51 protein-coding genes are annotated in these 50,616 nt (G+C 30.4%); all 51 read left to right on the top strand.

Going from position 1 to position 50,616, the window contains the following annotated elements:
- Positions 1-100: 100 nt before the first annotated feature.
- The 51 genes from fliQ to C3E90_RS02055 all read left to right on the top strand — a co-directional run bounded on the left by fliQ (position 101) and on the right by C3E90_RS02055 (position 50,514).
- Positions 101-370, top strand: a complete 270-nt coding sequence (fliQ, locus tag C3E90_RS02305) for a flagellar biosynthesis protein FliQ (protein ID WP_236913934.1) — start codon at positions 101-103, stop codon at positions 368-370.
- 13 nt (positions 371-383) lie between these two features.
- A complete protein-coding gene (fliR, locus tag C3E90_RS02300; protein ID WP_236913933.1) occupies positions 384-1,163 on the top strand; it encodes a flagellar biosynthetic protein FliR in 780 nt (259 codons plus the stop codon).
- Between the two features lie 4 nt (positions 1,164-1,167).
- Positions 1,168-2,256, top strand: a complete 1,089-nt coding sequence (flhB, locus tag C3E90_RS02295; protein ID WP_236913932.1) for a flagellar biosynthesis protein FlhB — start codon at positions 1,168-1,170, stop codon at positions 2,254-2,256.
- Positions 2,257-2,267: 11 nt separating this feature from the next.
- A complete protein-coding gene (flhA, locus tag C3E90_RS02290; RefSeq protein WP_236913931.1) occupies positions 2,268-4,292 on the top strand; it encodes a flagellar biosynthesis protein FlhA in 2,025 nt (674 codons plus the stop codon).
- Complete coding sequence (locus C3E90_RS02285; RefSeq protein ID WP_236913930.1) at positions 4,292-5,368, top strand: flagellar biosynthesis protein FlhF; 1,077 nt, start codon at positions 4,292-4,294, stop codon at positions 5,366-5,368. Before flhA ends, C3E90_RS02285 begins: the two co-directional genes overlap by 1 nt.
- Position 5,369: 1 nt before the next feature.
- Positions 5,370-6,266: a MinD/ParA family protein gene (locus C3E90_RS02280; protein ID WP_236913929.1), complete on the top strand. Its 897-nt coding sequence runs from the start codon at positions 5,370-5,372 to the stop codon at positions 6,264-6,266.
- Between the two features lies 1 nt (position 6,267).
- A complete protein-coding gene (locus tag C3E90_RS02275) occupies positions 6,268-6,933 on the top strand; it encodes a flagellar brake protein (protein ID WP_236913928.1) in 666 nt (221 codons plus the stop codon).
- A complete protein-coding gene (locus C3E90_RS02270; RefSeq protein WP_236913927.1) occupies positions 6,934-7,983 on the top strand; it encodes a protein-glutamate methylesterase/protein-glutamine glutaminase in 1,050 nt (349 codons plus the stop codon).
- Between the two features lie 2 nt (positions 7,984-7,985).
- Positions 7,986-9,986 carry a chemotaxis protein CheA gene (locus C3E90_RS02265; RefSeq protein WP_236913926.1) on the top strand — a complete coding sequence of 667 codons (2,001 nt, stop codon included), beginning with the start codon at positions 7,986-7,988 and terminating at the stop codon, positions 9,984-9,986.
- A gap of 16 nt (positions 9,987-10,002) precedes the next feature.
- Positions 10,003-10,434 (top strand): chemotaxis protein CheW, encoded by a 432-nt coding sequence (locus C3E90_RS02260; RefSeq protein ID WP_236913925.1) that lies wholly within the window; start codon positions 10,003-10,005, stop codon positions 10,432-10,434.
- A gap of 13 nt (positions 10,435-10,447) precedes the next feature.
- Positions 10,448-11,050 (top strand): chemotaxis protein CheC, encoded by a 603-nt coding sequence (locus tag C3E90_RS02255; RefSeq protein ID WP_236913924.1) that lies wholly within the window; start codon positions 10,448-10,450, stop codon positions 11,048-11,050.
- A 1-nt stretch (position 11,051) separates the two neighbouring features.
- Positions 11,052-11,534 carry a chemotaxis protein CheD gene (locus C3E90_RS02250; RefSeq protein WP_236913923.1) on the top strand — a complete coding sequence of 161 codons (483 nt, stop codon included), beginning with the start codon at positions 11,052-11,054 and terminating at the stop codon, positions 11,532-11,534.
- 23 nt (positions 11,535-11,557) lie between these two features.
- Positions 11,558-12,298: a FliA/WhiG family RNA polymerase sigma factor gene (locus tag C3E90_RS02245; RefSeq protein ID WP_236913922.1), complete on the top strand. Its 741-nt coding sequence runs from the start codon at positions 11,558-11,560 to the stop codon at positions 12,296-12,298.
- 21 nt (positions 12,299-12,319) lie between these two features.
- Positions 12,320-13,732, top strand: coding sequence for a DUF342 domain-containing protein (locus tag C3E90_RS02240; RefSeq protein WP_236913921.1), 1,413 nt, complete (start codon positions 12,320-12,322; stop codon positions 13,730-13,732).
- Between the two features lie 12 nt (positions 13,733-13,744).
- On the top strand, positions 13,745-14,047 hold the full coding sequence (locus tag C3E90_RS02235) for a hypothetical protein (RefSeq protein ID WP_236913920.1): 303 nt from the start codon (positions 13,745-13,747) through the stop codon (positions 14,045-14,047).
- Between the two features lie 12 nt (positions 14,048-14,059).
- The gene (locus C3E90_RS02230; protein ID WP_236913919.1) at positions 14,060-14,533 is read left to right on the top strand and encodes a DUF6115 domain-containing protein; all 474 of its coding nucleotides are present in this window, start codon (positions 14,060-14,062) and stop codon (positions 14,531-14,533) included.
- A gap of 129 nt (positions 14,534-14,662) precedes the next feature.
- Positions 14,663-15,370 carry a 30S ribosomal protein S2 gene (gene rpsB, locus C3E90_RS02225; RefSeq protein WP_236913918.1) on the top strand — a complete coding sequence of 236 codons (708 nt, stop codon included), beginning with the start codon at positions 14,663-14,665 and terminating at the stop codon, positions 15,368-15,370.
- Positions 15,371-15,442: 72 nt separating this feature from the next.
- Complete coding sequence (tsf, locus tag C3E90_RS02220) at positions 15,443-16,090, top strand: translation elongation factor Ts (RefSeq protein ID WP_236913917.1); 648 nt, start codon at positions 15,443-15,445, stop codon at positions 16,088-16,090.
- 76 nt (positions 16,091-16,166) lie between these two features.
- The gene (gene pyrH, locus C3E90_RS02215; protein WP_236913916.1) at positions 16,167-16,883 is read left to right on the top strand and encodes a UMP kinase; all 717 of its coding nucleotides are present in this window, start codon (positions 16,167-16,169) and stop codon (positions 16,881-16,883) included.
- Between the two features lie 2 nt (positions 16,884-16,885).
- A complete protein-coding gene (gene frr / locus C3E90_RS02210) occupies positions 16,886-17,443 on the top strand; it encodes a ribosome recycling factor (RefSeq protein WP_236913915.1) in 558 nt (185 codons plus the stop codon).
- A 50-nt stretch (positions 17,444-17,493) separates the two neighbouring features.
- On the top strand, positions 17,494-18,237 hold the full coding sequence (locus tag C3E90_RS02205; RefSeq protein WP_236913914.1) for an isoprenyl transferase: 744 nt from the start codon (positions 17,494-17,496) through the stop codon (positions 18,235-18,237).
- On the top strand, positions 18,238-19,014 hold the full coding sequence (locus C3E90_RS02200) for a phosphatidate cytidylyltransferase (RefSeq protein WP_236913913.1): 777 nt from the start codon (positions 18,238-18,240) through the stop codon (positions 19,012-19,014).
- A 22-nt stretch (positions 19,015-19,036) separates the two neighbouring features.
- Positions 19,037-20,050: an RIP metalloprotease RseP gene (gene rseP / locus C3E90_RS02195; RefSeq protein WP_236913912.1), complete on the top strand. Its 1,014-nt coding sequence runs from the start codon at positions 19,037-19,039 to the stop codon at positions 20,048-20,050.
- A gap of 4 nt (positions 20,051-20,054) precedes the next feature.
- Positions 20,055-21,104, top strand: a complete 1,050-nt coding sequence (ispG, locus tag C3E90_RS02190) for a flavodoxin-dependent (E)-4-hydroxy-3-methylbut-2-enyl-diphosphate synthase (protein WP_236913911.1) — start codon at positions 20,055-20,057, stop codon at positions 21,102-21,104.
- A 24-nt stretch (positions 21,105-21,128) separates the two neighbouring features.
- Positions 21,129-21,800 (top strand): MgtC/SapB family protein, encoded by a 672-nt coding sequence (locus tag C3E90_RS02185; protein WP_236913910.1) that lies wholly within the window; start codon positions 21,129-21,131, stop codon positions 21,798-21,800.
- A gap of 20 nt (positions 21,801-21,820) precedes the next feature.
- Complete coding sequence (locus tag C3E90_RS02180) at positions 21,821-26,098, top strand: PolC-type DNA polymerase III (protein WP_236913909.1); 4,278 nt, start codon at positions 21,821-21,823, stop codon at positions 26,096-26,098.
- Between the two features lie 169 nt (positions 26,099-26,267).
- Positions 26,268-26,732, top strand: coding sequence for a ribosome maturation factor RimP (rimP, locus tag C3E90_RS02175; RefSeq protein ID WP_236913908.1), 465 nt, complete (start codon positions 26,268-26,270; stop codon positions 26,730-26,732).
- A gap of 14 nt (positions 26,733-26,746) precedes the next feature.
- Positions 26,747-27,796 (top strand): transcription termination factor NusA, encoded by a 1,050-nt coding sequence (gene nusA / locus C3E90_RS02170; RefSeq protein WP_236913907.1) that lies wholly within the window; start codon positions 26,747-26,749, stop codon positions 27,794-27,796.
- An 18-nt stretch (positions 27,797-27,814) separates the two neighbouring features.
- On the top strand, positions 27,815-28,087 hold the full coding sequence (gene rnpM / locus C3E90_RS02165; protein ID WP_236913906.1) for an RNase P modulator RnpM: 273 nt from the start codon (positions 27,815-27,817) through the stop codon (positions 28,085-28,087).
- Between the two features lie 42 nt (positions 28,088-28,129).
- Positions 28,130-30,166 carry a translation initiation factor IF-2 gene (gene infB / locus C3E90_RS02160; RefSeq protein WP_236913905.1) on the top strand — a complete coding sequence of 679 codons (2,037 nt, stop codon included), beginning with the start codon at positions 28,130-28,132 and terminating at the stop codon, positions 30,164-30,166.
- A gap of 13 nt (positions 30,167-30,179) precedes the next feature.
- Complete coding sequence (gene rbfA / locus C3E90_RS02155; RefSeq protein ID WP_236913904.1) at positions 30,180-30,557, top strand: 30S ribosome-binding factor RbfA; 378 nt, start codon at positions 30,180-30,182, stop codon at positions 30,555-30,557.
- On the top strand, positions 30,550-31,524 hold the full coding sequence (locus tag C3E90_RS02150; protein ID WP_236913903.1) for a DHH family phosphoesterase: 975 nt from the start codon (positions 30,550-30,552) through the stop codon (positions 31,522-31,524). The genes rbfA and C3E90_RS02150 overlap by 8 nt, the downstream gene beginning before the upstream one ends.
- Before the next feature lie 4 nt (positions 31,525-31,528).
- Positions 31,529-32,422: a tRNA pseudouridine(55) synthase TruB gene (truB, locus tag C3E90_RS02145; protein ID WP_236913902.1), complete on the top strand. Its 894-nt coding sequence runs from the start codon at positions 31,529-31,531 to the stop codon at positions 32,420-32,422.
- A 10-nt stretch (positions 32,423-32,432) separates the two neighbouring features.
- The gene (locus C3E90_RS02140; protein ID WP_236913901.1) at positions 32,433-33,356 is read left to right on the top strand and encodes a bifunctional riboflavin kinase/FAD synthetase; all 924 of its coding nucleotides are present in this window, start codon (positions 32,433-32,435) and stop codon (positions 33,354-33,356) included.
- Positions 33,357-33,486: 130 nt separating this feature from the next.
- Entirely contained in the window at positions 33,487-33,750 is a 264-nt protein-coding gene (rpsO, locus tag C3E90_RS02135; RefSeq protein WP_272879038.1) for a 30S ribosomal protein S15, read from the top strand.
- 179 nt (positions 33,751-33,929) lie between these two features.
- A complete protein-coding gene (locus tag C3E90_RS02130) occupies positions 33,930-36,020 on the top strand; it encodes a polyribonucleotide nucleotidyltransferase (protein WP_236913899.1) in 2,091 nt (696 codons plus the stop codon).
- A 119-nt stretch (positions 36,021-36,139) separates the two neighbouring features.
- Positions 36,140-36,847, top strand: a complete 708-nt coding sequence (locus C3E90_RS02125) for a polysaccharide deacetylase family protein (protein ID WP_236913898.1) — start codon at positions 36,140-36,142, stop codon at positions 36,845-36,847.
- Between the two features lie 28 nt (positions 36,848-36,875).
- On the top strand, positions 36,876-38,150 hold the full coding sequence (locus C3E90_RS02120; RefSeq protein WP_236913897.1) for a M16 family metallopeptidase: 1,275 nt from the start codon (positions 36,876-36,878) through the stop codon (positions 38,148-38,150).
- A gap of 9 nt (positions 38,151-38,159) precedes the next feature.
- A complete protein-coding gene (gene dut / locus C3E90_RS02115) occupies positions 38,160-38,591 on the top strand; it encodes a dUTP diphosphatase (protein WP_236913896.1) in 432 nt (143 codons plus the stop codon).
- A gap of 109 nt (positions 38,592-38,700) precedes the next feature.
- A complete protein-coding gene (locus C3E90_RS02110; RefSeq protein WP_236913895.1) occupies positions 38,701-38,940 on the top strand; it encodes a YlmC/YmxH family sporulation protein in 240 nt (79 codons plus the stop codon).
- 185 nt (positions 38,941-39,125) lie between these two features.
- Positions 39,126-39,773 (top strand): ClpP family protease, encoded by a 648-nt coding sequence (locus C3E90_RS02105; RefSeq protein WP_236913936.1) that lies wholly within the window; start codon positions 39,126-39,128, stop codon positions 39,771-39,773.
- A gap of 60 nt (positions 39,774-39,833) precedes the next feature.
- Positions 39,834-40,664, top strand: coding sequence for an undecaprenyl-diphosphatase UppP (gene uppP / locus C3E90_RS02100; RefSeq protein WP_236913894.1), 831 nt, complete (start codon positions 39,834-39,836; stop codon positions 40,662-40,664).
- Between the two features lie 50 nt (positions 40,665-40,714).
- On the top strand, positions 40,715-42,853 hold the full coding sequence (locus tag C3E90_RS02095) for a DNA translocase FtsK 4TM domain-containing protein (protein WP_442870551.1): 2,139 nt from the start codon (positions 40,715-40,717) through the stop codon (positions 42,851-42,853).
- A 3-nt stretch (positions 42,854-42,856) separates the two neighbouring features.
- Complete coding sequence (gene rimO / locus C3E90_RS02090) at positions 42,857-44,185, top strand: 30S ribosomal protein S12 methylthiotransferase RimO (protein WP_236913893.1); 1,329 nt, start codon at positions 42,857-42,859, stop codon at positions 44,183-44,185.
- Positions 44,182-44,727 (top strand): CDP-diacylglycerol--glycerol-3-phosphate 3-phosphatidyltransferase, encoded by a 546-nt coding sequence (gene pgsA, locus C3E90_RS02085; protein WP_236913892.1) that lies wholly within the window; start codon positions 44,182-44,184, stop codon positions 44,725-44,727. The genes rimO and pgsA overlap by 4 nt, the downstream gene beginning before the upstream one ends.
- A 14-nt stretch (positions 44,728-44,741) precedes the next feature.
- A complete protein-coding gene (locus C3E90_RS02080) occupies positions 44,742-45,962 on the top strand; it encodes a competence/damage-inducible protein A (protein ID WP_236913891.1) in 1,221 nt (406 codons plus the stop codon).
- Positions 45,963-46,068: 106 nt separating this feature from the next.
- Complete coding sequence (recA, locus tag C3E90_RS02075) at positions 46,069-47,112, top strand: recombinase RecA (RefSeq protein WP_236913890.1); 1,044 nt, start codon at positions 46,069-46,071, stop codon at positions 47,110-47,112.
- Positions 47,113-47,159: 47 nt separating this feature from the next.
- On the top strand, positions 47,160-48,146 hold the full coding sequence (locus tag C3E90_RS02070) for a metallophosphoesterase family protein (RefSeq protein WP_236913889.1): 987 nt from the start codon (positions 47,160-47,162) through the stop codon (positions 48,144-48,146).
- Position 48,147: 1 nt separating this feature from the next.
- On the top strand, positions 48,148-49,590 hold the full coding sequence (locus C3E90_RS02065) for an AAA family ATPase (protein WP_236913888.1): 1,443 nt from the start codon (positions 48,148-48,150) through the stop codon (positions 49,588-49,590).
- 14 nt (positions 49,591-49,604) lie between these two features.
- Positions 49,605-49,853: a hypothetical protein gene (locus C3E90_RS02060; RefSeq protein WP_236913887.1), complete on the top strand. Its 249-nt coding sequence runs from the start codon at positions 49,605-49,607 to the stop codon at positions 49,851-49,853.
- Positions 49,854-49,857: 4 nt separating this feature from the next.
- A complete protein-coding gene (locus tag C3E90_RS02055; RefSeq protein WP_236913886.1) occupies positions 49,858-50,514 on the top strand; it encodes an ATPase in 657 nt (218 codons plus the stop codon).
- The last annotated feature ends 102 nt before the right edge of the window (positions 50,515-50,616 follow it).

Here is a 50,616-nt window from a genome sequence, read left to right as displayed (position 1 = left end):
ATGAAGGGAGAATACCTTCTTCTATTATCGGATAAGAAAGTTATAAATGAAAGATGAGTAGTCATAGTGACTATATCATAATTATACAAGGAGTGATTAAATGAATCAAGGAGATGTATTAAAACTAGCTCAGGAGGCTATAAGGACTATTTTAATGGTATCAGCGCCAATGTTAATATTTAGTTTAATTGTTGGTTTAATAGTGAGTATAATACAAGCTGTAACACAAATTCAGGAAGCAACATTGGCTTTTGTACCCAAGATTGTTGCTGTGCTTCTATCTTTGGTAATATTTGGGCCTTGGATATTAAAAGTAATCACTCAATTTACTACCAATTTGCTTACCAATATTAATTTATTTATACAATAGATAGGTGTTGAAAATGGGAAATGTTTTTGAATTGTTATTTAATCAATACGAAATATTTTTATTAGTTTTAGTTAGAACTTCTGGAATATTCATTGTTTCACCTTTTTTTAGTTCCCAAAATGTACCTAATATATTAAAAGTGGGTTTTTCATTCATCCTATCGACACTATTAACGTGGTTTTTAGATATTAATTCTCCAATTCTAGAGACTACTTTTGTAATATTAGTAATAAAAGAATTAATGGTAGGCCTTATAATTGGATTTATAAGTTATGCTTTTTTTTCTACCTTCTATGTTATGGGACAAATTATTGATATAAAAATTGGTTTTGGTATGGTAAATGTTATTGATCCTCAGCATAGAGTACAGGTTCCTGTGATGGGGAATTTTTATTACATATTAGCTTTTTTACTTTTACTAACTTTCAATGGCCATCATACCATTATAAATGCCTTAATATATAGTTATGAATTTATTCCTATTGGTAAATTTGATTTTAAATTAGATACTGGTTTTCTATTAATTGACATTATTTCTAAATCTTTTGTTACGGGTATTAAATTAAGCGCACCAATTGTTGCTACCATATTTTTGACAGATTTATTATTAGGTATTCTTGCTAGAACTATTCCACAGATGAATGTTTTTGTAGTAGGATTACCTTTAAAGATTATAATTGGATTGATAATATTGAGCATATCTATACCCACGTTTTACGCTATGGCAACTGGTGTTTTTGATAGCACCATGGATGAAATTTATATTTTTTTAAAATCCTTTGTAAAAGGTTGATATTATGGAATTAAAAATTGATTTACAACTGTTTGCAGAAGCGGAAAAAACAGAAAAACCAACTCCTAAGAAGCGAAAAGATGTAAGGGAAGAGGGACAAGTATTACAAAGTAAGGAGGTTACTTCTACTTTCATATTGTTTGCTACTTTTTTAGGAATTAAGGTTTTTGGCAAATATATATTAAATTATCTAATAAAATTTATGACAAATATCTATAAAACTATTGAAAATGTAGATGAACTTTTTTATGAGAACAACTTGATGACTAATTTTGTAAAGATACTTTCTGCATTTTTAGGATTAGTAGCACCTATAATATTTATTTCTTTTTTGGCAGCCCTTATTATTAATTATTTACAGGTAGGATTTATATTTACCACTAAACCATTACAGATTAAATTAAATAGGATTAATCCTATAGAGGGATTAAAAAGGTTATTCTCTAAAAGGGCTTTGATGGAATTGATAAAATCAATTTTAAAAATACTATTAATTGGTTATGCTTCTTATTCTTTTGTTAAAAAAAATATGATTCAGATAATGAACCTTCAAAAGTTTGAAATATCTATTCTTCTAAAAGAACTCTCTGGATTGGTCTTTAGTTTTTCTATGAGAATTATTGGAGTTTTAATATTTCTATCCTTCTTAGACTATCTATTTCAATGGAGAGAACATGAAAAAAATCTAATGATGACAAAACAGGAAATAAAAGAAGAATATAAACAAACGGAAGGAGATCCTTTAATTAAATCGAAGATAAGAGAAAAACAAAGACGAATTGCAATGTCTAGAATGATTCAAGATGTGCCAAAAGCTGATGTAATTATTACAAACCCTACTCATATAGCTATTGCTATAAAATATGATAAGGATTTGTATCAAGCCCCTTATGTATTGGCCAAGGGTGTTAATATTGTTGCTGAGAATATTAAAAAAATAGGAAAAGAACACTCTATACCATTGATTGAAAACAAGCCATTAGCAAGGACTTTATATGATACAGTTGAAATTGGAAGTTTCATACCAGAAGAGTTATATGAAGCAGTGGCTGAAGTATTAGCATATGTATATAGTTTAAAGGATAATTATTAGGAGGAAAGATAATGAAATTTGGGGATGTCATTGTTGCTCTAGGTATTATTGGAATTGTTTTAATAATAATAATACCTATACCAAACGGGCTGTTAAGCGTTTTATTAAGTATCAATATAGCTTTTTCTTTGCTTATTTTATTGATTTCAATGTATTCAAAAAATGTACTAGAAATTTCTATATTTCCATCTTTACTTCTAATTGCTACTCTTTATCGGTTAGCGTTGAATATATCCACTACTAGGGGGATATTAACCGATGCTGATGCGGGTAAAGTAGTTGAAACCTTTGGAAAGTTTGTAATACGAAACAATCCAGTAGTGGGTTTTATTATATTTCTTATTATTGTAATAATTCAGTTCATTGTAATTACTAAAGGAGCAGAAAGAGTAGCTGAAGTTTCTGCAAGGTTTACTCTAGATGCAATGCCCGGGAAACAAATGGCTATTGATGCAGATTTAAATTCAGGGTTGATTACGGAAGAGGAGGCTAGAAAAAGGAGAAAAGATATTCAAAGGTATGCGGATTTTTATGGCGCAATGGATGGAGCTACTAAATTTGTCAAAGGAGATGCTATTGCAGGCATAATAATTACCATTATTAATATTGTTGCAGGCCTGGTAATTGGTGTAATGTCAGGGATGCCTATTAATGAAGCTATGCAAACATATACTCTATTAACTGTCGGAGATGGATTGGTTAGTCAAATACCTGCCTTATTGATTTCAACAGCTACTGGTTTAGTTGTTACTAGAGCTGCTTCAGAATCAAATTTAGGACAAGATTTAATTCAACAGTTGTTCAGGAATAATTCAAAATTATTATATGTAATAGGAGGAGTAGTAGCCCTATTAGGTATATTTACTACTTTGCCCACCTTTACCTATTTAATACTTGGATTTACTCTTATTTTCTTAGGATATTCTATGGGAAAAGGTGTTAAGGAAGAAATTGAGGAACCAATAGAAGAAATATCAGAAGCAGAGGAATTAAGAAAGCCAGAAAGCGTACTTGGTTTATTGAAAGTAGATGATATTGAATTAGAATTTGGCTATGGTTTAATACCATTAGCAGATGTAAATCAAGGTGGAGATTTGCTAGATAGAATTGTTATGATACGAAGACAAATCGCTATGGAATTAGGTTTAATAGTTCCAATTGTTAGACTAAGAGATAATATTCAATTAAATCCCAATGAATATATAATAAAAATTAAAGGAGTTCAAGTAGCAAAGGGAGAAGTTTATTTTGACCACTATTTAGCAATGGATCCTGGTACAGGGGAAGGAGAAATAGAAGGTATTGAAACCATTGAGCCTGCTTTTGGTCTACCTGCTAAATGGATTACCGAAAGGGAAAGAGAAAAGGCTGAAATATTTGGTTTTACGGTAGTAGATCCTCCATCTGTAATAGCTACTCACTTAACGGAAGTTATTAAAGAAAGAGCTTATGAGTTAATTGGTAGACAAGATGTAAAATTATTGATAGATAATGTAAAAGAGGAATATCCTGCCGTTGTTGAAGAAGTAGTACCTAAAGTGTTGACTATTGGGGAAGTTCAAAAAGTATTATCTAATCTGCTTAAAGAGCAGATAAGCATTAGAGATATGGTGACTATTTTGGAAACTTTAGCGGACTATGGGAATGTTACAAGGGATACGGATTTGTTGACAGAATATGTTAGACAAAGATTGGCAGGATATATTACTAATAAGTATGTTGAAAATAGTGCTTTGAATGTTATTACTTTGGATAGTGAAGTTGAAGAAGTGATTATGAATTCCATTAATAAAACTGAAACTGGTTCTTACCTATCCTTAGAACCAAATATAGCTCAAAGAATACTTAACAATACTTTAAAATCAGTACAGAAGCTAACTTCTATTGGGCAACAGCCTATTATATTAACTGCTCCAATAGTAAGATTTTATTTTAAACGTTTAACAGAACAATTAACTAGGGATTTAATTGTTTTGTCTTATAATGAAATAGAACCATCAGTAGAAGTTCAATCTGTTGGGATGGTGAATATGTAATGAAAGTAAAAAAATATACTGGTTATACTACCTTTGAAGCTATGACTAAGTTAAAGAGGGAGCTTGGATCTGAGGCAATAGTTTTAAATACTAGAACTATTAGACAGAAAGGCCTTTTTGGTCTTTTTAAGAAACCTTTAATAGAGATTACTGCAGCCTGTGAAAAGAAAGATTTATTGCCTTCTATAAATACTCAGGAGGACAAGCTTAATAAAATAAACAACGAATTGGCCATTTTAAGGAATATGGTTGAACAAATTTCAAGCGATGTTAAGGAAAAGGATTTAGAACTTTCAACAGAACTTGACAAATATAGAATGAAATTAATAACAAATGGAGTAGAATATATTACAGCAACTTCCATTTTAAAAAAGTTAAATGAGCAAATAAACTTTGAAAATAAGGACAATTGGACAATTAAAAATATAATAAAGCAGACCCTTATGGAATATATTGGTCAGGTAAAACCTTTAAGTTTAGAGAATCCTTTTCAAAACATAATATTTTTTGTTGGCCCAACAGGAGTTGGGAAAACAACTACATTAGCAAAGATTGCAGCTCAGTTAGTTATGAAAGGAAAGTATGATATTGGCCTAATTACCTCTGATACTTATAGAATTGCTGCAATTGACCAGTTGAAAGCTTATAGTGATATATTGCAATTACCATTAGAGATTATTTATGATGAAGAGGATATGTATAAATCCTTGGTGACTTTCAAAGATAAGGATATAATTTTTGTTGATACTGCAGGTAAGAACCATAGGGATATAGATGAAAATGATGAAATTTTCAAAATTATGAACTCTATTAACAATAAAGAAGTATTTCTAGTTTTAAGTGGAACTACTGAATATAATACTTTAAAATCCATTATAGATCATTATAGCTTTATCAAGGATTATAAAATTATTTTTACCAAGATTGATGAAAGTGAAGGATTAGGTAATATTTTAAATGTAAAGTATTTAACTGAAAATCCTGTTTCCTATATAACCACTGGACAAAATGTACCAGATGATATAGAAATTTTAGATAGGGAAAAAGTAGTTAGATGTTTGATAGGGGAGATTTAGCATGAAGGATCAAGCTGAAAAACTTAGAGAATTAATGAAGGGGAAGGTTGATGATAGAATTACTTCTTCTCTTAAAAACAAGGCCAAAGTATTGGCTATAACTAGCGGCAAAGGAGGTGTTGGAAAAACTAATTTTGCAATTAATTTAGCTATTTCCTTAAAACGATTAGGATATAAGGTATTAGTTTTAGATGCAGATTTGGGATTAGCCAATATAGAAATATTAACTGGAACAAATATGAAATATACTATTGCTGATTTAATGACTAGTGATAAAGATATTTATGAAATTGTTAGTAATGGTCCTGAAGGTGTTAAGATTATATCTGGAGGAACGGGTTTAGATGAATTATCAATCATGAATGATGAAAATATAGAAAAATTATTGGTGGAGATAGAGAGGTTGGAACTGTTAGAAGACTATATCATCATAGATACAGGTGCTGGAATATCCAATAGGGTTTTAAATTTTGTTATGGCAGCAGATGAAGTTATACTAATAACTACACCTGATCCTACTTCTATAATGGATGGCTATACCATGATAAAATCTTTGACAAATAATGGATATAGAGGTAAACTTAATATAGTTACAAACATTGTAAATAACAGGAAGGAAGCTATGGATACTTTTTATAAATTAAACAAAGCTTCTAATAGTTTTTTGAAAATTCAACTTCATTTTTTAGGGTATTTAGAAAAGAATAATATTGTAAGTAAAGCAGTACAAAATCAGACACCATTTCTCATTTATAGCCCTAAGTCAACCTTATCTAAAAGGATTAATATTATGGCATTACAGTTTATAGATTCTTATAACAATGATGATATTGAAAAAAATATAAGTTTTACTCAAAAGTTAAAGAACTTACTTCTTGGAAGAAGAGGTGGTAGCTAATATGATAAAAGGGAATGAACATTTTAGTATTGGTGATAGAATTGAACTCATTAAAATATCTTCAAGGGACAAAAGACCTTATCCTAGTCAAATATTGGATATCATTGATGAAAAAAATTATATCGTCAGTGGCCCTATTTATAAAAACCAAATAGTTTTAATGCGAAAGGATGAGATTATAGGGGTTAGCTACATTGTAGAAAATAAAGGAAAATATTATTTTAATGCTAAATTATTGAGAAGGGAATTGGAAAAGGTCTATAAACTTCAAATAAAAAAAATTTCAGATACTAAAAGATATCAATTAAGAGAATATTATAGATTTGACATAGATATTCCAGTGATTAAAGAATTTGTCTTTAAAAAGGGTAATGAGAAAAGGACTATTACTGAAAGGTGTAGAACAAAGGATATAAGCGGTGGTGGGTTAAGGTTATATTCCAACTATAAACATGAAGTTGGAGACATAATATTATGTAAATTCAACATAGACAACCATGCGATAATTTCAAAAGGTAAAGTGGTGAGGATAGAAAAAGTTGATACCTTTGAATATGTTTATGCCTTGGGAATAAAATTTATTAAATTAAAGGATAGAGATAGGGATAAAATAATTCAATTTATTTTTTTAAAACAACGATTGTTAAGAGAAAAAGGATTGATCTAATTGATAAAAGTACTTATAGTAGATGATTCACCATTTATACGTAGAATTTTAACAGATATATTTAATGAAGACGATATGATTTATGTAGTTGGACATGCTAATAATGGAAAAGAGGCCTTAGACAAAATTCCCTTATTGAAACCAGATATTATTACTCTTGACATTGAAATGCCTATAATGGGTGGTATTGCCACTTTAGATAATATTATTAAATCCTATAATATACCTGTAATCATAATCAGCAATTTAACCAAAGAGGGTGCTGTTTTAACATTAGAAGCCTTGGAAAAAGGAGCTATAGATTTTATACCAAAACCTCATAATATCTTTAGTTTAAGTGATAAAATCAAAAAACAGGAGATAATAAATAAAATAAAAATAGCTGCAAAATTTAAAACCAATATTGATTATATTAAGAACTCTATCTTTAAACCTATAGCTAAATCTTCCACAATAATGAGAGCTAATAAGAAAAATTTCGATTATATAATTGCATTAGGCACATCAACGGGAGGACCTAGAGCATTACAAGAAGTACTACCTCTTTTGCCAGCAGATATTAATGCTTCTATTGTTGTTGTTCAGCATATGCCACCAAAATTCACCAAATCATTAGCAGATAGGTTGAACAATCTATCGAAGATTGAAGTTAAAGAAGGTGAGGAAGGAGATAGATTAAAAAGAGGTTATTGTTATATCGCTCCTGGAGATTATCATATGGAAGTGGTGGAAGATAACTCGGATTATATCATTCAATTGAACAAAGAACCAGCTATAAAAGGATTAAGACCGTCCGTAGATATATTAATGGAGTCTGTTGCAAAACTAGGTGATTTGAAGAAGGTAGGAATTGTAATGACTGGTATGGGCTCTGATGGAGCTAATGGAATTGTTCAAATAAAAAAATCTAAGGGTTTTACAATAGCTCAAGATAAAGATTCATCTATAATCTTTGGAATGCCTAAAGCTGCAATAGATACAAGATATATTGATAAGATAGTTCCTTTAAACAGTATAGCTCATGAAATAATGAGTGTGGTGGGGGTGTAATAATGGATTTAGACTTAAATCAATATATAAATTTATTTGTTGAAGAAGCAAAAGAACATTTACAAAGTATGAATGAGGCTTTATTGGAATTGGAAAAAGATAAAGCCAATATATCTTTAATCAATGAGCTTTTTAGAGTAGCTCATACATTGAAGGGCATGTCAGGAACCATGGGATTTGAAAACATGGCCAATTTAACTCATGAAATGGAAAATGTATTAGAGGGTATTCGAAGTAATGATATTGAATTGAATGAAAATGTAATTGATATTATATTTGAATGTTTTGATGTATTGGATTATTCTGTAAATGAAATTGCCACAAAGGGAAAGGAAAGCAGTGGAGAGAATAAAGATTTAATTGATAGATTAAGAACTGTATTAAAAGATAATAGTATTATAGAAAATAATGAATATCTTATTGAGGATAATATTCCTCTTGATGACTACGTGCTGAACATTATAGAGGAGGCAAAGACAAAGGGATTAAATATATTTAATATTGAGGTAAATTTAAGTCCTAAATGTATGCTAAAATCTGCTAGAGCTTTTATAATTTTTAATACTTTAGAGTCTATGGGTGATATAGTTTATTCTAATCCTTCTGTGGAGGATATAGAAGATGAGAAATTTGATTTAGGTTTTTCCATAATTTTCATCTCTAGAGTAGAGAAAGAGAAATTAGAAGGTGAATTAAACAATATTTCGGAAATAGATGAAATAAAGATTACGGGCGTAGAAGGTAGACAAGTAGCTAAAGTTGATCATGAATTAGTTAAAGAAGTTGATAGTATAAGAAAGGACATAAATGAACTGGTAGAAAATGGGGATAAAGCCAGAATATCTAATAGAGAAAATAGAATTGGCAAGACGGTTAGAGTAGATATTGATAGATTGGACAATTTAATGAATCTTGTAAGTGAGTTAATAATAATTAAAACTAGGATGGATGATTTAAGCGATATATCTAACAAGGAAAATATGATTGAAGCTATTGAATATTTAGAAAGAATTACCACTAGCCTACATGATGCTGTTATGAAGGTACGTATGGTACCAATAGAAAGAGTTTTTAATAGATTTCCACGAATGGTTAGGGATTTATCTAAAGAATTAAATAAGGAAATTAATCTTCAAATGTATGGAGAAGATACTGAAGTGGATAGAACTGTAATAGATGAGATTGGAGATCCATTGATTCATATTATTAGAAATTCTATTGATCATGGCATTGAAACACCAGAGGAGAGAAAGAACCAGAACAAACTTAAAGAGGGGACTGTTATATTAAAGGCCTATCCAGATGGAAACAATGTTGTAGTTGAAGTTGCTGATGACGGAAAGGGGATTGATATTGGAGGAATTAAAAAGAAAGCTATAGAAAAAGAAATTATAACCAGTCAAGAGGCAGAGATTTTAACAGAGGATGATATTAAAACCTTATTATTCCAACCAGGTTTTAGCACGTCAGAAGAAATTTCTGATATATCTGGACGGGGAGTGGGATTGGATGTAGTAAAAAGCAAAATAGAATCCATCAATGGCTCTATTGAAATAGATAGTGAGTTAAATGTAGGCACAAAATTTATTATCAGGATTCCTTTAACTTTAGCAATTATACAAGCCCTTTTAATTAAATTAAAGGATGAAATATATGCTATACCCTTAAGTTCCATAACTGAAATAACAGGTATAGATAAAGATAGTATTAGAAACATTCAGGGGCAAGACATTATTTTATATAGAGGTAAGACCATACCATTTATTAGACTACATAAATTGATGGAGTTAGAATTTACGGATAACTATGATGAATATTTAGTAGTAGTAGTAAGAAAAGGAGAAAAAGAAGCTGCTTTATTAGTAGATAGTTTAATAGGGCAACAAGAAATTGTAATAAAACCCTTAGGAAAATATTTATCAAATATTAAATATTTATCTGGAGCAACAATATTGGGAAATGGGAAAGTATCTTTAATATTGGATATTAATTCAATAATATAGAAAAGGAGGTCTCAATATGTCTTCTAATGGAGAATCAAAATATGTAATTTTTAGTCTCAATGAGGAATATTATGGGATTCCTATTAATAATGTTTTATCTATAGAGAAAACAGGAGAAACTACTAGGATACCCAATGCACCAGAGTACATAGATGGAGTAATTAATTTAAGAGGAGAAGTAATTCCCATAATAAGATTGAAATCTAAATTGGGAATGGAAGGAAAGGCTATGGGGAAAAACTCTAGAATAATCGTTGTAAAAGAGGATGAAATTGTTGTAGGGTTAATAGTGGATTCATCTTCTGAAGTATTGGAAATAGATAAGGAAGATATAGACAAGCCTCCTACAGCTGAGGAGAATAAATATATTGAATATATTAGTGGAATAGGAAAAGCTTCAGAGAGATTAATTATATTGTTAAACTTAAGTAAAATATTGGAGAACTAAGGAGCAGAGAGTTATGGACGTGGACAATTTGAATAGTATGATGATAGATGTGTTGAAGGAAATTGGCAATATTGGATCTGGTAATGCAGTAACTGCATTAGCTACTATGTTGGCAAAGCGTGTCGATATGAAAGTACCTAAAGTTCGTATTATGGAATTTAAAGATGTAGCAGAAGTATTAGGAGGAGAAGAAGAACTAGTTGCAGGAATATATTTAAACCTAGGGAGTGATGTTGAAGGGAATATTATGTTTATATTGGATTTGGATTCTGCTCTCAACTTGACTAACATGTTACTGGATAGGGAAGATAATAAGCTAGATGATATAGCTATATCTGCCTTATCGGAAGTGGGAAATATTTTGGCTTCTTCTTATGTTAATTCCTTAAGTGCATTGACTGGTCTAAAGATTACAGTTTCAATTCCATCCTTAGCTGTTGATATGGCTGGAGCAATTCTTTCTGTTCCAGCAATTCAATTTGGTTTTGTTGCGGATCAAGTATTATTTATAGAAACTATTTTTCAGGAAGGAAATAATTTTGTTCAAGGAAATTTGTTCTTGTTGCCAGATATGAATTCTTTCGAAAAAATATTATCTAGTTTGGGAGTTTTGTAAGATGAAAATAATCAAAGTTGGCATGGCGGATTTAAATATAGTTAAGTCTCCAGGTATTTTGACAACTCTAGGATTAGGTTCTTGTGTTGGAATAGCTTTATATGATAAATATAATAAGATAGCGGGATTAGCCCATGTAATGTTGCCTTCTAGTAAAGAAATCAAAAATAATGATAATAAATCAAAATTTGTTGATACAGGAATAGAATTGTTAATAGAAAAGATGATAGATGAAGGTGCTATAAAGAGAAACTTAAAAGCAAAAATAGCAGGAGGTTCTCAAATGTTTTCCTTTAATGGCAATAATAGTATTTTAAAAATAGGTGAGAGAAATGTTTTAGCAACAAAGGAGAAACTAAGGGAGGTAAACATTGAAATAATTTCTGAAGATACTGGTGGAAACTATGGTAGAACCATTGAGCTAAATGCTGAAAATGGGCTTTTATTGGTAAAAACTATTGGTCATGGAGTAAAAATCATTTGATATTCCATAGGGAGGTAACTATTATGAAAACAGAAGAACTATGGAAAAAGTATACTAGAACTAAGGATAGAACCATAAGGCAAATGCTTATAGAAGAATATATTAGCTTAGTAAAAATAGTTGCTGGTAGAATGTATAATTTCTATGGAAGCAAGATAGAATATGAAGATTTAGTTGGGTTTGGAGTCATGGGTTTGATTGATAGCATTGAACGATTTGATATAAGTAAAGATATTAAGTTCGAAACCTATGCTCAGATAAGAATCAAAGGTACTATTATTGATAATATAAGAAAGCTGGATTGGATTCCTAGAACTTTAAGAAAAAAATCTAAAGATGTTCAAAATGGAATGGTTAATTTAGAAAACAAACTAGGAAGATCCCCATCAAATGGAGAATTATCCGAATATTTATCTATTTCCTTGGAAGAACTAGAAGCAACTCTTGCTGATATTGCAAATTTTAATGTTGCTTCATTGGAGGATTTACTTGTAAACAAAGGGGAATATTATATTCGTAATGATAAAAATTTAAATACACCTGAAAATGTTTATGAAACAAAGGAGATTAAAGAAATTTTGGGAAGAATAATTGACGAATTACAGGATAATGAAAAAACTGTAATATCCCTATATTATTATGAAAAGCTAACTTATAAGGAGATTGGATATATTATGGAATTATCGGAGTCTAGAATTTCTCAAATACATAGTAAAGCCATTCTAAACATTAAGAACAAATTGATAAAATTAGGTGTTTATTAGAATTGATTAGGAGGCATAAATATGTACAAGATCTCTTCCAATATAATAATTGAAGTATCAAAAGATGGATTAAAAGGTTATATTACATTACTTGATAAAGAAAAAATAGATTTTAGTAATGATAAAGAAACCCGAGAATTTATGGTAGATGAAAAGCCAATAGAAAATATAATTGAAGAAATAAAGGGTATATTAAAAGTAGGTCTGAATGAAGATAAGTTGAGGCTAGCATTATCAAATAGAAAATATAATACCAAAGTATGTATTGCTGAAGGGATTATGCCCATTAATGGAAAAGATGGATATATTAAATATCATTTTAATTTGGAAAAAAAATTAGTACCTAAAATATTAAATGATGGAACAGTGAATTATAGGGAATTAGATATTATCAACAATGTAAGAAAAGGGGATGTTTTAGCTGAATTAGTACCTCCAAAGAAAGGGAAACCTGGATTTAAAGTCACTGGTCAAACCATACCCTATAAAAAGGGCAAATCTCCTGTTTTGAGATATGGAAAAAATGTTAGGTTATTAGATACGAAAGTTGCATTAGTTGCTGAGAAGGATGGGTTAGTGGAACTGAAAGATAGAAAGGTTATAGTTTCAGATGTGTTCCAAGTAAATGATGTTGATAGTAAAGTAGGCAATATCTATTTTAATGGAACAGTCTTAGTTGATGGAAATGCATTAAATGGATTTAAAATTAAAGCAGATGGAGATGTGAGAATAAAGGGCGTAATTGAAGGTGCATATGTTGAAAATTCTGGAGATGTGGTTGTTAGGCAGGGTGTACAAGGTTATAACAGATTAACAATTAAATCTAAAGGCCATATTACGACTAGATTTATAGAAAATGCAATAGTGAATTCGGAACGTACTATTACAGCTGAGGCAATAATGCATAGTCATGTTTATAGTAGAGATGATATTATCCTTATAGGCAAAAGGGGTTTAATTGTTGGTGGAGTTTGTAGAGCAGGAAATGAGATACACGCTAAGACAATTGGATCTTCTATGGCTACTAAAACTATATTAGAAGTAGGTATAAATCCTGAAACCAAAGAGAAAAATGAAAATTTAAAGAAATGTATTGCTGAATTGGAGGATAATTTAGATAAGGTAATAAAATCGTTAAATTTACTGGATAGACTTAAGAAAGTCAATAGATTGGATGAAAATAAAGCACAGATGTATATAAAGTTACTGAGGACAAAAAATAGTTTACTTGCTGAATTGACGAAATTTAAGGAAGAGTATAAGGTGACGAAAGATGAAATTGACAACCTTTCAAAAGGGCGTATAAAAGTTTCAGATATTATATATCCTGGAGTTAAAATTGTAATTGGGAATAGTACCTTTACCGTAAGGGATGAAATGAGAGGGTGTACATTATTTAGAGATGAGGGAGAGATTAAGGTAGGTCCATATTAGGGGTGATTTTAAATGTCTATTAGACCTGTTGATTATACAAATATAATTTCCAAATCTCAGGAGGTTGCAAAAATTAGACAGGTGGAAAATGATAGAGTGAAAGTTCACGCGGAACAAGGGGTTGTTCAGCATGAAAAACAGATTGAACAGAACATTAAAAGGGTTAGGGACACAAACAAAAGTGAAAATTTATCCATAGATGTAGATAAAAGGAGACAGCCTAGGAATAGTAAAGATAAAAAAGAGCGTAAGAAGAAGGATGACAAAAATAAAGACAATTCTAAACTAGGCGGAAATATAGATATTAAAATTTAAGTAGGGATGTATATGTTAACAATTATACTAAATATAATAGGACTATTATTTATTATAGTTTCTTTGGTTATTATTAATAAAATTTCAAAAGAAGAAAAGAGTTTATATGAAGAGATTGTATTGATATATCAAGACATAAAATATTATTCCCATTCTGTAGAAAATCTTATTAAGAGCTTCGATGATTTAATAGGAAATAGTTTAAATAAATTTGAGACCCTACAAAAAGATAATTCTAAGGTTGTTGGGGGAGAAGATTCAAAAGATGTAGTACATAATGAATATAATAATTGGGAAGAAAACAATAAGAATCTATTGGAAGGAATTACGAAAGAGGACATTGGCGATGTAGAGATTAAGGATAAAATTTTCGAATTAAAACAATTAGGATTTTCTAATGAGGAAATTGCAAAAAGATTAAATAAAGGTGTTAGAGAAGTGGATATAATAATTAAAATGTGGTCTAATATTTATAAAAATTATTGATAAAAAATCTTGTATATGTTATACTACTAAAGTGATTACACACATTTTCTGATATTTAAGAGTGTGCCTTAAAAGGTTTCTTAAATATATGAAGAAGGTGGAGGAATAAAACATGGAGGTGAATTAGATATGTCAGTTATTACAATGAAAGGTTTGTTAGAAGCAGGAGTTCACTTTGGACATCAGACAAGAAGATGGAATCCAAAGATGGCAGAATACATTTTTACAGAAAGAAATGGAATTTACATTATTGACCTTCAAAAGACAGTTAAAATGGTAGAGGAAGCTTACAATTTTATTAAAGAGGTTGCTGCTGAAGGTGGGGAAATTCTTTTTGTAGGTACAAAGAAACAAGCTCAAGAAGCAATAGAAACTGAAGCTAAAAGATGTGGGATGCATTATGTTAACCAAAGATGGTTAGGAGGAATGCTGACCAATTATAAAACTATTAGAAAAAGAATCGACAGACTTCATGAGTTAGGCAAAATGGAAGAAGAGGGAATATTTGATGTTTTACCTAAGAAAGAAGTAATTCAACTTAATCATGAAAGAGAGAGACTTGAAAAATTCTTAGGTGGAATAAAAGATATGGATGGAACTCCAGATGCTTTATTTGTAGTAGATCCTAGAAAGGAAAGGATAGCTGTTAATGAAGCTAGAATATTAGGAATTCCAGTTGTAGCTATTGTAGATACAAACTGTGATCCAGACGAGATAGATTATGTGATACCTGGAAATGATGACGCAATTAGAGCTGTAAAATTGTTAACAGAAACTATGGCAAATGCTGTTTTAGAAGGAAAACAAGGAGAACAGATAGTAGACGTAGAAGAATAGTAAAAGGGTAAGGGTTTAAAGGGATGTACTCCTTTACGCTCTTACCATTTTTAACAATAGAGGAGGGTTAGAATGAGTATAACTGCTGCACAAGTTAAGGACTTAAGAGAAAGAACAGGAGCTGGCATGCTCGATTGTAAAAATGCATTAGTTGAGACTAATGGAGATTTGGAAAAGGCTATCGTCCTATTAAGAGAAAAGGGACTATCGCAAGCTGCTAAAAAATCTGGCAGAATTGCTGCAGAAGGCCTAGTAGATGCTTATATTCATGGCGGAAGAATAGGGGTTTTAATTGAAATCAATTCTGAAACGGATTTTGTAGCAAAAACTGATGAGTTTAAAGAATTTGTTAGAAATATGGCTATGCAAGTAGCAGCTTCAAATCCCAAATATGTTAGTATAGAAGATGTACCAGAAGAGGAAGTTGAAAGAGAAAAAGAAATACTTAAGCATCAAGCCATGAATGAAGGTAAACCAGAACATATAGCTTCAAAGATTGTTGAAGGAAGACTTGGAAAGTTTTATGAACAAGTTTGTTTGTTAGAACAGCCTTATATTAGGGAACCTAGTATGAAAGTAAAAGATTTGCTAAATGAAAAAATTGCTAAAATTGGTGAAAACATAAAAATTAGAAGATTTGTTAGATATGAAGTAGGAGAAGGTTTAGAGAAGAGAGAAGAAAACTTTGCTGATGAAGTAGCAAAGCAAATGAATGTGTAATTAAATGGAGAACACTGGTTGTTCTCCATTTAAATAGAAAGGCAGCTATTTTACTTATTAAAGTGGGAGGATTTATATGACGGAACCAATTTATAAAAGAATAGTGTTAAAATTAAGTGGTGAAGCATTATCAGGGGAAAAAGGGCATGGAATAGATGTGGATACGGTGAATAGAATATCCGAGGAAATAAAAAGCTTACAAAATCTTGGAGTAGAAGTAGCTATAGTAGTAGGTGGAGGTAATTTTTGGAGAGGTAGATTAGCTGTTGATATGGATAGGACAACTTCAGATTATATGGGAATGCTTGGCACAGTAATAAATGCTCTTGCTCTTCAGGATTCATTAGAAAAAATTGGAGTTATAACTAGGGTACAAACTGCCATTGAAATGAGACAAATTGCAGAGCCATATATTAGGAGAAGAGCAATAAGACATCTTGAAAAAGGGAGAGTTGTAATTTTTGCAGCTGGTTCCGGAAACCCATATTTTTCAACAGATACAACTGCAGCGTTAAGGGCTGCAGAAATAGAAGCAGAGGTTATATTATTGGCTAAAAAAGGAGTAGATGGAGTTTATGACTCTGACCCATATATTAACACATCTGCTAAAAAATTTGACCAATTAAGATATATAGACATTTTAAATATGGGGTTAGGAATTATGGACTCTACAGCAACTTCTTTATGCATGGATAACAGTATACCATTAATAGTATTTGGCATAGATAAACCAAATAATATTATTGATGTAGTTTTAGGTAAAAAAATAGGCACACATGTAAAGGAGGAGTAATTATGTATTTAGATGTTCATAAGGAATCAGAAGAGAAAATGAAAAAAACTGTAGAAGTTTACAAGGAAGAATTAAAAAGTATTAGAGCAGGAAGAGCAAATCCATCATTATTAGATCAAATATCTATTGATTATTACGGCACAAGCACACCACTAAAACAAGTGGCTAGTGTATCTGCACCAGAGCCAAGGTTATTGGTAATTCAACCTTGGGATGCTAATTTAATTTCCACCATAGAAAAAGAAATATTAAAATCCGATTTGGGATTAAATCCATCTAATGACGGCAAACTAATCAGGTTGCCAATACCATTACTTACTGAAGAAAGAAGAAAAGAACTAGTGAAAGTAGTAAGGAAAAGCGCTGAAAATGCAAAAGTATCTGTAAGAAATATTAGAAGAGAAGCAAATGACATAATAAAAAAGATGGAAAAGGATAAGGCCCTAAGTGAAGATGATAGAAAAGCTGCAGAAAGTGAAACTCAAAAGATTACAGATAAATATATAGAAGAAATTGACAATTTAACTAACAAAAAAGAGGAAGAATTATTAGAAATTTAGCGATTCCCCTTCTTATACAGAAGGGGTTTTTAATGATGGGAGGATATCTTATGGGCAAGGATATGGTTTTAGAGCTTAAAGATAAAATAGATTTTGATAGAATTCCCAAACATATAGCCATTATTATGGATGGCAATGGGAGATGGGCTAAAGAAAGATTTTTACCTAGAACTGCAGGACATCAAGAGGGTATGAAACGTGTAATAGAGATAGTAGAAGTTGCTGAGAAACTAAATATAAAATACCTATCTCTTTATGCTTTTTCAACTGAAAATTGGAGGAGACCAAAAGAGGAAATAGAAGGATTAATGAAATTGTTAGTCCAATATATAAGGATTGAATTAGACAGGATTCACAAAAACAATGTAAGAATTCAGACAATGGGGGATTTAACTAGACTACCTAAAAAAGCTAGAGAGGAAGTTGAAAGAGCAGTTGAAAAAACTAAAAATAATTCAAAGATGATTTTAAATATAGGGTTAAATTATGGAGGTAGAGATGAAATAATTCGTGGTGTAAAGAATATTTTAGAAGATGTAAAAATGGGTAAACTAAACGAAGACAATATAGACGCAAAATTATTTGAAAAATATTTATATACACATAATCTACCAGATCCAGATTTGTTAATAAGGCCTAGTGGTGAACTCCGATTGAGTAATTTTATGTTGTATCAAATAGCTTATACTGAATTTTGGTTTTCGGATATCTATTGGCCAGATTTTAGGGAAGAACATTTATATAGAGCAATTATCGACTATCAAAGAAGAAACAGAAGATTTGGGGGAATTTAGGTGAAAGGACTATTGATTAGAACTATAAGTGGTATATTAATAGTATTATTAACTTTTTTAGTCATATCAAAAGGTGGAACTTTCATGTCCTATTTTGTATTCCTGTTGTCAATTATTGGGATTAGGGAATTCTATACTGCTACAGATAATATAAGACTAAAACCCGTTAAAGGAATTGGTTATATTAGCTGTATTTTATTTCTTTTTTATTCATTGGGTTATAAATGGGTATCATTAATATATATATTTATTTTTGTAATAATAGCTTTGATAATAAGTTTTATTTTGAAAAAAGATATTACATTAATGGATATTTTAGTTACTTTATTTGGTATTCTTTACATACCTTTTTTATTACAACATATTATATATTTAGATGGAACAATATATATATGGTTGGTATTTATAATTGCATGGGGTACAGATACTTTTGCATATCTAAGTGGTAGCTTAATTGGTAAAACTAAACTATGCCCAAAATTAAGCCCTAAAAAGACTGTAGAAGGATCTATTGGAGGAATATTAGGGGCTATTTTGCTAACGTTGATATTTGTTAAATATTTTGGAGTTTCACCTTTATGGAAGTTCATTTTACTTCCACTTTTAGGGTCTATTATAGCTCAACTAGGGGATTTAAATGCTTCTAAAATTAAAAGACTTACTGGAATAAAGGATTTTGGGTTTATTATGCCTGGTCATGGTGGAGTACTGGATAGATTTGATAGTATATTATTTACAGCTCCTTTTGTTTATTATTTCGTTACATTTTTTTTATAATACAAAACAGGTGGTGATATAGTTGCTAACAGCAATAGCGGCAGTTTTCGTTTTTTTAATGGTAATACTCTTTCATGAGTTTGGACATTTTATTATTGCAAAGACCGTTGGTATAAAAGTAAATGAATTTTCAATAGGTATGGGACCAAAGATATACCAAAAAGAAAAGGGAGAAACTAAATATAGTGTTAGAGCATTACCTATAGGTGGTTTTGTAAGCATGGAGGGAGAAGATGAAAACTCCGATGATCCAAGAAGTTTTAACAAAGTTCCTGCTATTTCAAGAATAGCAGTTGTTATAGCTGGTGCAACTATGAATTTTATTTTGGCTATAATTGTACTTTCCATATTTTCTTTTAATGTAGGGATGCCAACAACTACTGTATTAGAAACTTTAGAAGGGTCTCCGGCTGAAGATGTTGGAATAATTGCTGGAGACACTATCTTAAATATTAATGGTAGACAGGTGAGAAACTGGGATTCTATAGTTGATGAAATTAATAGTTCAAATCCAGATGAAGATATGAAAGTTATAGTTTTACGTAATGAAGAGACTAAAGATTTTGTCTTAAGACCAGAAGTGAGAAATGATAATAGAGTTATTATAGGTATAGTTCCTACTTCTGAGAGATCCATATTTTCTGCTATTAAGGGTGGATTCCAAAAGACTGGGGCAATGCTTATGTTAATGTTTGATTTCATTAAGATGCTTTTTAGAGGAAAAGTTAGCGCCAAAGATTTGTCAGGTCCTGTAGGTGTTATATATACTATTGGAGAAGCAGCAAAATATGGGTTTACAAACCTACTTTATTTAATGGGCTTTATCAGTATAAATTTAGGATTTTTTAATCTATTACCTTTACCTGCTTTGGATGGTAGTAGAGTTGTATTTTTATTCCTTGAAATTTTACGTGGGAAAGCCATAGATCCAGAAAAGGAAGGAGTTATACATTTTATTGGGTTTGTGCTATTGATATTACTCATGTTAACCGTAACCTATTCGGATATAATTAGATTTAATATACTTAGAAGGTGATTTTGTGAAAAGAAGAAAAACTAAAAAAATAATGGTTGGGAATGTACCAGTTGGTGGAGATAGCCCTGTATCAGTTCAATCAATGACCAATACTATAACTAAGGATGTTGATGCCACCATCAATCAGATTAAAGAATTGGAAGATGCAGGTTGTCATATAATTCGATCAGCTATTACTGATTTTGAAGATGCAAAAGCCATTAAAGAGATAAAGAAGAACATAAACATTCCTTTTATTGCAGATATCCAATATGATTATAAATTAGCAATTAAAGCTGTAGAAAATGGTGCAGATTGTCTAAGAATAAATCCTGGAAACATTGGTTCAGAAAGGAAAGTAAAAGAAGTCATTAATATTTGTAAAGAAAGAAATGTGCCTATAAGGGTAGGAGTCAATTCTGGGTCAATAAAAAAAGAATATTTAGAAGAATACAATGGAGTGAATGCAGATTCTATGGTAGAAAGTGCTCTTGAGCATGTAAGATTAATAGAAGATATGGGTTATGATAAAATTAAAATATCATTAAAGGCGAGTAATGTGCCACTTACCATAGAAACTTATGAAAAAATATCTAAAAGGGTAAATTATCCTCTTCATTTAGGAGTTACTGAAGCAGGACCAATTTGGAGAGGTACTATTAAATCTGCTGTTGGGATTGGGACTCTTCTTTCTATGGGCATTGGTGATACTATAAGGATTTCTTTAACTGGAAATCCTATTGAAGAAGTAAAAGTAGGTAGGGAAATTTTAAGGTCTCTCGGTTTATTAGAGGAAGGTATAGAGATTGTATCCTGCCCCACATGTGGAAGAACCAAAATTCAACTAATAAAACTAGTTGAAGAGGCTGAGGAAAAATTAAGACATATTAAAAAGCCATTAAAGGTTGCAATTATGGGATGTCCTGTAAACGGACCAGGAGAAGCCAAGGAAGCAGATATAGGAATTGCAGGAGGACAAGGAGAAGGATTAATATTTAAAAAGGGAAAAGTGTATAAAAAAGTAAAGGAAGAATTATTATTAGATGAGTTAATAAGAGAAATAGAAAACCTTTAAGTATTGATTTGGAAGGTGTTTTTTATGTTAGATAATAAGCAGGTTATCATTAGGCTTGTACTAACTATATTGTTATCTAGTTTTATTGGAATAGATAGAGAAAGTACCAAAAAGCCAGCAGGTTTAAGAACTCATATTTTGGTTTCTTTAGGATCTACTCTGATAATGCTATTGTCAATATATCTTAATAAAAATTTTCAACAAGATTCTTTCTATTACTCTGATAGAATTGCTGCTCAAGTAATAAGTGGAATAGGTTTTTTAGGAGCTGGGACAATATTGAGGAGGGACACTGGAGTAATAACAGGGTTGACAACTGCTGCAAGTTTATGGGTTGTTGCAGCTATTGGGTTAACAGTTGGTGCTGGATTTTATTTGGCTGCAATACTAACTACTGTATTGGTAATAATAACTCTAATGTCTTTTCACAGATTTGGAAGAAGATTGAAAACAAAAGGTTATTATTATTTTTATTTAAGTATTGTGTCAGTGGATAAGCCTGGCCAGATTGGGAAAATTGGGCAACTTTTAGGTGATTACGGCGTAAATATACTTAGTATTGACATAGAACATAAAAACGAGGATTTGATTAGAATAGATTTAGATGTGGCTATGAAAGAATATGATAAAAAATACGATATACTCAATGATCTTGCAAGTATAGATAGTATAGTAGAAGTATCCCAAAGTGGTTAAAAAGGGGGTTATAGCAAAGGATGAATAAATCTAGAATACAATTAATCCAATTACTTGAAAAGAACAATATTTCAATTGATAGGAATTTTGATTCAATATTTGTTGAAAAAGTGAAACTAAATGCTACCAATGGTGCAATTGGAATAATATTGACTTCAGATAATATTATTTCTGAGGAAGAAGTAGATAAAATAGCCAATCTTTTTGAAGATAAATTTGATGGATTAAGTGTATCTGTGAGTATTAAATATAATATTAAGAAAGATTTAGATAGAATAATTGATGAGTTCTGGAATAATATATTATATTGTATTGAAAAGGAAATACCTTCTAGTAGTTCTTGGGTTCAATATTTAGAATATGAAATTAATAAGGACTCTTTAGTAATTTTTCCCATGAACGAAGTAATAAATTATGCTTTATCAAATAATAGAATTGTAGAAAAGATCAAAATTAAATTTAAAGATGAACTGGGCATAGATATAAATGTAATTATTGATGATTCTAAGATAGAAGATAACGGAGACGAAATTATTGAAAAGACTATAGGTGAGGAAAAGCAAATATCTATTGAGACTTTAAATACTACCGAGAATAATAATAAAGACAAGACAAAAAAAAGGAAAATCTCTTCTAATGGAAACTATACCTTTGGTAAAAAAATCCAAGAAGAGCCTATGGAGATTAAAGATATTACACTAAATACCGGCTCTGCTATTATAGCTGGTGAAGTATTCCAAATGGAAATTAGAGATATAAGAGGAAATAAAAAATTAGCAATTTTTAACATAACGGATTTAACGGATTCTATTACTGTAAAAGTATTTTTAACCGAAAAACAGTTTGAGGACTTTGAAGCAAATGTAGATAATGGTTCATATGTAAAGGTTGAGGGTGATATTGTTTTTGATAACTATTCAAAATACATTGTGTTGATGCTTAAATCATTGAATATGCTAGAAAAACAAGAAAGAATGGATTTAGCACAGGAAAAACGTGTAGAACTCCATTTACATACTCAAATGAGTTCCATGGATGGTTTAAATAGTTTTAAAAAGTTCGCCCAGAGAGCAAAAAAATGGGGGCATACTGCCATAGCAATAACAGATCACGGAGTAGTTCAGGGTTACCCTGAGGCTATGGAAGTAAGTAAGGATTTAGGTATCAAGATTTTATATGGTGTAGAGGGTTATTTGGTAATTGATAAGAAACCAATTATTTCTAACTATGATAGAGATAAAGAATACGATAAATTTGTGGTATTTGATATAGAGACTACAGGCCTATCTCCAAAAAATGACATGATAACTGAGATTGGTGCAGTTAAGATTGAAAAGGGTAAAGTTATTGATGAATTCAGTCAATTGATTAATCCAGAAAAGCCAATTCCAAGTAAGATAGTAAAAATAACGGGAATTACCGACGACATGGTAAGGGATAAGCCAACTATTCAAGAAATTTTGCCTAAATTTGAAGAATTTATTAATGATTCAGTATTAGTTGCTCATAATGCTTCTTTTGACACATCCTTTATTAAAGAGCAACTCTCAAGAGTGGGAAGAACGTTAAACAATCCTGTTTTTGATACTCTAGAATTGTCTAGAGCTTTATTTCCAGAATTAAAAAGCCATAGACTTAATTTAGTGGCAAGACATTTAAACGTAAGTTTAATTAATCATCATAGAGCTGTAGATGATGCAAAAGCAACTTCAGAAATTTTCCTAAAATCCATGGAAATATTAAAAAGAAATAGTATTAATGGATTTGATAAAATAAATAAACTTATAGAAGAAAAGGATATTTCAAAGGGTGAATCCTATCATATTGTAATATTTGCAAAAAATTTAATTGGATTAAAAAATTTATATAAATTAATATCCCAATCCCATTTAAATTACTTTTATAGAAGGCCTAGAATTCCAAAGTCTCTACTCAATGATTATAAAGAAGGATTAATCATAGGAAGTGCCTGTGAAGCAGGTGAACTATATAAAGCAATTCTAAAGAATAAAGATTTCAATGAATTAAAAAATATTGTTAGTTTTTATGATTATTTAGAGATACAGCCATTAGGTAATAATATGCATCTAATAAGGAATGGATTAGTAAAAGGTGAAGATGAGTTAATCGCCATAAATAAACGTATCGTTGAGTTAGGTGAAAGATTTAAAAAACCAGTAGTTGCAACTGGAGATGTACACTTCTTAGATCCAGAAGATGAAATCTATAGAAGGATATTGATGTTTGGACAAGGTTATTCAGATGCGGATTTACAACCTCCTTTATACCTTAGAACTACAGAGGAAATGTTGAAAGAATTTGAGTACCTAGGAAAAGAGAAGTCTGAAGAAGTAGTAATTAAAAATTCTAATTTAATATCTAATATGATAGAGGAAATAGAGCCTATACCTCCAGGCACCTACCCACCCGTAATAGAAGGTGCTGAGGAGGAGTTAAAGGAGATAACATATAATAGAGCTATTGAAATCTATGGAGATCCATTACCTAATTTGGTAAAAGAAAGATTGGATAGAGAATTAAATTCAATTATCAAGAATGGATATGCGGTAATGTATATTATAGCACAAAAACTGGTTTGGAAATCCTTGGAGGATGGGTATTTAGTAGGTTCTAGAGGGTCAGTTGGTTCATCATTTGTTGCAACCATGAGTGGAATTACAGAAGTAAATCCTTTAGTACCTCACTATGTATGTCCAAATTGCAAGTATAGTGAGTTTATTGAAGATGGTTCTATTGGTTCTGGAATAGATTTACCTGATAAGGTTTGTCCAAAATGCAAATCCAAATTAATAAAAGATGGTCATGATATTCCTTTTGAAGTATTTTTGGGATTTGAGGGAGACAAGGAACCTGATATAGATTTGAATTTTGCTGGGGAATATCAAGCCTGTGCTCATAAATATACAGAAGAACTATTTGGTGAAGGATATGTTTTTAGAGCAGGGACTATTGGCACTATTGCAGATAAAACAGCTTATGGTTTTGTTAAAAAATACCATGAAGAAAAAGGTTTAAGGGTACATCCAGCTGAAATAAACAGACTTGTACAAGGTTGTACAGGAGTCAAGAGGACATCTGGTCAACATCCTGGTGGCGTTATGATAGTACCAAAAAGCAAGGAAATATATGATTTTACACCTATACAATATCCTGCAGATGATAAGAAATCAGGAGTAATAACTACTCATTTTGACTATCACTCTATTAGTGGGCGAATACTAAAATTGGACATTTTAGGTCACGATGTTCCATCTATAATAAGGATGTTGGAAGAAATTACAGGGGTAAATCCTAGCAAAATTCCTTTGGATGATAAGGAAACCATGGAACTTTTTACTAGCGTAAGGCCTTTAAATATAGAGAATAAGGATATAAATATTGAAGTAGGGACTTTGGGAGTACCAGAGTTTGGTACTAAATTCGTTAGGCAAATGTTAATGGATACAAAGCCTACTACTTTTGCAGAATTGGTTAGAATTAGTGGCCTGTCTCATGGAACTGATGTATGGCTAAACAATGCACAGAATTTAGTTAGAAATAATATTGCCTCCTTAAAGGAAGTTATTTCTACTAGAGATGACATTATGCTGTATTTAATCTATTCAGGCCTTGACAAAAAAAGAGCTTTCAAAATAATGGAAAAGGTTAGAAAAGGAAAAGGCTTAACAGAAGATGATGAAGAATATATGAGAAGTTTTAATATTCCAGAATGGTATATAGAATCATGTAATAAGATAAAATACATGTTCCCAAAGGCTCATGCTGTTGCTTATGTAATGATGTCCTATAGAATAGCTTATTTTAAAGTTCATCATCCTGAAGCTTTTTATGCTACTTATTTTACAACAAAGGCACAAGATTTTGATGCTCATTTAGTTTTACAAGGCGAAGAAGCAGTTAGAGAAAAAATTAAAGAATTAGAGAATTTATCTAACCAAGCGACAGCAAAGGAAAAAAATCTATTAACTGTTTTAGAAGTTGTTCAAGAAATGTATGCTAGAGGCTTAAAGTTTGAAAAAGTAGATCTTTATAAATCTGATAGTGATAAATTTTTAATAGGTGATAATGGAATATTGCCTCCTCTAAAAAGTTTAGAAGGAGTTGGAGAGACGGCAGCGAAAAATATCGTCAAAGAAAGAAATGTGGATAAATTTTTATCTGTAGAAGATTTAGTTTCAAGAGCAAAAGTAAGCAAAACAGTGGTAGAAGCTCTAAGAGAACACGGTTGTTTTTACGATTTGCCTGAAAGCAATCAGATTAGCCTTTTTAGTATTTGATTTTCCTTGGGAATGTGATATAATTATAATGATAATTGTGTGGACAATCAAAGGTTAATTGCTTAATAGAGTGGGCTGACCCACTCTTAATTTGTTTGATTTCCCATAAATGAAGGTATATTTCTTTTTGTACTACAAAAAATAGATATGATTTTATGGAGGTGATTCTTTGAATAGAAAAAACACAGTTAAAGTTATTAGAGAACACTGTGAACCCATAGTTGAGGAACTTGGATACGATTTAGTAGACTTAGAGTATGTGAAAGAAAATGGTAATAGTTTTTTAAGATTTTATATTGGTAAATCAGAGGGTATAAGTATTGATGATTGTCAGAAGGTAAGCGAGATAGTAGGGGATAAATTGGATGAATTAGATCCTATTCAGGAAAGTTATTATTTGGAAGTTTCATCTCCTGGGTTGGATAGGCCATTAAAGAATGATAAGGATTTAAAAAGAAATATTGGAAAGGATATAGAGATTAGCCTTTATAAAGCCATAGATGGTAAAAAGAAATATATTGGAGAACTAATAGATTATACTGAAGACTTTATCAAAATAAAAGAAGATAATTTGACAGAGAGAAAGTTAAAAAGAGAAGCTATTTCACAGATTAAGTTGGCAGTAAAATTTTAAGGGAGGTTTAATTAATGAATGCAGAGTTTATTGATGCCCTTGAAGAAATAGAAAAGGAAAAAGGGATATCTAAAGAAATCATTTTTGATGCTTTAGAATCTGCACTTATTTCAAGCTATAAGAAAAACTTTGGTTCATCTCAAAATGTGGAAGTTGAAATAGATAGAGATACGGGGAGAGTAAGTGTAATTGCAAAGAAGATGGTTGTCGAAGAGGTAGAAGACGATTTGTTGGAAATAAATATTGAAGAAGCTAAAGAAATAGATGATAAGTACCAAATAGGAGATGTTTTTGTAATTGAGGTTACTCCAAAAAACTTTGGAAGAATAGCAGCACAAACTGCTAAGCAAGTAGTTATACAAAGGATAAAAGACGCAGAAAGAGATGTAATATATGATGAATTTATTAATCGAGAAAATGAGATAATCACAGGGATGATTCAAAGGATTAGTAGAAATAATGTATATATTGATTTGGGGAAAACTGAAGGCATATTACCTCCTACTGAACAGATTGAAGGGGAAGTGTATAAACAGGGAGATAGGATAAAATTAATTATTTTGGAAGTTAAAAAAACTACAAAGGGGCCACAAATTGTCCTTTCCAGATCCCATCCTGGTTTAGTAAAAAGATTATTTGAATTAGAAGTTCCTGAGATTCATGAAGGTATTGTTGATATTTATGCTATATCTAGAGAAGCAGGTTCAAGAACGAAAATTGCTGTTTACTCAAAAGACCCTAATGTAGATCCAGTAGGTGCATGTGTAGGTTTTAAAGGAAGCAGGGTAAAAGCTATAGTAGATGAACTAAATGGTGAAAAAATAGATATAATAATATGGAGTAGAAACATAGAAGAATTTATTGCTAACAGCTTAAGCCCCTCAAAGGTGATAAAGGTTGTAGCTAATGAGAAGGAAAAATCAGCTGTAATAGTAGTCCCTGATTACCAATTATCTTTGGCAATTGGTAAAGAAGGACAAAATGCTCGATTGGCTGCAAAATTGACTAATTGGAAAATAGACATAAAAAGTGAAAGTCAATATGATGGTGAATTGAAATCTTAGAATTTGCGAGGTGATAAATTGAGAAAGAAAAAAATACCTCTGAGAAAATGTGTTGCATGTAATGAAAGTAAACCTAAGAAAGATTTAGTTAGGGTGGTAAGGAATAAGGATGGTATTATAGATGTTGATTTGACTGGAAAAACGAACGGCAGAGGGGCTTATATTTGCTCAAATATGGACTGTTTAAATAAAGTCAAGAAGAGCAAAAAACTAGATAGAGCACTAGAGGCTATGGTACCAGATGAAATATTTGATAAACTTAAAGATATAGTTGAAGTCAATAAGGAATAGGAAATGGAATTATCACCTGTAAAAATACTGGGGGTGTATAGTTTGATAAAAATTAGAGTATATGAACTAGCTAAAGAACTTGAGATGACAAGTAAAGAACTCATTGAAAAAATGAATGAATTAGATATTGATATTAGCAGTCATATGAGCTCTTTGGAAAGCGAAGAGGCAGAGATGATTAGAGAACTTTTTGAAGAAGATAAAGAAGTCATAAAAGAAAATGAAAGAACCAGCAAAGGTAAAGGGACGAAACCAAAGAAAAAAGGGGATAATAAGCAGAAGATGGATAATGTTACTGAAAAAATAGATGAGGAAAAGGTAGATAAAATTATCGAAATAGGAGATAGTATAATAGTTAAAGATTTTGCTGATGAGATGGGGCTAAATGCAACTCAGGTAATTACTAAATTGATAGGTTTGGGGGTCATGGCTAGTCAAAATCAACCCATAGATTTTGATACTGCTAGTATTATTGGGGATGAATTTGGTTTTAGGGTTATTAAGGAGCAAGAGGAAGATATAGAAGATATAGAAAAAGAATTTGATTTAGACTTTGAAGATGATCCAAAAAATTTGAAACCAAGACCACCTGTTGTTACGGTAATGGGTCATGTAGACCATGGAAAAACCTCCCTTTTAGATGCTATTAGAAAAACTTCAGTAACTACCCAAGAAGCTGGTGGGATTACCCAGCATATAGGAGCTTCCATAGTAAATGTAGAAGGTAAAAAAGTAGTGTTTTTGGATACACCTGGTCATGAGGCTTTTACTTCCATGAGAGCTAGGGGTACCCAGGTTACTGATTTGGCCATATTGGTCGTTGCAGCAGATGATGGTGTAATGCCACAGACAATTGAGGCCATTAATCATGCTAAGGCAGCAGGAGTACCTATTATAGTTGCAATTAATAAGATTGACAAACCAGATGCAAATATAGATAGGATTAAGCAGGAATTAGTAGAGCATGGATTAGTACCAGAAGAATGGGGTGGCGATACTATTAGTGTACCAGTTTCAGCTTTGAGAAAAGAGGGTATAGATGAATTACTTGAAATGATTCTTTTAGTAGCTGAAATGCAGGAATTAAAAGCAAATCCAAATCGTAAAGCAGTAGGTACTGTCATTGAGGCTCAACTTGATAAAGGTAGAGGCCCTGTTGCTACTGTATTGGTTCAAAAAGGTACATTAAGGGTTGGAGATATGGTGGTAACAGGAAGCGCTAGTGGGAGAGTAAGAGCTATGTTTGATGATAGAGGGAAAAAAGTTAAGAAAGCTAGTCCTTCTATACCAGTAGCAATTTTAGGTTTATCAGAAGTTCCTTTATCAGGAGATTTATTGTATGCAGTTGAGGATGAAAAAACTGCTAGGACCTATGCTGATAAAAAGAAAGAAATGGTAAGAGAAGAACAATTGAAATCTTCTCAAAAGATATCTTTAGACGATTTGTTTGAAAAAATACAATTAGGAGAAATTAAAGACTTAAATATAATTATTAAAACAGATGTAAGAGGGACCATAGATGCAATTAAACAATCACTAGAAAAGTTAGAGAATGAAGAAGTTAAGGTTAATATTATCCATGGTGGAGTTGGAGGAATAACTGAAAGTGATGTAATGTTGGCTTCTGCATCTAATGCTATAATAATTGGTTTTAATGTAAGGCCTACTTTAAATGCATTGGATATAGCTAAACTTGAGAAAGTAGATGTAAGAACATATAGAGTTATTTATGATGCAATAGAAGATATAAAATCCGCTATAAAAGGGATGTTAGAACCTAAATATATAGAAGAAGTTATCGGTAGAGCTCAAGTTAGAGCTACATTCAGAGTTCCTAATGTGGGAGTAGTTGCTGGAATCTATGTACAACAAGGGAAAATTACTAGAAATAGTATTATCAGATTATTAAGAGATGATGTAGTAATATTTGAAGGAAAAGTATCTTCCCTCAAAAGATTTAAAGATGATGTTAGGGAAATCACTTCAGGATATGAAGGTGGATTAGGTTTAGAAAACTATAATGATATAAAAGAGGGAGACACTCTAGAAGCATATATAATGAAAGAAGTGGAAAGATAAGAGGTGTAACCTTATGAATACAAAAAGAATAAATAGAATTTCAGAAGAGATTAGAAGAGTAGTTTCGGAACTTATATCTAGAGAGATTAAAGATCCAAGGGTAAGTCCAATGACAAGCGTTACAAAGGTTCAAGTGACCAATGATTTAAGTTATGCAAATATATATGTTAGTGTATTAGGCGATGAAGAAGTGAAAAAAGACACTTTAGAAGGTCTAAAAAGTGCTAAAGGTTTTGTTAGAAAAGAAATTGGCAATAGGATTGATTTAAGACATGCACCAGAACCTATTTTTCATCTTGATGAATCTATAGAACATAGCCTTTATATTTCTAAATTAATTGAAAAGGTAAACAGAGAAGATGAAAACAAAAGAGGAGATAAGGATGAATAATCCAATAGAAATATTGATGGTAGAAGCAGTTAAATTGATAAAGAAATACAATAATATATATATTGTTTCTCATGTGCAACCTGATGGAGATAATATTGGGTCTACTTTGGCTTTAGCAATGGCCATTAAAAAACTTAAAGGAAATGTAAAAGTAATAAAGGTAGATAATATTCCTTCTGATTATGAATTTTTACCTGGTATAGATATGATTAAAGACTATAGTCTTGATGAATCCATAGAACTATTGATTTCATTGGATAGTAGTGATTTAGATAGATTAGGCTTGGGAAAGGAATTTGCTTTAAAAGCTAAAAAGGTTATAAATATTGACCATCACATTACAAATAATAATTTTGGAGATATAAATATTGTATCTCCTTCATCTGCTGCAACGGGAGAAATAATATATGAATTAATAAAAAAAATGGAAGTAGATTTTAACAAAGATATTGCTACATGCCTATATACTGCAATTAGCACAGACACAGGTGGTTTTATTTACAGCAATACTACTTATAAAACCCATCTAATTATTGCAGAATTATTAAAACTTGGAATTGATGCTGACAATATCAATATTAACCTTTATCAAAATAGAAGTATGGCTAGAACTAGACTTTTCATTGATTCCTTAAAAAAAATGGAAACCTTTTTAGGAGGCAAAGTTGGACTTGTTGTTATAACTCAAGAGATGTTAAAAATTAATGAATCTACAATGGAAGATACAGAAGGAATCATATCTTTTATTAGAGAAATTGACTCTATTGAGGTGGCTTGTCTATTAAAAGAGATTGATGAAAATGAAGTCAAAGTTAGTTTGAGAAGTAAAAAACAAATCGATGTATCGAAGATATGCAACAAGTTTAACGGTGGCGGTCATGTTAGGGCTGCTGGATGTACTATTTATGAAAAGATTTATAATGCAAAAGAAATGATACTGGAAGAGATTTTCTCGAATTTTAGGTGATTATATGAATGGAACTATTAATTTATTTAAACCAAGGGGAATTACTTCCCACGATGCAGTATATAAAATGAGGAGAATTCTAGGCATAAAAAAAATTGGACATACAGGAACTTTAGACCCCAATGCTACTGGAGTTTTACCTTTATGCATAGGTAAAGGCACTAGAATTAGTGAATATTTACTAGATGTAGATAAGGAATATATTGGAGAATTAACCCTTGGTATAGCCACTGATACCCAGGACATGGACGGTGAAGTAATTAACTATTCATCAAAAAAGGTTAACAAGGCTGATATCTATAAGGCTTTTGATAGATTTAGGGGAGAAATAAATCAAATACCACCTATGTATTCTGCATTGAAAAGAGATGGAAAGAAGCTATATGAGTTAGCTAGGGAAGGCATAATAGTAGAGAGGCCTCCTAGAAAGATTTTTATATATGATTTAAAAATATATAATATATTGGATAATAAAAAGATTATTTTCTATGTTAAATGTTCTAGGGGCACCTATATTAGGACTTTATGCCATGATATAGGAGAACTCTTGGGTACATATGGTTATATGTCTTATTTAATTAGAATTGGCGTAGGTGATTTTAGTATAGAGGATAGCTATAGCTTTGAATATCTAAATAGTCTAGATAGAGATGGGCTAAAATCGGTAATTTGTCCAATAGATGAAAGCATAAGCCATTTGGATTCTTTAGTTGTTGAAGATAAGTTTTATAATGGTTTAATTAACGGTAATATTATTCCTTTAGAAAGGGACATGATAAAATCTTATGAACCAAATATTCCAATTAAAATATATTGTAAAAATATTTTTATTGGAATAGGGAGGATAATAATTAAAAATCACTTGCCCAATATAAAAATAGATAAAGTTCTTATATAAGGTGATAAATATGGAAATTATAGATTTGAATAATTATAAGGAAAAGAGATATGAAACTGCTATTGCTTTAGGGAATTTTGATGGAATTCATATTGGTCATCAATATTTAATTAAAGACAATAATGAAAAAGCAAAAAAAAGAGATTTTAAATCATCAGTTTTATTATTTAAAAATCATACTAAATCTATATTGAAAAACAAAGACAGATCAAAACTAGAAATTATTACCCTTTATAATCAAAAATTAGACATACTTGATAGCTTAGGCGTCGAATTGATATATACTATAAATTTTGATAAAGATATAATGAAGTTGTCAGCAGAAGAATTTGTTAATAGTATTCTAATCGATAAATTAAATGCAAAGTTAGTAACAGTTGGATTTGATTACAGATTTGGGCATAAAGCAGCAGGAGATAGTGAATATTTGAAGCAATTGGGTAAAGAAAAAGGATTTGAAGTTAATATTATTAAACCTATTTATTTGAATAATCAAGTTGCAAGTAGTACAATAATCCGCAATCTAGTTAAATCTGGTGATATTAAAGAAGCAAATAATTTTCTTGGACGATATTATTCAATTATTGGCAAGGTCGTTAAAGGTAGAAGTAGGGGAACTAAAATGGGTTATCCCACTGCTAATATTAGACTAGCAAATGATTTTGTTATCCCTAAATGTGGAGTGTATATGACCCTAACCACTTTGGATAATAAAGATTATATGAGTTTAACCAATATAGGTTATAATCCAACTTTTAATGAAAATGAATTAAAGATTGAAAATTATATTTTGGATTTTGATGAAAATATATATGGGGAAATTATTAAAATAGAGTTTGTTGATTTTATTAGGGATGATATTAAGTTTAATACAGTCCAAGAATTAATTGAACAGATAGAAAAAGATGTAGAATATGTTAAAAAGCATCAATAATATTTACATTTAGCAATATATATGATAATATTAGTTTGACAAATAAATACCTTTAGCTAAGTTTCTCGTACCTCGGCGATTTACTTAGCTAATGGTGAAAATAAAATTAGAGGAGGTAAAATATATGACAATGACTAAAGAACAAAAAGCTCAAATTATTGAAGAGTATAAATTGCATGATGGGGATACTGGTTCACCAGAAGTTCAAATTGCAATATTAAGTCACAGAATTAATTCCTTAACAGAGCACCTTAAGACACATAAAAAAGATCATCATTCAAGAAGAGGTTTGTTTAAGATGATAGGTCAAAGAAGAGGTTTATTGAAATATTTAGAAAAAAAGGATATTGAAAGATATCGTGCTTTAGTTGAAAAATTAGGAATTAGAGGATAATTAGAGCGGGGATTTATCCCGCTCTATTGATTTATCACTAGGAGATAACCTAATCAATTAAAAAAGGATTTTTTATGAGTTTTTTGAAATAAATTTTAACCTTAACTCTAGTATTTAGTGTTTTTAATCAATAAAAGGTTATAATAAGAATATGTTAAATTATCAAAAGGAGGTAGAACATGGAAAGGCAGTTTCAGTATAATTTAGCTGGAAGAAATCTTTCTATTACAATTGGAAAAGTAGCTGAACAAGCCAATGGAGCATGTTTACTCCAATATGGAGATACGGTGGTATTAGTTACAGCTACAGCATCTAAGGAACCAAGAGAAGGAATAGATTTTTTTCCATTAAGCGTTGATTTTGAAGAGAGGTTATATTCAGTAGGTAAGATACCTGGAGGATTTATTAAAAGGGAGGGTAAACCCAGTGATAAAGCAATACTAACATCGAGGTTAATAGATAGACCTATTAGACCACTATTTCCAGATGGATATAGGAATGATGTACAAGTTATTGCTACTGTGTTATCTGTTGACCAAGATTGTACACCAGATATAGTTGGAATGATTGGTTCTTCTATAGCCCTATCAATATCAGATATACCATTTAATGGTCCAACAGCGTCTGTATTAGTTGGATTAGTTGATGGTAAATTTGTTTTAAATCCCACAGCTGAAGAAAGAGACAAATCCCATATTCATCTAGTTGTGTCAGGAACAAAGGATGCAATTATGATGGTAGAAGCAGGGGCTAATGAGGTACCTGAAGAAACTATGCTAGAAGCTATACTGTTTGCTCATGAAGAAATCAAAAAATTATGCATATTTATTGAAAGTATTCAAGAAGAAATAGGAAAGGAAAAACAAGAAATTGTAGTATTTAAACCAGATATTAATATTGAAAAAGAAGTTAGAGAATACGCAACAAATAAACTAATTGAGGCTATTCAGACTTTTGAAAAACAGGATAGAGAGGAAAAAATTGATGAAGTAATAGGGGAAACAGTAGAGAATTTTGTTGAGCAATATCCGGAGAATGAAAAAGATGTTGTTGAAGTGTTAGAAGAAATAGTAAAAGAAGAAGTTAGAAGACTAATTTTAGAAGAAGGAACTAGACCTGATAATAGGAAAGTGGATGAAATTCGTCCTATAACCTGTGAGGTTGGTTTATTACCTAGAACCCATGGTTCTGGATTATTTAAAAGAGGTCAAACTCAAGTATTAACTGTTGCAACTTTAGGAGCCTCTAGCGATGTTCAAATTATCGATGGAATTAGTGAAGAAGAATCAAAAAGGTATATGCATCATTATAATTTTCCACCTTATTCAGTTGGGGATACTAGGGTTTTAAGAGGACCAGGAAGACGTGAAGTAGGGCATGGTGCATTGGCTGAAAGAGCATTAGAACCAGTAATACCATTAGTAGAAGAGTTCCCATACACCATAAGATTAGTATCTGAAGTGCTTAGTTCAAATGGCTCTAGTTCTCAAGCTAGTGTATGTGGTAGTACTTTAGCTTTATTAGATGCAGGAGTTCCAATTAAGGCATCAGTAGCAGGAATTGCAATGGGATTAATTAAGTCAGAAGATAAAGTAGCTATTTTATCTGATATCCAAGGTATGGAGGACCATTTAGGTGATATGGATTTTAAAGTTGCAGGAACTGAAAAAGGAGTAACTGCAATCCAAATGGACATAAAAATATCGGGTATTGATAGAACTATATTGACTGAAGCTTTAAAAAGAGCCAGAGATGGAAGATTGTTTATACTTGGTAAGATGAATGAAGCCATTTCAAAGCCTAGGAAAGAATTATCCCCTTATGCTCCAAGGATTATTACCATGCAAGTTGATCCAGATAAAATAAGGGATATTATTGGCCCGGGAGGTAAGATGATTAACAAGATAATAGATGAAACTGGTGTGAAAATTGATATAGATGATGATGGTAAAGTATCTATAGCTTCAGATAATATGGAAAATGGGAAAAAGGCTATGAAAATAATTGAAGAAATTGTGAAAGATGTAGAAATTGGAGATATATATATGGGGAAAGTAGTAAAAATAGTACCTTTTGGTGCTTTTGTAGAGATAATTAATGGCAAAGAAGGACTACTCCACATTTCAAATATAGCCAATGAAAGGATAAATAAGGTTGAAGATGTACTGTCAAATGGAGATCAAGTATTAGTTAAAGTAATAGATATAGACAATCAAGGGAGAATTAATTTATCAAGGAAAGCAGCTTTACCAAAAGAAGAAAAAGAATAGAATTTACATTGGTACTAAATGCATGAACCCGATTAAGGTTCATGTTTTTAATTTATATAATATAATTTACCATTCCTCTGAATATAAATAATGATATAAGAATATTTGGAGGGATAAATATGAGAATATTAATTGTGAACAAAAAAACTATCTACACAATAGTAGGAATTATTTTTATACTAATAGTAGTAGCAATTTATTTTTCTTTATATAACAGGATAGATGAAACGTTTAAGATGGATATATATTATAAAGGTAATGTAGATGATAAGATTGTATCTTTTGCTTGTAATGTAGACTGGGGTAATGAATATATTCAACCCATGTTGGAAACTTTTTCTAAGCATAATATAAATATTACCTTTTTTGTAACGGGTACTTGGGCTCAAAAAAATCCAGAATTATTAAAAGATATTTATGAAGCAGGCCATCAGATAGGCAATCATGGATATAAGCATATAGATTATGACAAATTAAATTATGAAAGTAACAAGGAAGAAATTTTGAAAGCTCATAATATTATATATAATATTTTAAACTATGAACCTGTATACTTTGCACCTCCATCGGGAGCTTATAATGATAATACTATAAAAGCAGCAAAAGATTTAAATTATGATATAATAATGTGGAGTATTGATACCATTGATTGGAGAGAAGATAGTACTAAAGAAAAAATAATAAATAGAGTAATTAGTAAAATCCATGATTCAGCTATTGTATTAATGCATCCAACAGAAGAAACGGTTAATTCTTTACCAGAAATTATATCTTATCTATTTGATAATGGGTATAAAATCGGTAAGATTAGCGATGTAATCAAATAAAATTATATAAGGATTTAGGAGGACAAAAATGTACTTAAAGGATAAACTTGATAATGGGATTCGAGTTGTGATGGAGAAAATCCCTTATGTTAATTCAGTTTCCATTGGAATATTGGTGGAAAATGGTATTATGAAGGAGGACAAGCATGTAAATGGGATATCCCATTTTATTGAACATATGCTATTTAAAGGTACAAAAAATAGAACCGCTAAAGATATAGCTACATTAATTGATAATATTGGTGGTCAAATAAATGCTTTTACAAGTACTGAATATACTTGTTTTTATGTTAAAGTATTGGATAAGCATTTGCCAATTGCAATAAATCTTCTATCTGATATGTTTAATAATTCAATATTCGATGAAAAGGATATTGAAAAGGAAAAGGGAGTAATCTTGGAGGAAATAAAGATGTATTTGGATTCACCAGAAGATTTAGTTTATGATCTATTAAACGAGCTAATGTTTGAAGATACTCCATTAGCATTGCCTATTTTAGGTTCTTACGGAACCATTAATAATCTAGATAGAGAGTCTATATTAAAATATTTTCATAACAACTATATACCAGAAAATATGGTTATTTCAATTGTTGGGAATTTTGATGATAAGGATACTTTAAAGATATTAAACAATGATTTTGCCAATGGTTCTATGGGTTACACAAATAATTCAATAAACAATAGTCTTCCAAATATTAAACAGAAGATGGGCTGTCAAGTAAAAGATATTGAGCAGTTAAATTTTTGCATAGGAATGGAAGGGGTTAAAAGAGGGTCTGATGATATATATCCACTATTGGTCATGAATAATGTATTTGGTGGGAGTATGAGTTCTAGGTTATTTCAGAACATTAGAGAAGAAAAGGGCTTAGTATATTCCGTATATTCTCATCCTACATCCTTTCAGGATATAGGAGCATTTACCATATATGCTGGTTTAGGAGTGAATCAGATTATTAATGTAGCCCAACTAATAAATAAGAATATTAAAGATTTAAAAATTAATTTAATTACTGAGGATGAGTTGATAAAATCTAAAGAGCAATTAAAGGGCAATTATATACTAGGTATGGAAGGTACTTTTAGCAGGATGTTTGATATAGGAAAATCTGAATTGTTATTAGGTAAGATATTATCTCCAAAAGAAGTTTTAGAAAAAATTGATAATGTTAAAATGGAAGATATTAAAAGGATAGTTGATAAAATTTTTGACCAAACCAAATATAATATAGCTTATGTTGGGAAAATTTTTGACTGTGAAAGGATTGATAATCAATTAAAAGAAATATTTTTTAGCTGAGGTGATATTATGGTAATTAAAGTAGTAAATAAAAGTTCTTTTCCTCTTCCTAATTACAAAACTGTTGGTTCAGCTGGTATGGATTTACATGCTAATATCGATGAACCTATACTAATCAAACCATTAGAAAGAGTTTTAGTATCCACAGGCTTATTTATTTCCATCCCTAAAGGTTATGAAGCTCAAATACGGGCTAGAAGTGGGCTAGCTTTGAAGCATGGCATTTCATTAGCAAATGGAATTGGTACCATAGATAGTGATTACAGAGGAGAAATAGGAGTAATATTGATTAATTTAAGTAATGATGATTATATAATCAAAAGAGGAGATAGGATTGCTCAAATGGTGTTTGTAAAATATGAAAGAGCTGAGTTAATGGAAGTTTCAACTTTAGATTCTACAGATAGAGGGGAAGGAGGTTTTGGACATACAGGGTATTAATATACCCTTTTATATTATAGAATATCATAGTTAACCTTATCATAAATGATAAAGCATATTATTATTTATATCACATAAAATATAATATGAAATAAAAGGAGATGGTAAGATGACAATAATGCTCAGTGAATTAGGTGGAAAAGAAATAATTAATTTAAATAATGGTCAACGTTTAGGTATAATTGCTGATTCAGATATTGTTGTAGACAAAAATACAGGGAAAATACTTACCTTGCTAGTACCTGAAAAAAAACTTCAATTTAGATTATTTGGAGAGAATTCATCCATCGAAATACCCTGGAATACCATTAGAAAGATTGGTAACGATATGATTATAGTGGAATTGTAAAATAAATAGAGTAATCTAAAGATACTATTAAAAGACAACCTGATTCTAAGAATCAGGTTTAATATTTAATTTTTCCTATTTAGGCATATTATAATAGGAAAAGTAAAAACTATAATACTAGATATAATTAATACAATGGAGGTTATAGAGTGAGTAAAGATACTGTTCCAGATAAAAATGAAGATATGATTGAAAATGTAAAAGAGTTAGGTACACCTAAAGCACCAAATTTTGAAAATAATATACAATTTTTATCTATAATAGGTGAAATAGAAGGACATAATATATCTCCTTCCGATAAAAAGACAACAAAATATGAACATTTAATACCTATGTTAATAGCTGCTAAGCAAGACCCTAAGATTGAAGGTGTTTTTATTATTTTAAATACTGTAGGTGGAGATGTGGAAGCTGGATTAGCCCTAGCGGAGATGATATATAGTATTGATAAACCAAAAGTATCTTTAGTCTTAGGGGGAGGCCATAGCATTGGTGTACCATTAGCTACTGCTTCAGACTATTCTTTTATTGTACCTTCAGCTGCTATGACAATTCACCCAATTCGAACAACAGGATTAGTCATCGGTGTACCACAGACCTTTAGATATTTTGAAAAGATGCAGAAAAGAATTATAAATTTTATTCTAAGAACGTCTAATATTGATAAAGATACCTTGAGAGAGTTGATGTATTCTACCGATGAATTAGCTAATGATGTAGGCACAATACTTATTGGAAAGGATACTGTTGATATTGGTTTAATAGATGAGGTAGGTGGATTTAGCCAAGCACTAGAGAAGCTTAATGAAATGATTCATATGAAAAATCCATAGTATAACAATTTGAATTGTGCTATAATAACATGAGAATATGAAATAAAAGGGGGAATTGAATTGACATTAATTCAAGCTATTATACTAGGAGTGTTTCAGGGAATTGCTGAATTCTTACCTATTAGTAGCTCTGGTCATTTGGTAATATTGCAGAATATTTTTGGTATAAAAGAAGGAAATCTTTTTTTTGCTGAAATGCTTCATTTTGGCACTTTGTTATCTATAGTAATTGTTTATTTTAATGATATAATAAAGATAATTGTTGAATTTATAAAAATGATAAAAAATTGGATAATCGATAGAAGGTTTAAGATAAGAAATGATTATCAAAAATTAGGCGTGCTTATAATAGTTGGTAGTATACCTACTGCCATAATTGGACTAGCATTTGAAGATTTTTTTGAAAAGCTCTATTCATCTTCTATGCTTCCAATAGGAATAGCTTTTATTGTGACTGGTCTTTTATTGTGGGTTGCAAATAAGAGAAGTTATGAGAATAAAAGGGTTAAGAATATGACATTTATAGATGGGCTAATTATAGGTACTTTTCAAGGTATAGCCATAATACCAGGTATATCTAGATCTGGCTCTACCATTGTTGGTGGATTATTAAGGGGATTGAATAGATCTTTAGCAACAGAATTTTCATTTTTATTGGCTTTGCCTGCAACTTTTGGTGCTGGCGTATTAGGAATTAGAGAAGTTTTAAAAAAGGATAGCCAAGTAGCCTTTACTATACCTTTATTAGTAGGTGTTCTATTGTCAACTATAGTGGGAGTCTTAGCAATAAAGATATTGATAAAAATGCTTAAAAAAGACAAACTACATTATTTTTCTTACTATTTATGGGTAGTTGGATTGATAACAATAGTATTATCCTTCTTTAAATAGATAGGATATTTATACTTAATATAAAACTTGTTCAAGAGGTGGTGATCTTCTTGAGTAAAAAGAAGAAAAGAAAAAACATGGAAATCTCTAGGGAAATAATTGGTATTATAATTATTTCTTTTGGAATTCTATCGTCAATTAGCTTAATTAGTGACAAAACAGGTATTATTGGAGTATTTTTACGAAGCGTATTTTTTACTCTTATGGGTTTTGGAGGGTACATATTTCCATTAATTATCATTGCTATAGGATTGTTGTTTATAATTAATAGATTTGATATAGAAAAGGATATAAAATCTATTTATCTACTGATTTTGTTTTTTTGTTTTTTGACTTTAATTGATATTAGAACTAAAACTGGTGTTAATCTTTCTTCAAAGATTGCTAATTCAGTAGAGTTAAGCAAACAAGGTTTAGGAGGAGGTTTCATTGGTACAGTCTTTGGATTTGTTTTTTTAAAACTATTTGGTTCAGTGGGTTCATATATTATTATTGCCTTTATCATTTTAATATCCGTATTACTTTTTACAGAAGTAAGAATTAAAGACTTCATAAAAAGAATTGAATTTAGAAAAAATAAAATTACTGATTTAAAAGTTGATACCAATATTAAGAGAAAAACTTCTAATGGTAAAGGAATAGATAATATAAATGAAGAAATAATAATTCATGATCATACTAAAAGGGAAAATAAAGAAATAAAAAATGATACTACAATTGATAATGAACTATTAATCAGTAGTAGTAGAAATGTAATTGCAAACTATACATTACCACCTTTAGAATTACTGAATGATTTTGAAAAAAAACAAGATTCTTATAGCAAAAAAGAAATATTAAACAATGCAAAGAAAATTGAAGAGACTATGAAAAATTTTGGAATTGAAGCGACTATTGTTCAAATCAATAAAGGTCCTTCCATTACTTGTTATGAATTACAGCCTGCTCCAGGTGTTAAAGTGAGTAGGATTGTCAATTTATCAGATGATTTGTCCTTGAATTTGGCAACATCAGACATTAGAGTTGAAGCACCAATACCTGGTAAAGCAGCAGTAGGAATTGAAGTTCCTAATAGGATAAAGGATAATGTAGGATTAAAAGATATTTTACAATCCAAAGAGTATATATCCTTAGATAGTAGTTTGCCTCTATTGCTAGGAAAGGATATATCTGGTAAACCAATTGTTTCTAGTATTGACAAAATGCCTCATCTTTTGATTGCTGGTGCAACAGGTTCAGGGAAAAGTGTTTGTATAAACACAATTATTATGAGTATACTGTTTAAGGCCCACCCCGATGATGTAAAGCTATTACTTATTGATCCTAAAGTAGTGGAGCTGAGTATTTATAACGGAATACCCCACTTATTAATACCTGTAGTTACAGAACCTAGGAAAGCTGCTTCTGCTCTTAGTTGGGCAGTTGAGGAGATGGAAAGAAGATACAAACTATTTGCTAAGAATAATGTGAGAGATATTAAAGCTTATAATGAGAAATTTGAAAACAAAAATGATGAAAAATTGTCCAATATAGTCATAATTATTGACGAATTAGCAGATTTGATGATGGTGGCAGCCCAAGAAATAGAGGATTTTATTTGCCGATTAGCGCAAATGGCAAGGGCGGCAGGAATGCATTTGATTGTAGCAACTCAAAGGCCTTCTGTAGACGTTATTACTGGCACTATAAAGGCTAACATACCTTCGAGAATTTCTTTCGCTGTATCATCCCAGGTAGACTCTAGAACTATATTAGACATGTCTGGTGCTGAGAAATTATTAGGAAAGGGAGATATGCTATTTTATCCTTCACATCTATCAAAGCCAATACGTATCCAAGGGGCTTTTATTAGCGATGCAGAAGTTGAAAGAGTTGTTAACTTTTTAAAAGCCCAAAACTTAACAGATTATAACGATGAAATAATTGAAACCATACAAAGTGAAATAGAATTAGATAATGTATTAGGTGATGCAGACGAATTATTGCCAGAGGCTGCTTATCTAGTAACTGGGGAAGGGCAGGCGTCTATTTCTTTATTACAAAGGAAGTTAAGGATTGGATATGCAAGGGCTGCTAGAATTGTGGACGAAATGGAGGAATTAGGTATAGTTGGCGGATATGAAGGAAGTAAGCCAAGAAAGGTACTTTTATCAAGAGAACAAGTAGATTCTCTATTTGGGGAGAGATGATTTATGGATGAAAAGATTGTTTCAATAATAACATTAGGTTGTTCCAAAAATGAAATAGATTCAGAGTTAATGATGGGAATTTTAAAGAACAACAAATATAAAATAACAAATTCATTAGAAGAAGCAGAAGTAATTATTATAAATACTTGTGGATTCATAGAGGCTGCTAAAGAAGAATCAATAGAAGTTATATGGGAAACAACTAGATATAAAAAAGAAGGTAGATGTAAATATTTAATATTAGCTGGATGTTTATCAGAAAGATATTCTAATGAACTTATGGAAGAAATAGATGAAATAGATGGAATAATTGGAACAGGTAATATAAAGGATATCATTAAATTAATTAATGAAATAGAAAAAGGAGAAAATAAGATTAAGCTGACTGAAAACATTGATGAAGGCTACTTAGAAGAAATCCAGAGACAGAGTTTTAGACCTACAGAGTATGTAAAAATATCTGAAGGCTGTGATAACCATTGCACCTACTGTATTATACCTAAATTAAGAGGTAAACACAGAAGTAGAAAAATGGAAGATATTATAAGAGAAGTTGAATATTTAGCTATGAATGGTGTAAGAGAAATTATTCTAATAGGACAAAATACTACTGACTATGGTATAGATTTATATGGAGAATATAAGTTAAATGAATTACTAGATAATTTAAACAGGATTGAAAAATTAAAATGGATTAGATTGCTTTATTTATATCCAGATAATATTTCATCCAATTTAATCTCCTCAATTAAAAGCAATGAAAAAGTGGTAAAATATTTAGACATTCCTTTACAACATGTAAACAATAATATATTAAAAAGGATGAACAGAAAAACTTCAAAAGAAGAAATAAAAAACTTACTATCAACATTACGAAGTGAAATCCCAAACATTATATTAAGAACAACTTTTATTGTAGGGTTTCCTGGAGAAACTAATGAAAATTTTAATGAGCTATATAACTTTATTGAAGATATAAGATTTGATAAATTAGGGATATTCACTTATTCAAGAGAAGAGGGAACTCCAGCCAGTAAATTTAGCCATCAAGTAGATAAAAAAACTAAAGAAAATAGAAGGGATAGGATAATGGAGTTACAGCAAAATATATCTTATTCATTAAACAAGAAAAGGGTTGGAAAAAATTATGAGGCAATAATAGAAGATATTTATGAAAAAGGATTATATATAGGAAGGACCTATATAGATAGTCCTGATATAGATGGTATCGTATATATTAAATCCAATGAAACCCTTAAATTAGGACAGTTTGTTAATGTATTGATTACTGATAGTTTAGAATATGATTTGATTGGAGAGATTGTTCTATGAATTTAGCAAATAAAATAACCCTAATAAGGGTACTTATGATTCCTTTGTTTATGATAGTATTATTTTCTGATTTTAACAATAGCACTTATATTGCTGCTATAATATTTGCTATAGCTGCTGCAACTGATGGATTAGACGGATATATTGCTAGAAGTAGAGAACAGGTTACCACTTTTGGTAAATTCATTGATCCATTAGCAGATAAATTATTGGTTTCTACAGCTCTAATATCTATGGTACAACTTGGCAAAGTACCTGCTTGGATTGTTGTAATAATCATTGCCAGAGAATTTACTATTACTGGTTTTAGAATTATTGCTGCTTCAGAAGGAATAACTATAGCAGCTAGCTCCTTAGGTAAAATTAAGACAATTACACAATTAGTTGCCATAATTAGCCTGTTGATAGATAATTATCCATTTAAACTAATCAATTTTCCATTTGATATAATTATGCTATATATTTCATTGTTTTTTACAGTTCTATCTGGAGTAGATTATTTATATAAGAATAAACATGTTTTAACGACTAGTAAAAAATAGCTGAGGTGAACAGAATGAATGCTGAAATAATTTCAGTAGGAACAGAGATAATATTAGGAAGTACACTTAACACAAACACCTACTATCTATCTAAAAAGTTATGGGAAATTGGTATTGATGTGTTATATCATACTTCAGTAACAGATAATCCAAAGTTATTGGAGGAAGTAGTAAAAATCGGTTTGAATAGATCAGACCTATTAATATTTACTGGTGGATTAGGTCCTACAGCTGATGATATGACAAAAGAAGTTATTAGTAAAACTTTAGGTCTTAATTTAGAGTTGAATAAAAACATGGAGGATAGTATTAAAGATTATTTTGATAAGACTAATAGATTTATGTCTTCTAACAATATAAAACAAGCTTATTTACCTAAAGGTGCAAAATTTTTAATCAATGAAATTGGTACTGCTCCTGGAATATACATTGAATGGAAAGAGAAAATATTAGTATTATTACCAGGACCTCCTAAAGAAATGGAATTGATGTTTAATAAGTATGTAATCCCACTAATTAGGCAGAATTTTACAATTAAAATAAAAACCATTAATACCATTGGTATAGGAGAATCTACTTTAGAAACGCTCTTAATTGATATAATTAAAAATCAACAAAATCCATCATTGGCCACCTATGCAAAAGAAGGACAAGTGGATATTAAAATTGTTGCTAAAGGCAATGAAGAAGAAAAAGTTAATATATTGTTAGATGAAATGGTTAAAAAAATTGATAATAGAATATCTGAATATATATATAGTTATGAGGATGAGACCATAGAAGAAGTAGTATTTAAAAAGCTAAAAAGAAACCATATGAAGATTGCCTTTTGTGAATCATGTACTGGAGGTCTCGTATCTGCTAGATTTACTCGAGTTCCAGGAGCTTCAGAAGTTTTTGAAAGGGGACTTGTTACATATAGTATTGAATCAAAAATGGACGAATTAGGCGTTAGCAAAAGTACATTGGATAAATATGGAGCTGTAAGCGAACAAGTAGCTATTGAAATGGCAAAAGGACTTCTCAAAAAAACTGGAGTAGATATAACATTATCTACAACAGGTATAGCTGGACCTACAGGTGGAACTAAATCAAAACCAGTAGGGCTTGTTTTTATAGGAATTGCTACAAATAATAATTCTTATTCTATTAAATCTATTTTTAATGGAGATAGGAAGTCTATTCAAAATAGGGCTGCATTAAAAGCCTTTGATGAGTTAAGAAGATTTTTATAAGCAATAAAATTTATTGATTGACTAAAAGGGGAATTTATTGTACAATTATTGTAGAACTTATGTTCCAATATGTGAAGGGTGGTGAATCCAGTTTAACTGGAAAAATATGACCAATAATAATGAGAAGAAGAAAGCTTTAGATGTAGCCATCAACCAAATAGAAAAACAATTTGGTAAAGGTTCAATAATGAGATTAGGTGATACGGAAATTGTTAAGATGGAAGTTATACCAACGGGCTCTTTAGATTTGGACATTGCATTGGGTATAGGAGGGGTTCCCAGGGGTAGAATTGTTGAAATATATGGACCAGAATCTTCAGGGAAAACTACTGTTGCGTTACACATAATTGCAGAAGCACAAAAGAATGAGGGTATAGCAGCTTTCATTGATGCTGAACATGCTTTAGACCCAAACTATGCAAAAAATTTAGGCGTAGATGTTGAAAATCTTATAGTATCACAACCTGACACTGGAGAGCAAGGACTAGAAATAACGGAAGCTTTGGTAAGAAGTGGGGCAGTTGATATCGTGGTGGTAGATTCAGTTGCTGCATTAGTACCAAAAGCTGAAATAGAAGGAGAGATGGGAGATAGTCATGTAGGCTTACAGGCAAGATTAATGTCCCAAGCTCTAAGAAAATTAGCAGGAGCAATAAACAAATCTAATACTACTGTAATTTTTATTAATCAGTTGAGAGAAAAAGTGGGTGTTATGTTTGGAAATCCCGAAACTACTACTGGAGGTAGAGCTTTAAAATTCTATTCTAGTATACGTTTAGATGTAAGAAGAATTGATTCTATAAAACAAGGGGATAGCGTTATAGGTAATAGGACAAGGGTTAGGGTGGTTAAAAACAAGGTAGCTCCTCCTTTTAAACAAGCAGAATTTGATATTATGTATGGTTTAGGTATATCTAAAGAGGGTAATATTTTGGATACTGGAGTTGTGGCAGAAATTATTAATAAATCTGGTTCTTGGTATAGTTATGGGGAACATAGGCTTGGACAAGGTAGAGAGAATGCTAAAGATTTTTTAAGAGAAAATCCTAATATTACATTGGAAATTGAAAAGAAGATAAGGGAAAATTTTGGTTTAGTTTCAGACGAAAAAGATAATAATGATGACAAAGAAAAAACCAAGAAAAATTAAATAAACCTCCTAATTAGGAGGTTTATTTATAAGGAGTGTTATATATATTGAGATTACTTTTTATAACAGATACTCACATTAGAGGCACAACACCAAAAAACAGGAAGGATAATCTTCCGGAGACGTTAGAAAAAAAATTTAAGGAAATAGCTAAAATAATAGAAGATTATGATATTGATTATGTACTACATGGAGGGGATTTGTTTGATAGGCCAGATATCTCTGTTTCCATTGTAGCAAATTTTGCTTCAATATTAAATGAATTTAAAGTTCCCATATTTATTGTTTGTGGTAATCATGATATTTATGGTCATAATCCAAGTACCATAAATAGAACTATGTTGGGACTTTTAGATACTTTAAAAGTTGTTAGAATAATTAATAGAAACGAAATCATATACTTAAATAAAAATGGTATCAAGGTACAATTAACTGGTCAACCTTATACCTATAATATTGATAATCCATCAAATATATCTGATTATATAATAAAAGATATTTCAGAAGATGTAGATTATGCAATTCATATGGTTCATGGTATGTTATTAAACAGACCTTTCATAAAAGGAATTCCATATACTTTAATTGATCATATTAAGGATACTAAAGCACATATTACTTTGTCAGGACACTACCATACTGGCTATGGCATTATAAAAGTAGATGATAAGTATTTTATTAATCCAGGAAGCCTAATAAGAGTTACTAATAGTTTAGCTGAAATAGAGAGAATGCCCAAAATTGCAATAATAGATTTAGAAAGTTCAATTAATGTTGAGCTTATAGAATTAAAGGCTGCTTCTGAAGGGGAAGAAGTGTTAGATAGAGAGGAAATTGAAAACCATATTTTCAAAAGTGAAAGATTGTTTGAATTCAAACAATCTATAGATGCAGCTGTGAATTTTGAAAAATTAGAAATAAATGAAATATTAATGGAGGTTTCCAATACTGAAGGAGTATGTGAAGAAGTAAAGTTAGAAGCTCTCAAACGGATATCTCATTCCCAAATGAAAAATTTAGGAGATGAGTTTTAATATGAAATATATAAAGAAAATAATCCTGGAAAACTTTCAATCTCATAGATATACAGAGATTGAACTAGATGAATACTTGAATGTTATAGTAGGACCATCCGATCATGGCAAAACTGCCATAATTAGAGGTTTGAAATGGGCTCTATTTAATGAGCCTTCCGGAGATTATTTTATCAGAGAAGGAGAAAATGAATGTAGTGTTACAGTGATTTTTAATGACGGAACTAAAATAAAGAGATATAGAAGTAAAACTAAGAACGCTTATTATCTATATGATAATGAAGGAGAAGAATTAATATTTGAAGGTTTTGGCACAAAAGTTCCTGAAGAGATAATAGATAGAACTTCAATGAGAAAGATAATGTTAGATAGCAACCAATCTAATTCAATAAATATTGGTGAACAATTAGATGGACCGTTTTTGCTTTCTGAAAAAAATGCCACTAGAGCTAACGCTATCGGTAGGTTAGTGGGAGTTCATATAATAGATGATGCCTTAAAAGATACATTAAAAGATATTAGAAATTTAAATATTAAGAGAAGAAATCATGAAGAAATTTTAGAAAATCTGGAAAAAAGTTTGACTGAATATGATTATCTAGATGATTTAATGGGAAAAATTGAACGGTTAAAGAATATAAAGAATCATATTTATAATAGTCAACAAAAACTAATGAAATTAGACCAATTGTCAAAAGCATTAAATACAATTAATGAGGAAGTTTTATTGCTAAAAGAGTATTTAAACAAATTAGGGAATATAAACAGGATTACAGATATTGAGAAAGAATTGACTAATAATATCAATAATTTTTACTATATATATAATAGAAATAATAGATTAAAAAAAATCAATTATGATATTGGATATAATGAAAATCTGCTTATTTCTTTAAAAAACATTGATAGAATGAAAGAAATGGTTAATGTAGTAAGTGTCTCTTTAAGCCGTGCAACTAAATTGAATAAAATTAAAAAAGATTATAAGCGGGTTAATGATTCTATATTAAAAAATAGAAGAGTAATGGAATCTTTAAAGGAAATTAATCAAGTAGAAAAAAACATTGCTTTTATTGAAAAGCACTATTTGAAGATTACTAAATTAATAGATTTAAAAAATAGATTAGATAATACGAATAAAAGCCTTTCTATAGGTAAAATATATACTGAAAAATTGTCTGAAATTGATTCTGTACTAGATATGAGGAATTCATTGGAATTAAAAAATAAACATTTGAAGAAATTGATAGATTATAATAAGAAGTATGATACAATCATAATAGGAAAGTCTGAAATTGAGAAAAGGATATTGCAAATAGATAAAGAGATAGATATTCAATTGAAACAATATAAAGTCATTTTAGCTAAATTGAAAGTATGTCCTCTGTGTTTTAGTAATATAGATGAACTTCGAATTGATGAAATCATAAATAATTACAGATAGGAGGAAAAGAACCAATGGATTATGAAAAGGAACTTAATGATTTACGAGATAATCTTGAAAAAGCTAAAAGTTTAAAATATAGGGCTGAAGCAAGACTAGAACAGCTCAATAATCAACAACAAGAAATAATTAAAGAATTAAAAGAACTAGGGGTAAATCCTGAAGATTTAGAAGAAGAAATTAAAAAACTAATATCAGAAATTGATGAAATGTTTAAGGAAGCAAATAGATTGCTTCCAAAAGATATTTTAGAAAAGAAGTGATACAATGATTGATAGTTTAGAAGCTTTAGATAGTTATATATCTAAAGTCGATTCATATATTTCTAAAGAGCTAGGTAAAAAGGAGAAGATATTAGAACAGATAAAAGCTAATAGTGATTTAATAAATAATATTCAATCAGAGATTGATTTAATTGAGAAAGTAAGTCTACTCCTACAAAGAACTTCTGAATTTGCTAGAAATCAAGCAAAAGTTCAAATTGAATCCTTAGTAACTAACTGCTTACAATACATATTTGATAGTAATGTAGAGTTTGAAATAGAAATTGAAGAATCATATGGAAAACCTAGCGCTGAATTTTTTGTGATTACTAGGGCAGATAATACTATAATTAAAACTAAACCTGAACTATCTCGAGGTGGAGGAATTGTAGATATAATATCATTAGCCTTGCGTATAGCTTTTCTTCAAGTCCATAAGCCCAAAATAGAAGGACCACTTATTTTAGATGAACCTGCTAAACATGTAAGTGAAGACTATATTTTCAATGTAGCAGATTTTCTTAAAAGAACATCAGAGATGTTTAATAGACAAATCATTATGGTAACGCATAACAATCATTTATCTTCAATTGGTACTAATGCATATAGAGTTAGTATGAAAGGAACAGAAAGTCAGGTAGAGAAGATAACTCCTAATTAATACCCTGTCAATAGTCAGTGAAAATGTCATATAAAAGAACTTAATTTTATTCAATGAAAGTGTCATTTTTAGAATGAAAAACTATTGATGAGTATTGCATTT

The organism is Clostridium sp. Cult2, assembly GCF_021655075.1.
GTDB lineage: Bacteria > Bacillota > Clostridia > Tissierellales > Tepidimicrobiaceae > Schnuerera.
This window is presented reverse-complemented; position numbering and strand designations above follow the sequence as displayed.

What these genes read in the sequence shown, in the direction of transcription:
- C3E90_RS02060 (WP_236913887.1), top strand. Translation starts at nt 49,605, where the DNA reads ATGGATTATGAAAAGGAACTTAATGATTTACGAGATAATCTTGAAAAA.
- pyrH (WP_236913916.1), top strand. Translation starts at nt 16,167, where the DNA reads ATGACGGAACCAATTTATAAAAGAATAGTGTTAAAATTAAGTGGTGAA.
- C3E90_RS02140 (WP_236913901.1), top strand. Translation starts at nt 32,433, where the DNA reads ATGGAAATTATAGATTTGAATAATTATAAGGAAAAGAGATATGAAACT.
- C3E90_RS02080 (WP_236913891.1), top strand. Translation starts at nt 44,742, where the DNA reads ATGAATGCTGAAATAATTTCAGTAGGAACAGAGATAATATTAGGAAGT.
- C3E90_RS02275 (WP_236913928.1), top strand. Translation starts at nt 6,268, where the DNA reads ATGATAAAAGGGAATGAACATTTTAGTATTGGTGATAGAATTGAACTC.
- C3E90_RS02255 (WP_236913924.1), top strand. Translation starts at nt 10,448, where the DNA reads ATGGACGTGGACAATTTGAATAGTATGATGATAGATGTGTTGAAGGAA.
- C3E90_RS02105 (WP_236913936.1), top strand. Translation starts at nt 39,126, where the DNA reads ATGATTGAAAATGTAAAAGAGTTAGGTACACCTAAAGCACCAAATTTT.
- rimO (WP_236913893.1), top strand. Translation starts at nt 42,857, where the DNA reads ATGGATGAAAAGATTGTTTCAATAATAACATTAGGTTGTTCCAAAAAT.
- C3E90_RS02055 (WP_236913886.1), top strand. Translation starts at nt 49,858, where the DNA reads ATGATTGATAGTTTAGAAGCTTTAGATAGTTATATATCTAAAGTCGAT.
- C3E90_RS02150 (WP_236913903.1), top strand. Translation starts at nt 30,550, where the DNA reads ATGAATAATCCAATAGAAATATTGATGGTAGAAGCAGTTAAATTGATA.
- C3E90_RS02240 (WP_236913921.1), top strand. Translation starts at nt 12,320, where the DNA reads ATGTACAAGATCTCTTCCAATATAATAATTGAAGTATCAAAAGATGGA.
- C3E90_RS02065 (WP_236913888.1), top strand. Translation starts at nt 48,148, where the DNA reads ATGAAATATATAAAGAAAATAATCCTGGAAAACTTTCAATCTCATAGA.
- frr (WP_236913915.1), top strand. Translation starts at nt 16,886, where the DNA reads ATGTATTTAGATGTTCATAAGGAATCAGAAGAGAAAATGAAAAAAACT.
- C3E90_RS02245 (WP_236913922.1), top strand. Translation starts at nt 11,558, where the DNA reads ATGAAAACAGAAGAACTATGGAAAAAGTATACTAGAACTAAGGATAGA.
- dut (WP_236913896.1), top strand. Translation starts at nt 38,160, where the DNA reads ATGGTAATTAAAGTAGTAAATAAAAGTTCTTTTCCTCTTCCTAATTAC.
- C3E90_RS02235 (WP_236913920.1), top strand. Translation starts at nt 13,745, where the DNA reads ATGTCTATTAGACCTGTTGATTATACAAATATAATTTCCAAATCTCAG.
- C3E90_RS02180 (WP_236913909.1), top strand. Translation starts at nt 21,821, where the DNA reads ATGAATAAATCTAGAATACAATTAATCCAATTACTTGAAAAGAACAAT.
- C3E90_RS02205 (WP_236913914.1), top strand. Translation starts at nt 17,494, where the DNA reads ATGGGCAAGGATATGGTTTTAGAGCTTAAAGATAAAATAGATTTTGAT.
- flhA (WP_236913931.1), top strand. Translation starts at nt 2,268, where the DNA reads ATGAAATTTGGGGATGTCATTGTTGCTCTAGGTATTATTGGAATTGTT.
- rpsO (WP_272879038.1), top strand. Translation starts at nt 33,487, where the DNA reads ATGACTAAAGAACAAAAAGCTCAAATTATTGAAGAGTATAAATTGCAT.
- pgsA (WP_236913892.1), top strand. Translation starts at nt 44,182, where the DNA reads ATGAATTTAGCAAATAAAATAACCCTAATAAGGGTACTTATGATTCCT.
- C3E90_RS02230 (WP_236913919.1), top strand. Translation starts at nt 14,060, where the DNA reads ATGTTAACAATTATACTAAATATAATAGGACTATTATTTATTATAGTT.
- nusA (WP_236913907.1), top strand. Translation starts at nt 26,747, where the DNA reads ATGAATGCAGAGTTTATTGATGCCCTTGAAGAAATAGAAAAGGAAAAA.
- fliR (WP_236913933.1), top strand. Translation starts at nt 384, where the DNA reads ATGGGAAATGTTTTTGAATTGTTATTTAATCAATACGAAATATTTTTA.
- C3E90_RS02280 (WP_236913929.1), top strand. Translation starts at nt 5,370, where the DNA reads ATGAAGGATCAAGCTGAAAAACTTAGAGAATTAATGAAGGGGAAGGTT.
- C3E90_RS02125 (WP_236913898.1), top strand. Translation starts at nt 36,140, where the DNA reads ATGAGAATATTAATTGTGAACAAAAAAACTATCTACACAATAGTAGGA.
- truB (WP_236913902.1), top strand. Translation starts at nt 31,529, where the DNA reads ATGAATGGAACTATTAATTTATTTAAACCAAGGGGAATTACTTCCCAC.
- C3E90_RS02185 (WP_236913910.1), top strand. Translation starts at nt 21,129, where the DNA reads ATGTTAGATAATAAGCAGGTTATCATTAGGCTTGTACTAACTATATTG.
- C3E90_RS02260 (WP_236913925.1), top strand. Translation starts at nt 10,003, where the DNA reads ATGTCTTCTAATGGAGAATCAAAATATGTAATTTTTAGTCTCAATGAG.
- C3E90_RS02285 (WP_236913930.1), top strand. Translation starts at nt 4,292, where the DNA reads ATGAAAGTAAAAAAATATACTGGTTATACTACCTTTGAAGCTATGACT.
- fliQ (WP_236913934.1), top strand. Translation starts at nt 101, where the DNA reads ATGAATCAAGGAGATGTATTAAAACTAGCTCAGGAGGCTATAAGGACT.
- C3E90_RS02265 (WP_236913926.1), top strand. Translation starts at nt 7,986, where the DNA reads ATGGATTTAGACTTAAATCAATATATAAATTTATTTGTTGAAGAAGCA.
- flhB (WP_236913932.1), top strand. Translation starts at nt 1,168, where the DNA reads ATGGAATTAAAAATTGATTTACAACTGTTTGCAGAAGCGGAAAAAACA.
- C3E90_RS02130 (WP_236913899.1), top strand. Translation starts at nt 33,930, where the DNA reads ATGGAAAGGCAGTTTCAGTATAATTTAGCTGGAAGAAATCTTTCTATT.
- rpsB (WP_236913918.1), top strand. Translation starts at nt 14,663, where the DNA reads ATGTCAGTTATTACAATGAAAGGTTTGTTAGAAGCAGGAGTTCACTTT.
- C3E90_RS02110 (WP_236913895.1), top strand. Translation starts at nt 38,701, where the DNA reads ATGACAATAATGCTCAGTGAATTAGGTGGAAAAGAAATAATTAATTTA.
- tsf (WP_236913917.1), top strand. Translation starts at nt 15,443, where the DNA reads ATGAGTATAACTGCTGCACAAGTTAAGGACTTAAGAGAAAGAACAGGA.
- recA (WP_236913890.1), top strand. Translation starts at nt 46,069, where the DNA reads ATGACCAATAATAATGAGAAGAAGAAAGCTTTAGATGTAGCCATCAAC.
- C3E90_RS02120 (WP_236913897.1), top strand. Translation starts at nt 36,876, where the DNA reads ATGTACTTAAAGGATAAACTTGATAATGGGATTCGAGTTGTGATGGAG.
- rbfA (WP_236913904.1), top strand. Translation starts at nt 30,180, where the DNA reads ATGAATACAAAAAGAATAAATAGAATTTCAGAAGAGATTAGAAGAGTA.
- C3E90_RS02250 (WP_236913923.1), top strand. Translation starts at nt 11,052, where the DNA reads ATGAAAATAATCAAAGTTGGCATGGCGGATTTAAATATAGTTAAGTCT.